Origin of the sequence: Sediminihabitans luteus (assembly GCF_002797595.1) — a bacterium.
In the GTDB taxonomy this organism is placed as follows: Bacteria; Actinomycetota; Actinomycetes; order Actinomycetales; family Cellulomonadaceae; genus Paraoerskovia; species Paraoerskovia lutea.
In genome coordinates, this window is sequence record NZ_PGFE01000006.1 from 1 (window position 1) to 57,671 (window position 57,671).

Annotated in this window: 53 protein-coding genes (1 of these 53 running past the window's edge); 49 read left to right on the forward strand and 4 right to left on the reverse strand. The window is 73.8% G+C overall.

Features of this window, described 5'->3' with window-relative positions:
* Nucleotides 1–107 (reverse strand): FAD-binding protein (locus tag CLV28_RS16140; RefSeq protein WP_157802659.1); only part of this gene is annotated, 107 nt, incomplete at its 3' end.
* A 157-nt stretch (nucleotides 108–264) separates the two neighbouring features.
* Between CLV28_RS16140 and CLV28_RS13805 the strand changes: the two genes are divergently transcribed.
* The 33 genes from CLV28_RS13805 to CLV28_RS13965 all read left to right on the forward strand — a co-directional run bounded on the left by CLV28_RS13805 (nucleotide 265) and on the right by CLV28_RS13965 (nucleotide 38,703).
* Nucleotides 265–1,902 (forward strand): molybdopterin-dependent oxidoreductase, encoded by a 1,638-nt coding sequence (locus CLV28_RS13805; protein WP_239073238.1) that lies wholly within the window; start codon nucleotides 265–267, stop codon nucleotides 1,900–1,902.
* 311 nt (nucleotides 1,903–2,213) lie between these two features.
* On the forward strand, nucleotides 2,214–2,414 hold the full coding sequence (locus tag CLV28_RS13810; RefSeq protein WP_100423924.1) for a hypothetical protein: 201 nt from the start codon (nucleotides 2,214–2,216) through the stop codon (nucleotides 2,412–2,414).
* A 134-nt stretch (nucleotides 2,415–2,548) separates the two neighbouring features.
* On the forward strand, nucleotides 2,549–4,663 hold the full coding sequence (locus CLV28_RS13815; protein WP_100423925.1) for an acyltransferase family protein: 2,115 nt from the start codon (nucleotides 2,549–2,551) through the stop codon (nucleotides 4,661–4,663).
* A 286-nt stretch (nucleotides 4,664–4,949) separates the two neighbouring features.
* Nucleotides 4,950–8,264, forward strand: a complete 3,315-nt coding sequence (ileS, locus tag CLV28_RS13820; RefSeq protein WP_100423926.1) for an isoleucine--tRNA ligase — start codon at nucleotides 4,950–4,952, stop codon at nucleotides 8,262–8,264.
* On the forward strand, nucleotides 8,261–9,664 hold the full coding sequence (locus CLV28_RS13825; RefSeq protein ID WP_100423927.1) for a bifunctional folylpolyglutamate synthase/dihydrofolate synthase: 1,404 nt from the start codon (nucleotides 8,261–8,263) through the stop codon (nucleotides 9,662–9,664). The genes ileS and CLV28_RS13825 overlap by 4 nt, the downstream gene beginning before the upstream one ends.
* 144 nt (nucleotides 9,665–9,808) lie before the next feature.
* Nucleotides 9,809–10,804, forward strand: coding sequence for a dihydroxyacetone kinase subunit DhaK (dhaK, locus tag CLV28_RS13830; protein ID WP_100423928.1), 996 nt, complete (start codon nucleotides 9,809–9,811; stop codon nucleotides 10,802–10,804).
* A 59-nt stretch (nucleotides 10,805–10,863) separates the two neighbouring features.
* Nucleotides 10,864–11,502 carry a dihydroxyacetone kinase subunit DhaL gene (gene dhaL, locus CLV28_RS13835; RefSeq protein WP_100423929.1) on the forward strand — a complete coding sequence of 213 codons (639 nt, stop codon included), beginning with the start codon at nucleotides 10,864–10,866 and terminating at the stop codon, nucleotides 11,500–11,502.
* A 1-nt stretch (nucleotide 11,503) separates the two neighbouring features.
* Nucleotides 11,504–12,268: a dihydroxyacetone kinase phosphoryl donor subunit DhaM gene (gene dhaM / locus CLV28_RS13840; RefSeq protein ID WP_100423930.1), complete on the forward strand. Its 765-nt coding sequence runs from the start codon at nucleotides 11,504–11,506 to the stop codon at nucleotides 12,266–12,268.
* Nucleotides 12,269–12,334: 66 nt separating this feature from the next.
* On the forward strand, nucleotides 12,335–12,952 hold the full coding sequence (locus tag CLV28_RS13845; RefSeq protein WP_100423931.1) for a TetR family transcriptional regulator: 618 nt from the start codon (nucleotides 12,335–12,337) through the stop codon (nucleotides 12,950–12,952).
* Between the two features lie 121 nt (nucleotides 12,953–13,073).
* Entirely contained in the window at nucleotides 13,074–14,843 is a 1,770-nt protein-coding gene (locus CLV28_RS13850) for an MDR family MFS transporter (protein WP_100423932.1), read from the forward strand.
* Nucleotides 14,844–14,847: 4 nt separating this feature from the next.
* Nucleotides 14,848–15,315 (forward strand): DUF4233 domain-containing protein, encoded by a 468-nt coding sequence (locus CLV28_RS13855; protein WP_100423933.1) that lies wholly within the window; start codon nucleotides 14,848–14,850, stop codon nucleotides 15,313–15,315.
* Nucleotides 15,316–15,372: 57 nt separating this feature from the next.
* On the forward strand, nucleotides 15,373–15,825 hold the full coding sequence (gene ndk / locus CLV28_RS13860; RefSeq protein ID WP_100423934.1) for a nucleoside-diphosphate kinase: 453 nt from the start codon (nucleotides 15,373–15,375) through the stop codon (nucleotides 15,823–15,825).
* A gap of 192 nt (nucleotides 15,826–16,017) precedes the next feature.
* A complete protein-coding gene (smc, locus tag CLV28_RS13865; RefSeq protein ID WP_100423935.1) occupies nucleotides 16,018–19,578 on the forward strand; it encodes a chromosome segregation protein SMC in 3,561 nt (1,186 codons plus the stop codon).
* A gap of 231 nt (nucleotides 19,579–19,809) precedes the next feature.
* Nucleotides 19,810–20,742, forward strand: a complete 933-nt coding sequence (locus tag CLV28_RS13870; RefSeq protein WP_100423936.1) for a hypothetical protein — start codon at nucleotides 19,810–19,812, stop codon at nucleotides 20,740–20,742.
* A gap of 197 nt (nucleotides 20,743–20,939) precedes the next feature.
* On the forward strand, nucleotides 20,940–22,112 hold the full coding sequence (ftsY, locus tag CLV28_RS13875) for a signal recognition particle-docking protein FtsY (protein WP_100423937.1): 1,173 nt from the start codon (nucleotides 20,940–20,942) through the stop codon (nucleotides 22,110–22,112).
* Nucleotides 22,113–22,311: 199 nt separating this feature from the next.
* On the forward strand, nucleotides 22,312–23,631 hold the full coding sequence (locus CLV28_RS13880; RefSeq protein WP_203968181.1) for an ammonium transporter: 1,320 nt from the start codon (nucleotides 22,312–22,314) through the stop codon (nucleotides 23,629–23,631).
* Entirely contained in the window at nucleotides 23,628–23,966 is a 339-nt protein-coding gene (locus tag CLV28_RS13885; RefSeq protein WP_100423939.1) for a P-II family nitrogen regulator, read from the forward strand. The genes CLV28_RS13880 and CLV28_RS13885 overlap by 4 nt, the downstream gene beginning before the upstream one ends.
* 31 nt (nucleotides 23,967–23,997) lie before the next feature.
* Nucleotides 23,998–25,866: a [protein-PII] uridylyltransferase gene (locus CLV28_RS13890; RefSeq protein WP_100423940.1), complete on the forward strand. Its 1,869-nt coding sequence runs from the start codon at nucleotides 23,998–24,000 to the stop codon at nucleotides 25,864–25,866.
* Between the two features lie 45 nt (nucleotides 25,867–25,911).
* On the forward strand, nucleotides 25,912–27,510 hold the full coding sequence (gene ffh, locus CLV28_RS13895; protein ID WP_100423941.1) for a signal recognition particle protein: 1,599 nt from the start codon (nucleotides 25,912–25,914) through the stop codon (nucleotides 27,508–27,510).
* A gap of 141 nt (nucleotides 27,511–27,651) precedes the next feature.
* A complete protein-coding gene (locus CLV28_RS13900; protein WP_100423942.1) occupies nucleotides 27,652–28,785 on the forward strand; it encodes an amidohydrolase family protein in 1,134 nt (377 codons plus the stop codon).
* A gap of 170 nt (nucleotides 28,786–28,955) precedes the next feature.
* Nucleotides 28,956–29,375, forward strand: a complete 420-nt coding sequence (rpsP, locus tag CLV28_RS13905; protein ID WP_100423943.1) for a 30S ribosomal protein S16 — start codon at nucleotides 28,956–28,958, stop codon at nucleotides 29,373–29,375.
* Nucleotides 29,375–29,614 carry an RNA-binding protein gene (locus CLV28_RS13910; RefSeq protein WP_100423944.1) on the forward strand — a complete coding sequence of 80 codons (240 nt, stop codon included), beginning with the start codon at nucleotides 29,375–29,377 and terminating at the stop codon, nucleotides 29,612–29,614. The genes rpsP and CLV28_RS13910 overlap by 1 nt, the downstream gene beginning before the upstream one ends.
* A 166-nt stretch (nucleotides 29,615–29,780) precedes the next feature.
* Nucleotides 29,781–30,344, forward strand: a complete 564-nt coding sequence (gene rimM / locus CLV28_RS13915; RefSeq protein WP_100423945.1) for a ribosome maturation factor RimM — start codon at nucleotides 29,781–29,783, stop codon at nucleotides 30,342–30,344.
* 3 nt (nucleotides 30,345–30,347) lie between these two features.
* Entirely contained in the window at nucleotides 30,348–31,130 is a 783-nt protein-coding gene (gene trmD, locus CLV28_RS13920) for a tRNA (guanosine(37)-N1)-methyltransferase TrmD (RefSeq protein WP_100423946.1), read from the forward strand.
* Between the two features lie 153 nt (nucleotides 31,131–31,283).
* Entirely contained in the window at nucleotides 31,284–31,634 is a 351-nt protein-coding gene (gene rplS, locus CLV28_RS13925; RefSeq protein ID WP_100424069.1) for a 50S ribosomal protein L19, read from the forward strand.
* Nucleotides 31,635–31,765: 131 nt separating this feature from the next.
* Complete coding sequence (gene lepB / locus CLV28_RS13930) at nucleotides 31,766–32,668, forward strand: signal peptidase I (protein ID WP_157802660.1); 903 nt, start codon at nucleotides 31,766–31,768, stop codon at nucleotides 32,666–32,668.
* Nucleotides 32,669–32,751: 83 nt separating this feature from the next.
* On the forward strand, nucleotides 32,752–33,486 hold the full coding sequence (gene lepB, locus CLV28_RS13935; protein WP_308440386.1) for a signal peptidase I: 735 nt from the start codon (nucleotides 32,752–32,754) through the stop codon (nucleotides 33,484–33,486).
* The gene (locus tag CLV28_RS13940) at nucleotides 33,483–34,217 is read left to right on the forward strand and encodes a ribonuclease HII (protein ID WP_239073239.1); all 735 of its coding nucleotides are present in this window, start codon (nucleotides 33,483–33,485) and stop codon (nucleotides 34,215–34,217) included. The genes lepB (CLV28_RS13935) and CLV28_RS13940 overlap by 4 nt, the downstream gene beginning before the upstream one ends.
* Before the next feature lie 7 nt (nucleotides 34,218–34,224).
* On the forward strand, nucleotides 34,225–34,524 hold the full coding sequence (locus tag CLV28_RS13945) for a DUF2469 domain-containing protein (RefSeq protein ID WP_100423949.1): 300 nt from the start codon (nucleotides 34,225–34,227) through the stop codon (nucleotides 34,522–34,524).
* A gap of 125 nt (nucleotides 34,525–34,649) precedes the next feature.
* The gene (locus CLV28_RS13950) at nucleotides 34,650–35,006 is read left to right on the forward strand and encodes a YraN family protein (RefSeq protein ID WP_100423950.1); all 357 of its coding nucleotides are present in this window, start codon (nucleotides 34,650–34,652) and stop codon (nucleotides 35,004–35,006) included.
* Nucleotides 35,000–36,544 (forward strand): YifB family Mg chelatase-like AAA ATPase, encoded by a 1,545-nt coding sequence (locus tag CLV28_RS13955; protein ID WP_100423951.1) that lies wholly within the window; start codon nucleotides 35,000–35,002, stop codon nucleotides 36,542–36,544. Before CLV28_RS13950 ends, CLV28_RS13955 begins: the two co-directional genes overlap by 7 nt.
* Complete coding sequence (dprA, locus tag CLV28_RS13960; protein ID WP_100423952.1) at nucleotides 36,537–37,787, forward strand: DNA-processing protein DprA; 1,251 nt, start codon at nucleotides 36,537–36,539, stop codon at nucleotides 37,785–37,787. Before CLV28_RS13955 ends, dprA begins: the two co-directional genes overlap by 8 nt.
* 4 nt (nucleotides 37,788–37,791) lie before the next feature.
* Nucleotides 37,792–38,703, forward strand: coding sequence for a tyrosine recombinase XerC (locus CLV28_RS13965; protein WP_100423953.1), 912 nt, complete (start codon nucleotides 37,792–37,794; stop codon nucleotides 38,701–38,703).
* A gap of 163 nt (nucleotides 38,704–38,866) precedes the next feature.
* Here the strand turns inward: CLV28_RS13965 and CLV28_RS13970 are convergent, their stop codons facing one another.
* Entirely contained in the window at nucleotides 38,867–39,577 is a 711-nt protein-coding gene (locus CLV28_RS13970) for a murein hydrolase activator EnvC family protein (protein ID WP_239073240.1), read from the reverse strand.
* Nucleotides 39,578–40,093: 516 nt separating this feature from the next.
* Here CLV28_RS13970 and rpsB point away from each other — a divergent pair.
* The 11 genes from rpsB (at nucleotide 40,094) to CLV28_RS14025 (ending at nucleotide 50,998) form a co-directional block, all read left to right on the forward strand.
* Nucleotides 40,094–41,035, forward strand: coding sequence for a 30S ribosomal protein S2 (rpsB, locus tag CLV28_RS13975; protein WP_100423954.1), 942 nt, complete (start codon nucleotides 40,094–40,096; stop codon nucleotides 41,033–41,035).
* 153 nt (nucleotides 41,036–41,188) lie between these two features.
* Nucleotides 41,189–42,028 (forward strand): translation elongation factor Ts, encoded by an 840-nt coding sequence (tsf, locus tag CLV28_RS13980; protein WP_100423955.1) that lies wholly within the window; start codon nucleotides 41,189–41,191, stop codon nucleotides 42,026–42,028.
* 188 nt (nucleotides 42,029–42,216) lie between these two features.
* Nucleotides 42,217–42,954 (forward strand): UMP kinase, encoded by a 738-nt coding sequence (gene pyrH / locus CLV28_RS13985; protein ID WP_100423956.1) that lies wholly within the window; start codon nucleotides 42,217–42,219, stop codon nucleotides 42,952–42,954.
* Between the two features lie 104 nt (nucleotides 42,955–43,058).
* Entirely contained in the window at nucleotides 43,059–43,616 is a 558-nt protein-coding gene (gene frr / locus CLV28_RS13990) for a ribosome recycling factor (RefSeq protein WP_100423957.1), read from the forward strand.
* The gene (locus tag CLV28_RS13995) at nucleotides 43,616–44,464 is read left to right on the forward strand and encodes a phosphatidate cytidylyltransferase (protein WP_100423958.1); all 849 of its coding nucleotides are present in this window, start codon (nucleotides 43,616–43,618) and stop codon (nucleotides 44,462–44,464) included. The genes frr and CLV28_RS13995 overlap by 1 nt, the downstream gene beginning before the upstream one ends.
* A 65-nt stretch (nucleotides 44,465–44,529) precedes the next feature.
* Nucleotides 44,530–45,723, forward strand: a complete 1,194-nt coding sequence (rlmN, locus tag CLV28_RS14000) for a dual-specificity RNA methyltransferase RlmN (protein ID WP_100423959.1) — start codon at nucleotides 44,530–44,532, stop codon at nucleotides 45,721–45,723.
* A 17-nt stretch (nucleotides 45,724–45,740) separates the two neighbouring features.
* Entirely contained in the window at nucleotides 45,741–46,271 is a 531-nt protein-coding gene (locus tag CLV28_RS14005; protein WP_239073241.1) for a DivIVA domain-containing protein, read from the forward strand.
* A gap of 65 nt (nucleotides 46,272–46,336) precedes the next feature.
* Complete coding sequence (gene dxr / locus CLV28_RS14010; protein WP_373314295.1) at nucleotides 46,337–47,494, forward strand: 1-deoxy-D-xylulose-5-phosphate reductoisomerase; 1,158 nt, start codon at nucleotides 46,337–46,339, stop codon at nucleotides 47,492–47,494.
* Between the two features lie 24 nt (nucleotides 47,495–47,518).
* Nucleotides 47,519–48,832, forward strand: coding sequence for a M50 family metallopeptidase (locus tag CLV28_RS14015; RefSeq protein WP_239073242.1), 1,314 nt, complete (start codon nucleotides 47,519–47,521; stop codon nucleotides 48,830–48,832).
* An 81-nt stretch (nucleotides 48,833–48,913) separates the two neighbouring features.
* On the forward strand, nucleotides 48,914–50,053 hold the full coding sequence (gene ispG / locus CLV28_RS14020; protein ID WP_203968185.1) for a flavodoxin-dependent (E)-4-hydroxy-3-methylbut-2-enyl-diphosphate synthase: 1,140 nt from the start codon (nucleotides 48,914–48,916) through the stop codon (nucleotides 50,051–50,053).
* Between the two features lie 63 nt (nucleotides 50,054–50,116).
* A complete protein-coding gene (locus tag CLV28_RS14025; RefSeq protein WP_100423962.1) occupies nucleotides 50,117–50,998 on the forward strand; it encodes a GNAT family N-acetyltransferase in 882 nt (293 codons plus the stop codon).
* 59 nt (nucleotides 50,999–51,057) lie between these two features.
* Here the strand turns inward: CLV28_RS14025 and CLV28_RS14030 are convergent, their stop codons facing one another.
* Nucleotides 51,058–51,984, reverse strand: a complete 927-nt coding sequence (locus tag CLV28_RS14030) for an Fpg/Nei family DNA glycosylase (RefSeq protein WP_100423963.1) — start codon at nucleotides 51,982–51,984, stop codon at nucleotides 51,058–51,060.
* Between the two features lie 33 nt (nucleotides 51,985–52,017).
* On the opposite strand from CLV28_RS14030, the gene CLV28_RS14035 reads away from it, so the two are divergent.
* Nucleotides 52,018–53,856 carry a proline--tRNA ligase gene (locus CLV28_RS14035; RefSeq protein WP_239073243.1) on the forward strand — a complete coding sequence of 613 codons (1,839 nt, stop codon included), beginning with the start codon at nucleotides 52,018–52,020 and terminating at the stop codon, nucleotides 53,854–53,856.
* A 36-nt stretch (nucleotides 53,857–53,892) separates the two neighbouring features.
* Here the strand turns inward: CLV28_RS14035 and CLV28_RS14040 are convergent, their stop codons facing one another.
* Nucleotides 53,893–54,957 carry a DUF4439 domain-containing protein gene (locus tag CLV28_RS14040; protein WP_157802661.1) on the reverse strand — a complete coding sequence of 355 codons (1,065 nt, stop codon included), beginning with the start codon at nucleotides 54,955–54,957 and terminating at the stop codon, nucleotides 53,893–53,895.
* 113 nt (nucleotides 54,958–55,070) lie between these two features.
* Between CLV28_RS14040 and CLV28_RS14045 the strand changes: the two genes are divergently transcribed.
* The 4 genes from CLV28_RS14045 to infB form a co-directional block, all read left to right on the forward strand.
* Nucleotides 55,071–55,580, forward strand: coding sequence for a ribosome maturation factor RimP (locus tag CLV28_RS14045; protein ID WP_100423965.1), 510 nt, complete (start codon nucleotides 55,071–55,073; stop codon nucleotides 55,578–55,580).
* A gap of 3 nt (nucleotides 55,581–55,583) precedes the next feature.
* On the forward strand, nucleotides 55,584–56,663 hold the full coding sequence (nusA, locus tag CLV28_RS14050) for a transcription termination factor NusA (protein ID WP_100423966.1): 1,080 nt from the start codon (nucleotides 55,584–55,586) through the stop codon (nucleotides 56,661–56,663).
* A gap of 24 nt (nucleotides 56,664–56,687) precedes the next feature.
* The gene (locus tag CLV28_RS14055; RefSeq protein WP_100423967.1) at nucleotides 56,688–57,128 is read left to right on the forward strand and encodes a YlxR family protein; all 441 of its coding nucleotides are present in this window, start codon (nucleotides 56,688–56,690) and stop codon (nucleotides 57,126–57,128) included.
* A 70-nt stretch (nucleotides 57,129–57,198) separates the two neighbouring features.
* Nucleotides 57,199–57,671 carry the start of a translation initiation factor IF-2 gene (infB, locus tag CLV28_RS14060; RefSeq protein ID WP_100423968.1) on the forward strand. 2,374 nt of this gene lie beyond the right edge of the window, so only the first 473 of its 2,847 coding nucleotides appear in the window; it begins with the start codon at nucleotides 57,199–57,201; its stop codon lies beyond the right edge, outside the window.

The window sequence follows — 57,671 nt, forward strand, 5'->3', positions numbered from 1 at the left end:
GACCCGGCCAGGACCACGGGCTCGAGGCCTGCGCGCGCGGCGTAGACCGCGGCGGTGTACCCGGACGGGCCGGACCCGATGATGACCAGATCGTGAATCTCTTGCATCGACATGCTTCTATGTTGACAGACATCGATGCACCCGGCAAGTGCTGGATAGAAGAAGTTCGATGCAGCCTCGTGCGGGGCTGACGATCGACGAACGGTCCAGTGTCGTCGGCGCGAGACGCCCACGGGCGGGCCGCCGATGCGCGAGAGTGGGACGGTGACGCACCCCGCACCGCCTCCGAGCACCCTCGAGAACCCGCGCGCCGCCCGCCCCGGTGGGACCTGGTGGGCCGCCCTCGCGGGCGTGGTCGCCGCGGCCACCGGGTTCGCCGTCGCCGAGGTCGTCGCGCTCGTGGTCTCGCCCGCCGCGAGCCCGATCCTCGCGGCCGGGGCAGCGGTCGTCGACCAGGTGCCGCCGTGGCTCAAGGACTTCGCGGTCGCGACGTTCGGTACGTACGACAAGGCGGTGCTCCTGGCCACCATGGCCGTCGTCCTCGCGCTCGGCGCGGCGCTCGCCGGCTGGCTCGAGCTGCGCCGTCGCCCCGGGGGCACCCTGCTGCTCGTCGCGGTCGGCACGGTCGGTGCCGCCGTCGCGGTCTCACGACCCGAGGCGACACTCTGGTGGGCGCTGCCCACCGCCGTGGGTGTCGCGGTCGCGGCGCTCGTGCTCCGCGCGGCGACGTCCCGCCTCGTGGACTGGCAGGACGACGTCGCCGCGGTCGCGCGGTCGCGCGACGAACCGCCGACCGAGTCCCCGCGCACGGCGGCCGAGCGGCGCGTCGAGATCGACCGCCGGCGGTTCCTGACGTACACCGGCGTCGCGGCCGTCGGCGCGGTGCTCGTGGGCGTCGGCGCGCGGGCGCTCGCGGCCGGGGCCCGGGGCGTGAGCGCCGTCCGCGCCGCGATCCGGCTGCCTGCCGCCGCGACGCCCGCGGCCGCCGTGCCTGCGGGCGCCGAGCTCGGGATCGCGGGCCTCGCGCCCTACGTGACGCCCAACGACGACTTCTACCGGATCGACACCGCCCTGCGCGCGCCCCAGGTCGACCCGGACACCTGGGTCCTCAAGGTCACCGGCATGGTCGACGAGCCGTTCGAGATCACCTTCGCCGAGCTGCTCGCGCTGCCGCTCACCGAGCACCACGTGACCCTCACGTGCGTCTCGAACTACGTCGGGGACGACCTCGTCGGCAACGCGCTGTGGCTCGGGTACCCGGTGCGCGAGCTCCTCGCCCGCGCCGCACCGCAGGCGGGTGCTGACATGGTGCTCTCGACGAGCGTGGACGGCTGGACCGCCTCCACACCGCTCGACGTGCTCCAGGACACCGGGCGCGAGTGCCTGCTCGCGGTCGGCATGAACGGCGAGCCGCTGCCCGTCGACCACGGGTTCCCCGCCCGGCTCGTCGTCCCCGGCCTCTACGGGTACGTCTCGGCGACCAAGTGGGTCACCGAGCTCAAGGTCACGACGTTCGCGCAGGACCTCGCCTACTGGTCGACGCGGGGCTGGACGCCGCGTGGCCCGATCAAGCTCGCGAGCCGCATCGACACCCCGTCCGTGGGCGTCACGCTCGACGCGGGGACGGTCACGGTCGCCGGCGTCGCGTGGCACCAGCACACCGGGATCGCGAAGGTCGAGGTGCAGGTCGACGACGAGGAATGGGTCGAGGCCGAGCTCGCCGAGGTCGTCTCGGCCGACACCTGGCGGCAGTGGGTGCACCGCTGGGACGCGACGTCGGGGAGCCACACGCTGCGGGTGCGCGCGACCGACGCCGACGGCCAGGTGCAGACCTCCGACACGGCGCCGCCCGCCCCGGACGGTGCGACCGGCTGGCACGAGGTCGACGTGCGGGTGCGCTGAGGAGTGCTCCGGCACGGGCGACCGCTCCGCGGACGCCCCTTGCGCGGTACGCCCGCGACCCCGCAGACTGTGCGACGTGAACCGGACCGACGCCCCGCAGCGCGACATCGCGCTGCCCGCGAGCGCGTCGGCCACCCTCGGGGTCCGCACCGTCACCTGTTGTTGACGGCTCGCCGACCCGAGGCAGCACGGATCCGGGGTTGGTGAGCGGTACGCGCGCACGGTCGCGTATCAGGGATCGCCCGGCACCCCTCCCTCCGAGGAACGCCAGGTCTGCGTACCCACGCCGACACCCCCGAGAAGGACCCGTCATGGTCTCCGTCCACGCCAGCACCTCCCGCACCAGCACCTCCCACGCACTGACCAGCCACGCCCTGACCGGTCACGCCCCGACGTCGCGCGAGCACGCGACCGACGCGCCGCACCGCGCCGTCGACCTCACCGCCCCGGGCCTGACGATCGAGCACCTCGTCGCGCTCGACATCGAGGCGTTCAGCGCACGCGCCCGGTGACCTCGGGAGCCCGGTGACGGTCGTCCGGCGGTCACCGGGCGGCCACCAGCGCGACACCTCGCCGTGGAACGATCCACGCCGGTCGGGTCGCTCGTGACCCCGACGCACCTTCGGGGCGAGCGCAGGGAGTCGGCGTGGGGCAGGCAACAGCGGTACGCGTCACGCCACCCGACGCGCCCACCGGTACGCGCGAGGCGACCACGGCGCGGCGGTTCCTGCCCGAGGTGCAGGCGCTGCGCGCCCTCGCGGTCGGGATCGTCGTCGCCTACCACCTGCGCCCCGACCTCCTGACCGGGGGATTCGTCGGCGTCGACGTGTTCTTCGTGATCTCCGGGTTCCTCATCACCGGCCACATGGTCCGCGAGGTGCGCAGCACCGGACGGGTCGACCTCGCACGGTTCTGGGCGGCCCGGGCGCGTCGGATCCTGCCGGCAGGTCTGCTCGTCCTCGCCGTCGTGACCGCGGTGGCGACGTTCGTCTACCCCGTCACGGCGTGGGCGGGGCTCGCCCGGCAGGCGCTCGCATCCGTGCTCTACGTCCAGAACTGGGTCCTCGCAGCGGACTCGGTCGACTACCTCGCGCTCGACGACGCCCCGACGGTCTACCAGCACTTCTGGTCGCTCGCGGTCGAGGAGCAGTTCTACCTGCTGTGGCCGCTGCTCGTCGCCGGGGTCGCCGCCGCTGTCGCCGCCCGACGGGCGCACGGACCCGCCCTGACCCGCGGGCTGCTGGCCGTGTTCGGCGCGGTCGTCGCGGCCTCCTTCGTGTGGAACGTCGTCGAGGTCGCCCAGGGCGACGCCTCGGCGTACTTCTCGACGTTCACCCGGCTCTGGGAGCTCGGCGCGGGCGGGATGCTGGCGCTCGGCGTGCGGTACACCGACGCCCACGCGCTGCCCAGGGCCCTGCTCGCCCTCGCCGGCGTGTCCGCGATCGTCGTCGCCGCGGTGACCTTCGACGGTGCCACGCCGTTCCCGGGACCGGCCGCGCTCGTGCCCGTGCTGGGGACGGCCGCCGTGATCGCCGCCGGACGTACGCGCGGGCCGGCGTCGTTGACCCCGCTCGTCGACCTCGGTCCCGTGCGACGCCTCGGGGACCTCTCGTACTCCCTGTACCTGTGGCACTTCCCGGTCATCGTGCTCTACACGGTGCACGCCGGGAGGACGCCGACGCTCATGGAGGCCGCCGGCCTCCTGGGCCTCTCGCTCCTGCTCGCGGCAGCGACCTTCGAGCTGGTCGAGCAACCGGCACGCCGTGCGTCGGGGCTGCGCGAGCGTCCTTGGCGCACGCTCGGGCTCGCGGCCGGGGCGATGGTGCTCGTCGCGCTCCTGACGCTCGTCTACCCCGTGCGGACCCACCAGGTCGAGGCGGCGTGGTCGGGTGGATCGGTCGAGGTCGGCCCTGGGTCGGGCTTCGGTGCGGAGGCGTCGGACGGCGGTGCCCCGCGCGCCTTCGTGCACGGCACGCGGGCGATCGTCCCGAGCCCGGTCGACGCGCCCGCCGACCTCTCGGCGCTGGTCGACGAGGAGGCCTGCGCCGCGCACCAGCGCGAGACGTCGGCCCGGACGTGCGAGGTCGGTGACCCCGCCGCGACGACCGTCGTCGCGCTCGTGGGCGACTCGCACGCGCAGATGCTCGCGACACCCCTCGCGCAGCTCGCCGAGCAGCAGGGCTGGCGACTGGTCACGTACCTGCACGACTCGTGCCCCTACTCGCACGAGCGGCGGATCATCGAGGCCGAGGGGAAGCTCGTGTGCCAGGAGCCCAACGCGCGCACGCTCGACGCGCTGCTCGCGTTGCGCCCCGCGCTCGTCGTGACCTCGTCCTACGCGGCGGGGGAGTACGTGGACACCGGCACGGGGCACACCCCCGGCGCGGTCGGTCTCGCGGGCGCGTGGGACGAGCTCGCGGACGCCGGGATCGAGGTGCTCGCGGTCAAGGACGCCCCGCGCCCGCGCCGCGACGTCGTGCGCTGCACGGCCGAGCACGTCGACGACCCCGACGCCTGCGCGGTCGACCGCTCGGACGCGGTCACCGACCACGCGGCGTTCGACGAGGCGGTCCGGCTCTCGCCGCGGACCACCGCCCTCGACCTCACGGACCGGTACTGCGGACCGAGCTCCTGCCCGCCGGTGATCGGGAACGTGCTCGTCTACCGCGACACCAACCACATCACGGACACGTTCGCCCGCTCGCTCGCCCCGGACCTCGCCGCGGCCGTCGGAGCACTCGTCGAGACGGACGAGGGCTGACCCCCCGGGTGCCGCGCTACCATGGAGGCACAGGCGTCGACCCGGCCATCACCGGCGAGCCTCCGGAAGAACAGGCACCGCTCGCCGGGCGGCCGCCCCAGTAGAACCGGACGGGTGGGCCCGTGACAGCCTGGATCAGAGCGGTCGACGCCGTGCAGCCCGGACCCGGGCGAGCGACGTCGGCAAGCGGGGTGGTACCGCGGCTGCGTCGTCCGACACCGGGCACGACGGTCGTCCTCGCACCACGGAACGACCGGACCACCCGAGCCCCAGGAGCCACCGAGCCATGGCCTACCCGCTGCACCGCACCCCGAACGACGCGCCCGGCGAGGGCGCGGCGATCCCCGCCTCCCCGGACCTGCCCGCGCTCGAGCGCGACGTGCTCGCGTTCTGGAAGGCCGACGACACGTTCCGCGCGTCGGTCGAGGCGCGCGACGCCGGCACGGACGGCGCCAACGAGTTCGTGTTCTACGACGGCCCGCCCTTCGCCAACGGCCTGCCGCACTACGGCCACCTGCTGACCGGGTACGCCAAGGACGTCGTCCCGCGCTACATGACGATGCGCGGGCGGCGCGTCGAGCGCCGCTTCGGGTGGGACACGCACGGCCTGCCGGCCGAGCTCGAGGCCGAGCGCGTGCTCGGGATCACCGACAAGTCGCAGATCGAGGCCATGGGCATCGAGGCCTTCAACGAGGCCTGCCGCACGTCGGTGCTCACGTACACCAAGGAGTGGCAGGAGTACGTCACGCGCCAGGCGCGCTGGGTCGACTTCGAGCACGACTACAAGACGCTCGACGTGACCTTCATGGAGTCGGTCATCTGGGCGTTCAAGGAGCTGCACACCAAGGGCCTCGCCTACGAGGGCCACCGGGTGCTGCCCTACTGCTGGCGCGACGAGACGCCGCTGTCGAACCACGAGCTGCGCATGGACGACGACGTCTACCAGTCGCGCCAGGACCCCGCGCTCACGGTCGGGTTCCGCCTCGGTGGCACGCCCCACCAGAGCGAGGCCGCGGGCGCGCTGCTGCTCGTGTGGACGACGACGCCGTGGACCCTGCCGTCCAACCTGGCTGTCGCCGTCGGGCCCGAGGTCGAGTACGTCGTCGTCTCCCCGGGCGAGGGCACAGCGCTCGAGGGCGAGCGCGTCGTGATCGGCGCGGCCCGCCTGGGCGCGTACGCCAAGGAGCTCGGCGAGGACCCGACGGTCATCGCGACCCTGACGGGCGCCGAGCTCGTCGGCCTGCCCTACACCCCGCCGTTCGACTACTTCGCGGGCCACGAGAACGCGCACCGGGTGCTCGCGGGCGAGTTCGTCACGACCGAGGACGGCACCGGGATCGTGCACCTCGCGCCCGCGTTCGGCGAGGACGACATGGCGGTGTGCGCCGCGGCGGGCATCGCGCCCGTCGTGCCCGTCGACGCGCGCGGCCGGTTCACGAACGACGTCGCGGACTACGCGGGCGAGCAGGTGTTCGACGCGAACCCGGTCATCATCAAGGACCTCAAGGACGCCTCGGGCCCGCTCGCGCGCACCGCGCCCGAGCTGCGCACGCGCGTGCTGCGCCACGAGACGTACCAGCACTCGTACCCGCACTGCTGGCGCTGCCGCAACCCCCTGATCTACAAGGCCGTGTCGAGCTGGTTCGTGCGCGTCACGGAGTTCCGCGACCGCATGGTCGAGCTCAACCAGCAGATCGACTGGACGCCCGAGCACATCAAGGACGGCCAGTTCGGCAAGTGGCTCGCGGGGGCGCGCGACTGGTCGATCAGCCGCAACCGCTACTGGGGCACCCCCATCCCGGTCTGGGTGTCGGACGACGCGAACCACCCCCGCACGGACGTGTACGGGTCCCTGGCCGAGATCGAGGCGGACTTCGGTCGCCTGCCGCGCAACGCGGCCGGCGAGCCCGACCTGCACCGCCCGTACATCGACGACCTCACGCGCCCCAACCCGGATGACCCGACCGGTCGGTCGACCATGCGCCGCATCCCGGACGTGCTCGACGTGTGGTTCGACTCGGGCTCGATGCCGTTCGCGCAGGTGCACTACCCGTTCGAGAACGCCGACTGGTTCGAGCACCACTACCCGGGCGACTTCATCGTCGAGTACATCGGGCAGACGCGCGGCTGGTTCTACCTGCTGCACGTGCTCGCGACCGGGCTGTTCGACCGGCCGGCGTTCCGCTCGGCGGTCTCGCACGGGATCGTGCTCGGCTCGGACGGGCGCAAGATGAGCAAGTCGCTGCGCAACTACCCGGACGTGACCGAGGTGCTCGACCGCGACGGCTCGGACGCGATGCGCTGGTTCCTCATGAGCTCGCCGATCCTGCGCGGCGGCAACCTGATCGTGACCGAGGAGGGCATCCGCGACTCGGTGCGCCAGGTGCTGCTCCCGCTGTGGAGCACGTACTACTTCTTCACGCTCTACTCGAACTCGGCCGCGGACGGCGCCGGGTACGTCGCGCAGCGCGTGACGCCCGAGCGCGTGGCCGGCCTGCCCGCGCTCGACCGCTACCTGCTCGCGCGCACCCGGTCGCTCGTCGAGGACGTCACGGCGCAGCTCGACACGTACGACATCGCGGGCGCGTGCGAGACCGTGCGCGTGCACCTGGACGTGCTGACCAACTGGTACGTGCGCACCCAGCGCGAGCGCTTCTGGTCCGAGGACGCGGACGCGTTCGACACGCTGTGGACCGCGCTCGAGACGCTCACGCGCGTCATGGCGCCGCTCGCCCCGCTGCTGAGCGAGGAGGTCTGGCGCGGGCTGACGGGCGGTCGCTCGGTGCACCTGACGGACTTCCCCGAGCTCGCGGGCGCCGACGGGCAGGTGCTCGTCGCCGACGACGCCCTCGTCGCCGCGATGGACCAGGTCCGTGCGATCACCTCGCAGTCGCTGGGTCTGCGCAAGGCGAACGCGCTGCGCGTGCGCCAGCCCCTGCGCACGCTCACGGTCGCGGTCACTGACCCGGACGCGCTCGCGCCCTACCGTGAGCTGCTCGCGGCCGAGCTCAACGTCAAGGCCGTCGAGCTCGTCGCGCTCGACGACGAGGTCACGGCCCGTTTCGGGATCTCCGAGAGGCTCGCGGTCAACGCGCGTGCCGCCGGGCCGCGCCTCGGGCGCGGCGTGCAGGCGGTCATCAAGGGCGCCAAGGCCGGGGCCTGGTCCACGGACGAGGCCGGTGCCGTCGTCGTGCAGACCGACGCCGGGCCGGTGCCGCTCCTCGAGTCCGAGTACGAGCTCACGACGGTCGTCGCGTCGTCGGCGTCCGCCGACGGTCCGGCCGTCGCGGCCGCGGTCCTCACGAGCGGCGGGTTCGTCGTGCTCGACCTGACCCTCGACGACGCGCTGCGGGCCGAGGGCTACGCCCGCGACGTCGTGCGCGAGGTGCAGGACGCGCGCAAGGCCGCCGGGCTCGACGTCGCGGACCGCATCGACCTGCGCCTGACGGTGCCGGCCGAGCACCGTGCCGCGGTCGAGGCGCACCGCGGGCTCGTGACGTCCGAGACGCTCGCGACCACGCTCACGCTGGTCGAGGGCCCCGGGCTCGAGGTCGCCGTCGCGAAGAGCGACGACGCAGCGACGGACGAGGTGCAGGCATGAGCGACCGCAAGGCCGCCGACGCGCGGCGCGCCGCCCGCCGCGAGGCCGCCGACCACGCGGCCGGGGCCGACCTCGCCGCCGTCTACGCGCACATCATGGACCGTGCGCCCGAGCACGACATCGACCCGACCCTCGACCGCGTCGCGCGCGTGCTCGAGCTGCTCGGCGACCCGCACAGGGCGTTCCGCACGATCCACCTGACCGGGACGAACGGCAAGACCTCGACCGCGCGCATGGCCGAGCGCCTCGTGCGCGAGCACGGCCTGCGCACGGGCCGGTTCACGAGCCCGCACCTGACGAGCGTGACCGAGCGCATCGCGATCGACGGCGCGCCGATCAGCCCCGCGCGGTTCGTCGAGGTCTGGGAGGACGTCGCGCCGTACGTCGGCGTGGTCGACCGCGAGTCCCAGGAGGCGGGCGGGCCGCGCCTGAGCTTCTTCGAGGTGCTCACGGTCATGGCCTTCGCGGCGTTCGCCGACGCGCCGGTCGACGTCGCGATCGTCGAGGTCGGGCTCGGCGGCACCTGGGACTCGACGAACGTCGTCGACGGAGACGTCGCGGTGATCACGCCGATCGGGATCGACCACGAGCGATACCTCGGCTCGACGATCCCCGAGATCGCCGAGAACAAGGCGGGCATCGTCAAGGACGGCGCGACCGTCGTGCTCGCCGAGCAGGACCCGGCGGCCGAGGTCGTCGTGCTCGAGGCCGCCGCGGCGCGCAGCGCGCGCGTGCTGCGTGACGGGCTCGAGCTCGAGGTGGTCGAGCGCACGGTCGCGGTCGGCGGCCAGGTGATCGACCTGCGCACGCCCGCCGGCCTGTACACCGAGATCTTCCTGCCGCTGCACGGCGCGCACCAGGCGCACAACGCGCTGCTCGCGCTCGCGGCGGTCGAGGCCCTGCTCGGCGGGCGCGCGCTCGGCGGGGAGGTCGTCGAGGCGGCGTTCGGCGACGCGAGCTCACCCGGGCGCCTCGAGGTGGTCCGGTCGAGCCCCACGGTGCTCGTCGACGCGGCGCACAACCCGGCCGGCGCCGAGGCGCTCGTCGCGGCGCTCGCGGAGGCGTTCGCGTTCACGCACCTCGTGGGCGTGGTCTCGATCATGGCCGACAAGGACGTCGAGGGGCTCCTCGCGGTGCTCGAGCCGCACCTCGCGGAGATCGTGCTCACGCGCAACAGCTCGGACCGCGCGGCCGACCCGCAGGACCTCGTCGACGTCGCGAACGACGTGTTCGGCGAGGACCGCGTGCACTCGACCGAGCGGCTCGACGAGGCGCTCTCGCTCGCGGCCGACCTCGCCGAGCGCGACGACGTGGTCGGCGTCGGCACGGGCACGGGCGTGCTCGTGACGGGCTCGGTCATCACCGCCGCGGACGCGCGCGCGCTGCTGCGCCGAGCCTGAGCGCACGCCCGGGCCACGGGCTCCGGGCCGCGACCCGGGCGTGACGACGCTCGGGTCGCGGCGCACCCCGGGGCGGTGGTTCCATGGGGTGTCAGCCCGTGCGGTGGGGGCGCTGCGGGACGCCGGCCGATGGAGGTAGGTGCCGTGAAGAAGCTGCTCAACGACCCGCAGGACGCGGTCAAGGAGACCCTCGAAGGGTTCGGGGCCGCGCACGCGGACCTCGTGACCGTCCACCTCGATCCCGCGTACGTGGTGCGCGCGGGCGAGCCGCGAGCGGGCAAGGTCGGGCTCGTGAGCGGTGGTGGGTCGGGGCACGAGCCGCTGCACGCCGGGTTCGTCGGGCTCGGCATGCTCGACGCCGCGGTGCCGGGCGCGGTGTTCACGTCCCCGACGCCCGACCAGATCGCGCCCGCCTTCGAGGCGGCGGACTCCGGCGCCGGGGTGCTCGCGATCGTCAAGAACTACACGGGCGACGTCCTGAACTTCGAGACCGCGGTCGAGCTCGCCGAGATCGACGACCGCCAGGTCGCGACGGTCGTGGTCAACGACGACGTCGCGGTCGAGGACTCGCTCTACACGGCGGGCCGCCGCGGCGTGGCCGGGACCGTCGCGGTCGAGAAGATCGCGGGAGCCGCCGCGGAGCGCGGGGACGACCTCGCCGCGGTCACGGCTGTCGCGCAGCGCGTGATCGACAACGTCCGCACGATGGGCGTCGCGCTCACGGCGTGCACCGTGCCGCACGTCGGCAAGCCGAGCTTCGACCTGACCGACGACGAGATCGAGATCGGGATCGGCATCCACGGCGAGCCGGGTCGGCACAAGGTGCCCATGGCGTCCGCCGACGAGATCACCGACCAGCTCGTGGCGCCCGTGGTCGAGGACCTCGGCCTCGCCTCGGGCGAGGAGGTCCTGCTGCTCGTCAACGGCATGGGCGGCACCCCGTCGTCCGAGCTCTACGTGGTCTATCGTCGGGCGCGTGCGCTGCTCTCCGAGCGCGGGGTCGTCGTCGCACGGTCGCTCGTCGGCAACTACGTGACCTCGCTCGAGATGCAGGGCGCGTCGGTCACGGTGCTGCGGCTCGACCCCGAGCTCACCGAGCTGTGGGACGCACCCGTGCACACCGCGGCGCTGCGCTGGTAGCGCACCGCCCCGCGCGCGCCGCGCGCAGGACGACCGGACGACGACGGACGAGGGCAGGCATGACGCTGGACGTGGCATGGGCGATGCGATGGATGCGGTGCACCGCGGAGGCGGTGGCCGAGGCGAAGACGGGGTTGACCGAGCTCGACCGCGTGATCGGTGACGGCGACCACGGCGAGAACCTCGACCGCGGGTTCCGCGCCGTGACGGCCAAGCTCGACGGCCTCGAGTCGCCTCCCGCCCAGGTCGGCGACGTCCTCAAGCTGGTCGCGACGACACTCATGTCCTCGGTCGGCGGCGCCTCCGGCCCGCTCTACGGCACCGCGTTCCTGCGGGCCGCGAAGGTCACCGGGCTCCCCGAGCTCGACGCGCACGGCACGGTCGCGCTGCTCGAGGCCGCGCTCGAGGGCATCACCGCGCGCGGCAAGGCCGTGGTCGGCGAGAAGACCATGGTCGACGCGTGGCAGCCAGCGGTCGACGCGGCCGAGTCGGTCGCCTCGGGCGGCGGCACGGCGCACGACGCGCTCGTCGCCGCGGCCGACGCGGCGGCCGCTGGCGCCGCCGCGACCGTGCCGCTCCTGGCGACCAAGGGACGCGCGTCCTACCTGGGCGAACGCAGCCAGGGTCACCAGGACCCGGGCGCGACCTCGACGGCGCTGATCCTCGCGGCCGCGGTGCGGGCGAGCGAGGAGGAGTGAGATGACCGTCGCGCTGGTCCTCGTCTCCCACTCCGAGCGCCTCGCCGAAGGTCTCGCGGAGCTCGCGGGCCAGATGGCGCCCGACGTCCGGGTCGTGGCTGCCGGGGGGCTCGAGGACGGCGGCGTCGGCACGAGTTACGACCGTGTCGAGTCCGCGCTGCGGGGCGTGCTCGACGCCGGCCCGGACGTGCGCGTCGTGGTGCTCGGCGACCTCGGCTCGGCGGTGCTGACCGTCGAGTCCGTGCTCGAGATCGAGGAGGAGCTCGCGGCGCGGACGGCGCTCGTGGCGGGGCCCTTCGTCGAGGGCGCGGTGGCCGCGGCGGTCGCCGCGCAGGGCGGGCGGTCGGCCGAGGACGTCGCGGCCGCGGTGCGCGCCGCGGGGGCCGGGTTCGCCGAGGGGGCGGGGTCTGCCGCGGGGGCCGGGCCCGCCGAGGGGTGTGCGTCGGCAGGGTCCGGGGCCGAGCCGGCCGCGGGCGCGGGGGAGTCCGCGACCGACGTCGTCGAGCGCACCGCGGTGGTGCGCAACCGGCTGGGGCTGCACGCGCGCCCTGCGGCCGAGCTCGCCCGTCTCGCGGCGGGGCTGGGCACGGCGGTCACGATCGGGCCGCCCGGAGGGCCCGCCGCGGACGCGACGAGCGTGCTCGCGATCCTGCAGCTCGGTGCGACGGGCGGCACGTCGCTGGTCGTGCGCGGTGCCGGGCCGGCGGCCGCCGCGGACGTGCAGCAGGTGGTCGACGCGGTCGAGAGCGGGTTCGGCGAAGACTGATGCCCGTGGCGAAGGTCACTCGAGGCAACGGCTTCTGACGTTGCACGTCGTGCAAGAATTCATGACGTGCAAAGAACTGACCGTGCGCCCGGGCTCCGCGAGCGCAAGAAGGCGCAGCGTCGCGAGGCGCTCGTCGCCGCGACGCACGACCTCGTGCGGGAGCGCGGCCTCGACAACGTCACGGTCGACGAGATCTGCGCCGCGGTCGGCGTCTCGACGCGCACCTTCTTCAACTACTTCCCGAGCAAGGACGACGCGGTGCTCGGGAACAGCCGCCAGGAGATCCCCGACGCCGCGAGCCTCGAGTTCGTGCAGGGAGGGCCGACGGGCGACCTCGTGACCGACATCGGTCACCTGCTCGTCGTGGCGCTCGACGTCCCCGTGCTCTCGACCGAGCGCCTCGCCGACGTGTACGACGTCGTCTCGCGCGAACCTCGGCTCCTCGCCCACCAGATGGCCTGGATGGAGCAGCAGCGCGTGACCTACCAGGAGCTCCTGGAGGCCCGCCGCGACGTCGTCCCGTCGCCGCACGACCCCGAGCTCGTCGCCCTGGTGCTCACGGGCCTGATCCGCGCCGCGTTCACCCGGTGGCACCACGCCGGGGGGAACGGCCCGCCGTCGGCGTTCGTCGCCGAGGTCGTCGCCGAGTGTCGGGCGCTGCTCGCACCCGACCAGGCCCCCTGACCCTCGCGAACCCACGGCCACTCGCGAACCCGCTCGCCTCCACCTCCCGCACCGAACCCGCGCCCCGCACGGGCCGCACCTGCACCCCACGCACCCCCGCACGAACCCGAAAGGCACCACCATGTCCTCAGCGAGCGCCGCGGCGCCCCCGCAGGCGGCCGACAAGCCGCTCATCGTCCTGACGCCCAAGACCGTCTGGCTCATCTTCGGCGCCCTCATGGCCGGCATGTTCATGTCGTCGCTCGACCAGTCGATCGTCGGCACCGCGATGCCGACGATCGTCGGCGACCTCGGCGGCGTCGACCACCAGGGCTGGGTCGTCACGGCCTACATCCTGGCGATCGCGATCGTCATGCCGCTGTACGGCAAGTTCGGCGACATCTGGGGGCGGCGCTGGATCTTCCTGATCGCGATCGGTCTGTTCACGATCGCCTCGGCCGGCGCCGGCTTCTCGCAGTCCATGGGCGAGATCGTGGCGTGGCGGTTCCTGCAGGGCCTCGGCGGCGGTGGCCTCATGATCCTGTCGCAGGCGATCATCGCGGACATCGTGCCCGCCAAGGAGCGCGGCAAGTACATGGGCCCGATGGGCGCGCTGTTCGGCATCTCGGCCGTCGTCGGTCCGCTGCTCGGCGGGCTGTTCACGGAGCACGCGAGCTGGCGCTGGTGCTTCTGGATCAACATCCCGATCGGCATCGCGGCGTTCGTCATCGCGTTCTTCGCGCTCAAGCTCCCGTCGCACCGTGCCACGAGCAAGGTCGACGTCTGGGGCATCTTCTTCCTCGTGATCGCCACGGCCGGCATCGTGCTGCTCACGAGCTGGGAGAGCCTCGGCGAGGACGGCTACGACTGGACCTCGCCCGAGCTGCTCGGGCTCGTGGGCCTGACCGTGGTGGCCGTCGCGCTGTTCGTCCTGGTCGAGCTCAAGGTCGAGGACCCGCTGCTCCCGCTGCGGCTGTTCAAGAACAAGACCTTCACCCTCGCCACGCTGATCGGCCTGACCATCGGCATGGGCATGTTCGCCGCGCTCGCGTTCCTGCCCACGTTCCTGCAGATGGCGACCGGCGCGGGCATCACCGAGTCCGGGTTCCTCATGCTGCCGATGATGGCGGGTCTCATGATCACCGCGATCGGCTCGGGCATCGCGATCACCAAGACCGGCCGCTACAAGGTCTTCCCGATCGCCGGCATGGCGATCGCGACGCTCGGCCTCGTCTGGATGACCTTCATGGACGGTGAGATCTCCATGTGGCTGTTCGGCACCATGATCTTCGTGCTGGGCGCCGGCATGGGCCTCGTGATGCAGACGATCGTGCTCGCGGTCCAGAACTCGGTCGACCCGAAGGAGATCGGGACGGCGACGAGCGCCAACAACTTCTTCCGCGAGATCGGCGCGGCGGTCGGCACGGCGCTGTTCAGCACGATCTTCACGAGCCGCCTGGCCGACAACCTCGCGGACGTGTTCGCGGACGCTCCGGCCGGCGCGTCCGGCGCCGGCGGCGCCGAGTCCCTGACGCCCGCGGTCGTCGCGCAGATCCCGGAGCCGCTGCACACCGGCGTGGTCGACGCGTTCGCCGACGCGCTCGCGCCGTCGTTCTGGTACCTCGTGCCGCTGCTCGCGATCGGGTTCGTGCTCGCGATCTTCCTGCCCGTGGTCAAGCTCTCCGACACCGCCGGCATGGTCGCGCGCGGCGAGGCCATCGCGGCCCCCGCCAAGGGCGAGCACCTGCTCGACGGCGTGACCGAGGACGTCCTCGCGAGCGTCGTCGGGGGCGTGACGGAGGGCGGCAGCCTGGTCGACCACGTCGACGCGGCCGGGGCTCCCGACGCGTCGTCCGACCGTGACGGCACGGGTCCCGCCGACCCGACGCGCGAGTCGACCCCGGTATCCTGACCGGGTGAGCCCGACGACCCCGACGCCGTCCGCCTCCTCCCCGGAGGCGGACGGCGCGCCGCGCATCCGCGCCAAGAAGCCCGCCCTGCCGCAGTTCACCTCGACGACCCTCGTGCTCGAGGCGTTCGTCGTGCTGTTCGCGACCTTCGCGGCCTACGCGCTCACGAGCGTGCCGAGCGCCTGGCCCGACTACGTGCCGGTGCCGACCGGCGCCACGGTCTGGGCGGTCGGCGGGGCGCTCGTCGTCGTCCTCATGGTGCTCTCGCGCATGGTCGGCTCGCCGGGCGGATACGTCGCCGGGAGCGTCGCGCAGGTGCCCGTGCTCGCCACGGGCGTCGTGCTGCCGCTCATGTACCTCGTGGGCGCGATCTTCGTCGCGCTGTGGATCGCGTCGCTCGTGCTCGGGCGTCGCATCGACCGCGAGCGTGCCGAGTACGACGCGGCGCACCCGGAGACCGCGCCCAACGTGTGAGCCGCGCCTCGACGGCACGCGCGAGGCGGCGGGGGACTCCCCGGTAGGCTCGGGGCCATGACCGAAGCCGTTGCACCTGCCGTGACCGAGACCATCGAGCGCACCCTGATCCTCGTCAAGCCGGACGGCGTGCGCCGTGGCCTGTCGGGCGAGATCCTGCGCCGCGTCGAGGCCAAGGGGTACACCCTGACCGCCGTGAACCTGCTGGACGCGAGCCCCGAGCTGCTCGCCGCGCACTACGCCGAGCACGAGGGCAAGCCGTTCTACCAGCCGCTCGTCGACTTCATGCTCTCCGGCCCGATCCTCGCGGTCGTCGCCGAGGGGCAGGGCGTGATCCCCGGCTTCCGCTCGCTCGCGGGCGCGACCGACCCGACCGCCGCCGCGCCGGGCACGATCCGCGGCGACCTCGGGCGCGACTGGGGCCTGAAGGTCCAGCAGAACCTCGTGCACGGCTCGGACTCCGCCGAGTCCGCCGCGCGCGAGATCGCGCTCTGGTTCCCCGGCCTCTGACGGTCCCACCAGCACGAGCGTCCTGGGCGCGGGACCCGACGAGGTCGGGCCCCGCGCCCTCGTCGTGCCGTCCGAGCCGTCGTCCTCGCCGGGTGCGGCGGCGGACGACGCGCCGCACCGTCCGCCGTCGGCCGGCGATCGGCCCGGGGTGCCTCCCCGACGTCGGGGACGCCTACCACTAGGCTCTCGTGCGTGCACCTCAAGACCCTGACCCTGCGGGGCTTCAAGTCCTTCGCGTCGGCGACGACGCTCAGGTTCGAGCCCGGGGTCACCTGCGTCGTGGGCCCCAACGGCTCGGGCAAGTCGAACGTGGTCGACGCCCTGAGCTGGGTCATGGGGGAGCAGGGCGCCAAGTCGCTGCGCGGCGGCAAGATGGAGGACGTCATCTTCGCCGGCACCGCGGGGCGTGCGCCCCTCGGGCGTGCCGAGGTGTCGCTCACGATCGACAACACCGACGGCGCGCTGCCGATCGACTACACCGAGGTCACGATCTCGCGCACGCTGTTCCGCAACGGCGGGTCGGAGTACGCGATCAACGGCTCGTCGTGCCGGCTGCTCGACATCCAGGACCTGCTCTCGGACTCGGGCATCGGCCGCGAGATGCACGTGATCGTCGGCCAGGGGCAGCTCGACGCGGTGCTCCGAGCGACGCCCGAGGAGCGGCGCGGCTTCATCGAGGAGGCGGCCGGCGTCCTCAAGCACCGCAAGCGCAAGGAGAAGGCCCTGCGCAAGCTCGACGCGATGCAGGGGAACCTCACGCGTCTCGGTGACCTGACCACCGAGATCCGCCGACAGCTCGGGCCGCTGGGGCGGCAGGCCGAGGTCGCGCGCAAGGCGCAGGTGATCCAGATCGACCTGCGCGACTCACGGGCGCGGCTGCTCGCCGACGACCTCGCGCAGCTCACCGCGGCCCTCGAGCAGGAGCTCGCCGACGAGTCCGCGCTGCGCGCCCAGCAGGCCGAGGCCGAGCAGCGGCTCGGGGGGGCCCGTGAGCGCCTCGCGCGGCTCGAGCAGGAGGCGGCGCTCGCCGCGCCCGAGCTCAGCAGGGCGAGCGACGCCTGGTACCGGCTGTCCCAGGTGCGCGAGCGCATCCGGTCCACGCAGACCCTCGCGGGCGAGCGCCTGCGCCACCTGGGGACGGTCGAGCCCGCCCGGGCGGGGCAGGACCCCGACGAGCTCGCGCGCCAGGCCGAGCGGGCTCGCGCGCACGAGGCGGAGCTCACGGCCGACGTCGACCAGGCGCGCCTCGCGCTCGAGGGCCGGGTCGCGGCGCGCACCGAGGCCGAGGCCGTGCACGGGCGCGCCGAGCGCGAGCTCGCGACCCTCCACCGGGGTGCGGCGGACCGCCGTGAGGGGCTCGCACGGCTCGCCGGCCAGGTCGCGGCCAAGCGCAGCAGGGTCGAGGCCACCGACGCCGAGATCGGCCGGCTGCAGGAGGTCGTCGCCGACGCGGAGCGGCGCGCCGCGGCGGCCCGGCAGGACTTCGCGGCGCTCGAGACCCAGGTCGTGGGCGCCGAGGAGGGCGAGGTCGGGCTCGACGCCGAGCACGAGGCCGCGCTCGAGGCGCTCGAGTCCGCGACCGCCGAGGTCGACGCGCTGCGGGCCGAGGCGGACACCGCCGGGCGCGACCGCGCGACGTGGAGCGCGCGCGTCGAGGCGCTCGAGATGAGCCTCACCCGCAAGGACGGCGGGGGTGCGCTCCTCGCGTCGGACGTCGTCGGCACGGTCGGCTCGGTCGCCGCGCTGGTGGGCATCGAGCCGGGGTTCGAGGACGCGGTCGCCGCGGCCCTCGGGACGTCGGCCGACGCGGTCGCGGTCGAGAGCCTCGAGGCCGCCGTCGACGCGCTGCGCCACCTGCGCGCGCAGGACGCCGGGCGGGCCGGGATCGTCGTGCTGGACGCGGCCGGCCCCGCGCCGTCCGACGCGGGGGCGGCGCCCGCCGGCACCCGCTGGATCGCGGACGTCGTCACGGCCGCCCCTGCGGCACGCGCAGCGGTCGAGCGGTTGCTGCACGGCGTCGTCGTGGTCGACGACCTGGCCCAGGCCCGCGGCGTCGTCCAGGCCCGTCCCGACGTCGTCGCCGTGACCCGCGGGGGCGACGTGCTCGGCGCGCTCGAGGTGCGCGGCGGCTCGGCGTCCGCGCCGGGCGTGCTGCACCTGCAGGCCGCGCTCGACGAGGCGAAGGACGCGCTCGCGGACGCGGTCGCCCGCGGGGAGCGCACCACGTTCGCGCTCGTCGGGGCCGACGAGCGCGCGGCCGAGGCCCGCGCACGGCACGACGAGACGCTCGAACGGCTCGACGAGAACGACGCCGCGCTCGCGGCGGTCGCGGAGCGGTTGGGTGGGCTCGGGGCCGCCGCCCGCAGCGCGGGCGCCGAGGCCGAACGTGCACGGGCGAACCTCGAGCGTGCCACGGCGGGCCTCGCGACCGAGCAGGCGGACCTCGCGGCGCTGGTCGAGCGGCTCGACGTCGCGCAGGCCGAGCCCGAGCAGTCCGACGACGCGGTCGAGCGGGCCACGGCCGCGCGCGACGAGGGCGCGCAGGCCGCGCAGGCGGCCCGTGCCGCCGAGATGGAGGCGCGGCTCGCGCTGCGCACCGCCGAGGAGCGCGCCCGTGCGCTGGCCGGGCGCGCGCAGTCCCTCGACCGGGCGGCCGCGAACGAGCGGGCGGCGCGCGAGCAGGCGGCGCGGCGCGAGGCCGCGCGCGCGGTGCGGGCGGCCCGCGCGTCGGCGGTCCACGACGCCGCGGAGCGCGTCCTGGTGCAGCTCGAGGCGTCGATCGCCGACGCCGCCGACGCGAAGGCAGCGGCCGAGACCGCACGGGCCGAGCGGGACCAGCAGGTGGGTGCGGCACGCACGGCCGTCGACGAGCTCGCGACCGTGCTGCGCGAGCTCACGGACGTCGCGCACCGCGACGAGGTCGCCCGCGCGCAGCAGCAGATGCGCGTCGACCAGCTGCGGGCGCGCAGCGTCGACGAGCTCGGCATCGACCCGACCGTGCTCGTCGACGAGTTCGGTCCGCACCGGGGCGTGCCGCTCACGGGGGACGACGCGACCGACGAGGAGGGCACGCCGCGCGAGGTCCCGTACGTGCGGGCCGAGCAGGAGAAGCGGCTGCGCACGGCGGAGCGGGGCCTGCGCACGCTCGGCAAGGTCAACCCCCTCGCGCTCGAGGAGTTCGCGGCGCTCGAGGAACGGCACACGTTCCTCACGACCCAGCTCGCCGACCTCAAGAAGTCCCGCCAGGACCTCCTCGAGATCGTGCGCGAGATCGACGAGCGCGTCGAGCAGGTGTTCACCTCCGCGTTCGAGGACACGGCCGCGCAGTTCGTGCGCGTGTTCGCCCGGATGTTCCCCGGCGGCGAGGGCCGGCTCGTGCTGACGGACCCGTCGAACATGCTCACGACCGGGATCGAGGTCGAGGCGCGTCCCGCGGGCAAGAAGGTCAAGCGGCTGTCGTTGCTCTCGGGCGGTGAGCGGTCCCTCACGGCCGTCGCGATCCTGGTGTCGATCTTCAAGGCGCGGCCCAGCCCGTTCTACGTCATGGACGAGGTCGAGGCCGCGCTCGACGACGTGAACCTGGGCCGGCTGCTCGAGATCTTCCGTGAGCTCCAGGAGGACTCGCAGCTCATCGTCATCACGCACCAGAAGCGCACCATGGAGGTCGCGGACGCGCTCTACGGCGTGACGATGCGCGGCGACGGCGTGACGACGGTCATCAGCCAGCGCATGGACGAGCGCCAGCCGGCCTGACCCCCGGTCGGGCGGTCCGCGCACCACGGTCTTGGGCGGCACGGTCCTGCGGGCCCCTGTGCCCACGGGACCACCGCGGCGCGCATCGCCGACCCCCGCAGCACGACGTGCGCCGAGCACGCTGTGGCGTCGGTCACCGCGAGATCTCGCGGATGTGGAGATGCTGTGGGTATCACGCAGGATCCCGCGCGCCCGCAGGACTCGGGCCGCTCCGGCCCGCACACTCGAACCATGGGTGAACTGGTCTGGTGGTGGGCGTTCGCGGTGCTCGCCGCGGTCGTCGTGTTCCTCCTCGCCGCCGCCTTCGTGCGCACCGACACGGGGGAGGACGGGCGGGGCGTGCGCGGATTCGTCGACGACGTCCGCGCCGGGCTACGCACGATGTTCCGCCGCGGCGACGCGGACGACGTCGTGCTCCCGCGCCCGACCCGTGCCGAGGCGCGCGCGCAGGAGACCTCGCTCGACGCGTTCCTCGACGCCACCCAGGTCGACGCGCCCGCGTACGTCGACGCGGGCCAGATTACGGAGACGCTCGTCAACGCGCGCGACCGTGCCGCGCGCACGCTGCACGTGCACATCGGTCGTGTGAACGCCCCCGACGTGGCCCCGGAGTACGCATCCCCGGCCGACGTGGCACCGGACCACATGACGGCGGACGGCGCTCCGGCCGCCCCTGGTCCGGCGGCCTCCGGGAAGACTGCTTCCGGGAAGACTGCCTCCGGAAAGACTGCTTTCGGAATGACCGCTCCCGGGACGTCGGCGACCGGGCCGGCGACCGTGCCGTCCTCCGGGGCGAAGGACGCCGGTGGGTCGGCGGACCGCGGCTCCCGGACCGCCCGGGTCGTCCCTGTGCGGACGACCCCGCGGAGCGCGAACGCCACCGACGCGACGCACGCGGGCCCCGCGTCGTCAGGTACGGCGCCGTCAGGCACGCCGTCGTCAGGTACGCCCACGTCGAGTACACCCACGTCAGGCACACCGACCTCAGGCACACCGTCGTCAGGCACGGACCTCGCGCCCGAGCCCGGCGACTCGTCCATCGTGGTCGACCGTTCGCCCGAGCCCCCGTGGTTCTCGCGCGAGCCGCGACCCTCGTCGAGCATCCCTGTGGTCTTCGCGCCCGTGCATCCTCCGCAGGACGCGACGCGCGACGACGTCGCCTGAGTCCTTCCGCGCCGACGTGCTGTGAGCCCGGGTGCTGTGAGCCCGGGTGCTGGGCGTACCGGGTGCTGGGCGTACCGGGTGCCGTGCCATCGGTGTGCCGTGCGGCCGGAGTCGTGCGGACCGGGTGTCGTACCGCCAGGCCGGCCGGAGGGTCGGGCGTCGAGCATCCGCGAGCGGAGTTCTGAGAGAATCGCCGGGTGACTGACTCCCTCTGGCTCTGGATCCTGCTCGCCGTCGTCCTGGTCGTCGTGATCGGGGGTACCGGTCTCGTCGTCTCTGGCCGTCGCCGGCGCGGCGACGTCCCGGGATCGCCGACGGTCGACGCGCCGACCGACGCGTCCACCGACGTCCGACCGGCGCCGACCGCGCCCACGACCGGACCCACGCCGCCGGCGCAGGAGCCCGCCGAGCCCGCGCTCGACGTCCCGGAGCCCGTGGGCGGTCGGCTCGCGCGGCTGCGCGGGAGGCTCGCGCGGTCCGGGTCGCCGTTCGGGGCGCGGCTGCTGCAGGTGCTCTCGCGCGACCACCTGAGCGAGGACGACTGGGACGAGCTCGAGGAGACGCTGCTGCTCGCCGACGTCGGCGCTGGCCCTGCGGGCGAGCTCATCGATGCGCTGCGCACGCGCGTGCGCGTCGAGGGGGTCAAGGACCCGACGGCGGTGCGGGCCATGCTGCGCGAGGAGCTCGTGCGCCTCGTCGACCCGACGCTCGACCGGACCCTTGCCACGACGCGGACGGTGCGCGACGACGTCGAGGTGCCCGCCGTCGTCCTCGTCGTGGGCGTCAACGGCACGGGCAAGACCACGACGGTCGGCAAGCTCGCGCGCGTGCTCGTCGCCGAGGAGCGCAGCGTCGTGCTGGGGGCGGCGGACACGTTCCGCGCCGCCGCCGCGGACCAGCTCCAGACGTGGGGCTCGCGCGTGGGCGTGCCCACGGTGCGCTCCGACAAGGACGGCGCGGACCCGGCCGCGGTCGCGTTCGACGCGGTGCGGCGCGGGCGCGAGGACGCCGTGGACGTCGTCCTCGTCGACACCGCGGGCCGTCTGCAGAACAAGGCGGGGCTCATGGACGAGCTCGGCAAGATCCGCCGCGTGATCACCAAGGAGGCCCCGCTGTCGGAGGTCCTGCTCGTCCTCGACGCGACCACGGGGCAGAACGGCCTCAACCAGGCGCGGGTGTTCGGCGAGGTCGCGGGCGTCACCGGCATCGTGCTGACCAAGCTCGACGGCACGGCGCGCGGCGGCATCGTGGTGGCCGTGCAGCGCGAGCTCGGCGTGCCCGTCAAGCTCGTCGGCCTGGGGGAGGGCCCTGACGACCTGGCGCCGTTCGACGTCGAGTCGTTCGTCGACGGGCTGCTCGGCGACGACTGACGGTCGTTCGCGTCGTCCGACAGGTCACGGCGCGGTCACGGAACCGGGCGTCGTCCCGCACTGCGGGACGACGAAACCCAACGTTTACACGAGCGCAGCACCCGTCACCGTCGCGTAACACGAACACCGTCCTGCCGAAACCCTGCTCCACGACGGTTGACCTCGACCGGCCGCCCGGCTGGCGAGGGGAGATTCTCTGATGGTTTTGGCGACGGATGCGTTCGCGCTCGACAGCGGGAACACGGCATGGATGCTCATGTCCGCATCGCTCGTGCTGCTCATGACGCCTGGTCTGGCGTTCTTCTACGGCGGCATGGTGCGCGGCAAGAGCGTGCTCAACATGATGATGATGAGCTTCGGGGCGATCGGCCTCGTGGGACTCATCTGGGTGATCTACGGGTACTCCGCGACGTTCAGCGGTGACATCGGCGGGATCATCGGCAACCCGTTCGAGCTCTTCGGCCTGGCAGGCCTGACCGACGACGACAGCCTCATGGTGTCGACCGGTGTGCCCGCCCTCGTGGCCGTCGGCTACCAGGCGACGTTCGCGATCATCACGGTCGCGCTCATCTCGGGTGCGATCGCGGACCGCGTGAAGTTCGGCACCTGGATGGTGTTCGCCGGCGTGTGGGTCACGCTCGTGTACATCCCCGTCGCGCACATGGTCTGGGGCGGCGGCCTGCTCGGCGCCGACGGCATCACCAGCGCGCTGTCGACCCCGATCGACTTCGCCGGCGGCACGGTCGTGCACATCAACGCCGGTGTCGCGGGCCTCGCGCTCGCCCTGGTGATCGGCAAGCGCAAGGGCTTCGGCTCCGAGCCGATGCGTCCGCACAACCTCCCCTTCGTGATGCTCGGCGCCGCGCTGCTGTGGTTCGGCTGGTTCGGCTTCAACGCGGGCTCGGAGTTCGGCGCCGACGGCGTCTCGGGCCGCGCCTGGCTCAACACCCTCGTCGCGACCGGCGTCGCGATGCTCGCCTGGCTCGTGACCGAGAAGTTCCGTGACGGTCACGCGACCTCGCTCGGTGCCGCCTCGGGCGTCGTCGCGGGCCTCGTCGCCATCACCCCGGCCGCCGCCGCGGTCGACACGTTCGGTGCCATCGCGATCGGCCTCGTCGCCGGCGTCCTGTGCGCCCTCGCGGTCGGCCTCAAGTACCGCTTCGGGTACGACGACTCGCTCGACGTGGTCGGCGTCCACCTGGTCGGCGGCATCGTCGGTACGGTGCTCATCGGGTTCTTCGCGACCGACCAGAACTCGGCCTGGTACCCCGAGGGTGCCGTCAACGGCCTGTTCTACGGCGGCGGGCTGACCCAGCTCGGCACGCAGGTCATCGTCGCGCTCGCGGCGGTCGTGTTCAGCCTGGTCGTGACGCTCGTCATCGCCTACGTCCTCAAGGTCACCATGGGCTGGCGGGTGAGCGAGGAGGTCGAGGTCTCCGGCATCGACCTCGCCGTGCACGGTGAGACGGCGTACGAGAACATCGCCCAGGGCAGTGTCATCAAGGAGGTTCGCGCATGAAGCTCGTCACCGGAATCATCCAGCCCCACCGTCTCGACGACGTGAAGTCGGCGCTCGAGGCCGCAGGGGTCCGCGGGATGACCGTCTCCGAGGCCAGCGGCTACGGCCGGCAGAAGGGCCACACCGAGGTCTACCGCGGTGCGGAGTACACGGTCGACCTGGTCCCCAAGGTCCGGATCGAGGTGCTCGTCGACGACGAGGACTCGGCCACCGTGACCGACGTCATCGTCAAGGCGGCCCAGACGGGCAAGATCGGCGACGGCAAGGTCTGGACGGTCACGGTCGACGACGTCGCCCGGGTCCGCACGGGCGAGCACGGAGCGGGCGCTCTGTGACCGACCGGTACGCACCGGCTCGTGGCGCCGCATGGTCGGCCTGACCTCGCCCCACGGCGCGGACGAGCCGCAGGAGGTCCCGCACCCCGAGGAGGGGGTGCGGGACCTCCGCGCTGCGATGGCCGCGCTGGGTCGCGAGACCACCGGGCCGGGCCGCAGCGGGGTCGCGCGCCGCGCGGCCCTCGTCGAGCTCGTCACCACACGCCTCGGCTCCCTGTGGCGGACGGCGACCGCCGACCTCGCGACCGAGGGCATCGCCCTCGCCGCGGTCGGCAGCCTCGGCCGGGGCGACCTCGGCCCCGCGAGCGACCTCGACCTGGTGCTCGTGCACGACGGACGGTCGCACACGCCCGACGAGGTCGCGCGGCTCGCCGAGTCGCTCTGGTACCCGCTGTGGGACTCGGGCGTCGACCTCGACCACGCGGTCCGCTCGCTCGCGCAGTGCCGGCAGGTCGCCTCCAAGGACCTCGCGGCGGCCGTCGGCTGGCTCGACGTGCGCGCGGTCGCGGGCGACGCGGTCGTCGTGCACCGCGCCGCGAGCGCGGTGCTGGGCGACTGGCGGTCCGCGTCGCGGCGGCGCCTGCCCGAGCTGCTGTCGTCGACCAAGGAGCGCGCCGAGCGCTCGGGCGAGCTCGCCTACCTGATCGAGCCCGACCTCAAGGAGGCGCGCGGCGGGCTGCGCGACGCGGTGGTGCTCTCGGCGCTCGCGGCGACCTGGCTCACGGACCGCCCCCACGGTGCGGTCGACAAGGCGTACGCGAACCTGCTCGACGTGCGCGACGCGGTGCACGTCGCGACCGGGCGGCACACCAACCGAATCGTGCTGGCCGACCTCGACGAGGTCGCCGAGCTCACGGGTCACGACGACGGCGACGAGCTGCTCGCGAGCCTCGCTGCCGCCGGGCGGGAGGTCTCGTACGCGCTCGACTCGACGGTCCGGCGTGCGCGCCAGGCCCTGCAGCGCCCGACGCTGCGCCGACCGGTGCTCGTGCGCGGTCGACGCGCCGCACCACGGCTGCGCTCGGTCGCCGAGGGGCTGGTCGAGCACGACGGCGAGCTCGTGCTCGCGATCGGCGCCGAGCCCGAGCACGACCCGCTGCTCGCGCTGCGGGCCGCAGCGACGGCCGCGCGCACCGGGCTCACGCTCTCGCCCGTGTCGGTCCAGAGCCTGGCCCGGTGCCCCGCGCTCGACGCGCCCTGGCCCGAGCGTGCGCGCACGCTGTTCCTGCAGCTCCTGGGCACGGGCACCGCGCAGATCCCCGTGTGGGAGGCGCTCGACCTCGCCGGGGTCGTCACGACCTGGATCCCCGAGTGGGCGGGCGTGCGCAACCGGCCGCAGCGCGCGGCGGTGCACCGGCACACGGTCGACCGGCACCTCGTGGAGACCGTCGCGCGCGCCTCGCGCCACCGCAAGGACGTGGCGCGTCCTGACCTTCTGCTGCTGAGCGCGATCCTGCACGACATCGGCAAGCGGCAGGGCGCCGCCGACCACTCGCTCGTGGGTGCCCCGATCGCGCGGGCGGTGGTCGAGCGCATGGGGTTCGGCGACGACGTCGCTGCCGACGTCGAGCGGCTCGTGCGGCACCACCTGACGCTCTCGCGGCTCGCGGTGCACCACGACCCCGACGACCCCGCGACCGTGGCCGAGCTCGCCGACGCCGTCGACCACCGGCGCGAGGTCCTCGAGGTGCTGCGGCACCTGACCGAGGCCGACGCCTCGTCGCTCGGGCCCACCGCGTGGACGGCATGGCGTGCGCGACTCGTCGACGACCTGGTGCGCCGCACCGCGGCGACGCTCCCCGTCGCGACGGACGACGCCGTGCCGGGCGATGCTGTGCCGGACGACGCGGTGCCGGACGGCGCCGTGCCGGGCGACGAGGAGAGCCCGCTCGACCGGTAGGCTGGGACGGCCCTCTGCAGTTCCACGACGTGTAAGGATCACGCGGTGTTCACCTCGCTCTCGGACCGTCTGACGTCCACCTTCAAGAACCTGCGCAGCAAGGGCAGGCTCTCCGAGGCGGACATCGACGCGACCATCCGCGAGATCCGGCGCGCGCTGCTCGACGCCGACGTCGCCGTGCCGGTCGTGCGCGACTTCACGGCCTCGGTGCGCGAGCGCTGCCTCTCGGCCGAGGTCTCGGGCGCCCTGAACCCGGCGCAGCAGGTCGTCAAGGTCGTCAACGACGAGCTCGTGTCGATCCTCGGTGGCGAGACCCGCACGCTGCGCTTCGCCAAGCAAGGGCCGACGGTCATCATGCTCGCGGGCCTCCAGGGTGCGGGCAAGACGACGCTCGCGGGCAAGCTCGCGCTCGACCTGCGCACCAAGGGGCACACGCCGCTGCTCGTCGCGGCCGACCTCCAGCGCCCCAACGCCGTGACGCAGCTCGGCGTCGTCGCCGAGCGTGCCGGCGTGCCCGTGTTCGCCCCCCACCCGGGCAACCAGGGCGCCGAGACCGACGACGTGGTCGGCGACCCCGTCGCGGTCGCCCGCGAGGGCGTGGCCGCGGCCGCGACGCGCGAGCACGACGTCGTCATCATCGACACCGCGGGTCGCCTCGGCATCGACGCGCTGCTCATGCAGCAGGCCGCCGACATCCGCGCCGCCGTCGACCCCGACGAGGTGCTGTTCGTCATCGACGCGATGATCGGCCAGGACGCGGTCAACACCGCGCAGGCGTTCCTCGACGGCGTCGACTTCACCGGCGTGGTCCTGTCCAAGCTCGACGGCGACGCGCGCGGTGGCGCGGCGCTCTCGGTGGCCCGCGTGACCGGCCGGCCGATCATGTTCGCCTCGACCGGTGAGAAGCTCACCGACTTCGAGGTCTTCCACCCCGACCGCATGGCCTCGCGCATCCTCGACATGGGTGACGTGCTCTCGCTCATCGAGCAGGCCGAGCGCGCGTTCGACGCGGCCGAGGCCGAGAAGATGGCGGCCAAGGTCGCCTCGGGTCAGGACTTCACGCTCGCCGACTTCCTGGTGCAGATGCAGCAGATGAAGAAGATGGGCTCGATGAAGAAGATGCTCGGGATGCTCCCGGGCATGGGGCAGATGCGCGAGGCGCTCGACAACTTCGACGAGCGCGAGGTCGACCGCATCGAGGCGATCATCCGGTCGATGACGCCCGCCGAGCGCGAGAACCCGCGCATCATCAACGGCTCGCGTCGCGCGCGCATCGCCAAGGGCTCGGGCGTGCGCACGACCGACGTCAACCAGCTCCTCGAGCGGTTCGCGGGTGCCCAGAAGATGATGCGCCAGATGAACAAGGGCGGCGGCATGCCCGGCGGCATGCCCGGCATGGGCAACCTGCCGGGCATGGGCGGCAAGAAGTCGCGCGGTCGCACCCAGGCTCCGCCGCAGCGCAAGAAGGGCAAGTCGGGGAACCCCGCCAAGCGCGCCGCCGAGGAGCGGGCCGCCGCGGCGCGTGCCGCGGGCGAGAGCGCACCGGCCCCACGGGGTTCGTCCTTCGGGGCGACCCAGGCTCCGCCGTCCGCCCCCGCCGATCTCGAGATCCCGCCCGGCCTCGAGAAGTTCCTCGGCCGCTGACGACGCCGCCGGGCAGCGGCGCCCGGGTGACCGGCACGGAAGCATCCCTCGCCAGCAATCCCTCGTCACGACCGTCCCTCGCACCGATCACCCCTCGCACCGACCAACCCTCGTATCGACGACGACACGCCAGGAGTCCCGATGTCCGCTCTCGAAGGTCCCACCCTGCACGTCAAGGGTCACGTCGTCCTGAGCGACGACCGTGAGGTCGGCGACCTGTGGGTCAAGGACGGGCGGGTGTCCCTGACGCGCCCCTCGGCGCAGGGGACCAACATGGTCGACCTCGAGGGCTGGGTGCTGCCCGGCCTCGTCGACGTGCACTGCCACGTGGGCCTCGACGCCGACGGGCCGGTCGACGCCGCGACGGCCGAGGCGCAGGCCGTGCGCGACCGCGACGCGGGCGTGCTGCTCGTGCGCGACGCGGGCTCCCCGGCCGACACGCGGTGGATCCAGGACCGCGCCGACCTCCCACGCCTGGTGCGCTCGGGCCGGCACCTCGCGCGTCCCCGGCGCTACCTGCGCAACTACGGCCTCGAGCTCGAGGACGTCGCGACGCTGCCCGAGGTCGTGCGCCGCGAGGCCGCCGCGGGCGACGGCTGGGTCAAGCTCGTGGGCGACTGGATCGACCGGTCGGACGGCGCGGACAGCGACCTCGCGCCGCTGTGGCCGCAGGACGTGCTGACCGAGGCGGTCGCCGCGGCGCACGCCGAGGCCGCGCGCGTGACGGTGCACGCGTTCTCGGACGAGGTGATCCCGTCGCTGATCGCCGCGGGCGTGGACTGCATCGAGCACGGGACCGGGATCGCGACCGACCTCATGTACGAGATCTCCGAGCGGGGGATCGCCGTGACCCCGACGCTCCTGCAGGTCGGGCAGTTCGAGGCGATCGCACGCCAGGCCGACGGCAAGTACCCGCGCTTCGCGGCGCGCATGCGCGCGCTGCACGAGCGCCGCCACGAGCAGGTCCGCGAGCTCTACGACGCGGGGATCCAGCTGCTCGTGGGCACCGACGCGGGCGGCACGATCGAGCACGGGCGGATCGCGGACGAGTGTGCCGAGCTGGTCGCCGCGGGCCTGCCGGCGCGCGACGTCGTCGCTGCCGCGAGCTGGCAGGGCCGCGAGTTCCTCGGGTACGGGTCGCTCGTCGAGGGTGCGAGCGCGGACTTCGTCGTCTACGCGGAGGACCCGCGGGAGAACGTCGAGGTGCTGCGTCACCCCACGGCGGTCGTGCTGCGCGGCGAGCTCGTCGCGGGTGCGTCGCTCGTCACCGGCTGATCCGGCAGCTGTCGGCTTGGACCAGCGCGCGGCGTCTGGCAGAATGGGCAGGTACTCGTCGTGTCCGGCCCCTCTCACCGCGCCGCGACGTGTCCCGATGCCAGCGCACGCCTCGCCCCACGAGACGACGCGCGGCGTCACCACTACCTGAACCAGGAGAGACCACCACTGTGGCCACCAAGATTCGTCTGAAGCGTCTCGGCAAGATCCGCGCCCCCTACTACCGTGTCGTCGTCGCCGACTCGCGCACCAAGCGCGACGGTCGCGTGATCGAGGAGATCGGCAAGTACCACCCGACCGAGGAGCCCTCGCTCATCGACATCTCGTCGGAGCGTGCGCAGTACTGGCTCGGCGTCGGCGCGCAGCCGACCGAGCAGGTCCTCGCCCTCCTCAAGGTCACCGGTGACTGGCAGAAGTTCAAGGGCCTCCCGGGCGCCGAGGGCACGCTGCGCGTCAAGGGCGACAAGGTCGACCCCGCCGCCGCGATCGCCGCCGCCGCCGAGGACGCCGAGAAGGCCAAGGCCAAGGCCGCCGAGAAGAAGTCCGAGGAGCCTGCAGCGGACGCTGAGGCAGCCGACGAGCAGGCCTGATGCTCGCCGACGCGCTCGACCACCTCGTGCGTGGCATCGTCGACAACCCGGACGACGTCCGGGTCTCGTCGAAGGCGCTGCGTCGCGGTGAGCTGCTCGAGGTCCGGGTGCACCCCGACGACCTCGGTCGGGTGATCGGTCGTGGTGGCCGCACCGCCCGTGCCCTGCGCACGGTCGTGAGCGCCATCGCGCCGGACGGCGGCGTCCGCGTCGACGTCGTGGACGTCGACCGACGCTGAGAACGCGTCGACCGGCACCACCAGCAGGACCATGTAGTACCGCAGGACCTGCATCACCGCAGCACCAGCAGCACGACGTACCGGCGAGGCCCGGCCCCTGCGGGCCGGGCCTCGCGGCGCGTCCGGGCACGGACGTGCACACGCACACCACCGAGGAGGACACGGCATGCGGCTCACCGTCGCGAGGATCGGCAAGGCGCACGGCCTCAAGGGCGAGGTCGCGCTCGACCTCTTCACCGACGACCCGGGCACGCGGCTCGCGGTGGGTGCTCGCCTCGACACGCAGCCCGCGTCGGCAGGGCCGCTCACGGTCGAGCGCACGCGGGTGCAGAACGGGCGCTGGCACGTCGCGTTCGCCGGGGTCGACGACCGCACGCGCGCCGAGTCCCTACGGGGGATCGAGCTCGTGGTCGACGTCGAGGCCTCCGACGAGGACGACGCCTGGTACTCGCACGAGCTCGAGGGCCTGCGCGTCGAGCTCGAGGACGGGACCGTCGTCGGCGAGGTGCTCGCCCTGCAGGACGGTGCCGCGCACGACCTGCTCGTGATCCGCGAGGACGGCGGCGAGCGCACCCTTGTGCCGTTCGTGACCGCGATCGTCCCCGTGGTCGACGTGCCGGGCGGGCGCGTCGTGCTGACGCCGCCCGGCGGGCTCCTGGCCCGCGACGCCGCCAACCTGGTCGTCTCGGACGAAACGTCGGGGCCGGCGTCCGCGACCGACGAGGACTGAGCCGTGCGCATCGACGTCGTCACGATCTTCCCCGACTACCTGGCCGCGCTCGACCTGTCGCTCGTCGGCAAGGCGCGGACCGCGGGCCTGCTCGACCTGCGCGTGCACGACCTGCGCTCGTGGGCCACCGACCGTCACCGCACGGTCGACGACACCCCGTTCGGCGGCGGCGCGGGCATGGTCATGCGCCCCGACGTGTGGGGCGCCGCGCTCGACGAGGTCATGGCACCCGGTCCCGCGCACCTCGTGGTGCCGACCCCGTCCGGCGAGACGTTCACGCAGCGCACCGCCGAGGCGCTCGCGACCGAGGAGCACCTCGCGTTCGCGTGCGGACGCTACGAGGGCATCGATGCGCGCGTCGCCGAGCGCTACCGCGCGCAGGGCGTGCGCGTGAGCGAGGTGTCGATCGGCGACTACGTGCTCAACGGGGGAGAGGTCGCGACGCTCGTCATGGTCGAGGCCGTCGCCCGGCTGCTGCCCGGGGTCATCGGGAACCCCGCGTCCCTCGTCGAGGAGTCGCACGGCGCGGCCGGGCTGCTCGAGTACCCCGTCTACACCAAGCCGCCCGTGTGGGACGGCCTCGACGTGCCCGAGGTCCTGCTCTCGGGGCACCACGCGCGCATCGCCCGCTGGCGTCGTGACGAGGCCCTGCGCCGGACGGCGGCCCGGCGCCCCGACCTGGTCGCGGCGCTGCCCGTCGACGGGCTCGACAAGCACGACCTCGCGCTGCTCGCGGACCTCGGCTGGGCCGTGGTGGAGGGCGCGCTCGCGCGTGTGGCAGAATAGAGGGTCGGCGCGTGCCGTCGTGCGTCCTCTGCCACGGGGGAGCCAGCACCTGAAGATCCCACGCCGCGCCGAGCACCGCACCATCGAACCGGACCTGCGCCCCGCGCAGGCCACGAGAACGTGCCCGACCCGTGGCGGGGCGAGGAGAAGAGCATGCACACGCTTGACAGCGTCGACGCAGCATCGCTGCGCAACGACATCCCGGACTTCCGTGCCGGCGACACCCTGAAGGTCAACGTCAAGGTCGTCGAGGGCAACCGCTCGCGCGTCCAGGCGTTCCAGGGCGTCGTCATCGCGCGCCAGGGCGGCGGCGTCCGCGAGACGTTCACCGTCCGCAAGATCAGCTTCGGCGTGGGCGTCGAGCGCACCTTCCCGGTGCACTCGCCCTCGCTCGAGTCGGTCGAGGTCGTCACCCGCGGTGACGTGCGTCGCGCGAAGCTCTACTACCTGCGCAAGCTGCGCGGCAAGAAGGCGAAGATCAAGGAGAAGCGCGACGCGCGCTGACCCTGCTCGACGAACGGGCGACCACCTACGGGTGGTCGCCCGTTCGTGCGTCCGGGGCCGGTGCGCCGTCCCGCGGACCGAGGAGTGGGAACGTCTCGGGCATGAGAGACGGACGGTGCCATAGTGGGCACGTGAGCGACACCACGCGCCCGAGCGCGAACGAGCCGACCGGTCCGCAGCCGACCGTGTCCCACGATGCCGTGACTCCGAAGACCACGTCCCAGAACGCCGCGTCCCAGGAAGCCGTGTCCCGGTCGACCGTCACCGGGCCGGGCCCGTTGGACCCCACGGACGACGTCCGCGGCGGTCCCGCGGGAGCCGGCGATCCGGACGGGGCGGGGGACGGCGTGTCGGACGCCGCGGCGCGAGGCTCCGGGGCGCAGGCCGCCTCGTTCCTGCGCGAGGTCGCGATCGTCGTCCTCGCCGCGCTCGTGCTGTCGTGGCTGATCAAGACGTTCCTCGTGCAGGCGTTCTACATCCCGTCCCAGTCCATGGAGGACACGCTCCAGAAGGACGACCGGGTGATGGTCTCTCGCCTCGTGCCCGGCGTGTTCGACGTGCACCGTGGCGACGTGGTCGTCTTCCGGGACTCCGCCGACTGGCTCACGCAGCGCCCGACGGCGGAGCCCGGCCCGCTCAGACGAGCCCTCGTCTGGGTGGGGCTGCTCCCCCAGGACTCGGACGAGCACCTGATCAAGCGCGTCATCGGCACGCCCGGCGACCACGTGACGTGCTGCACGGCCGAGGGCAAGGTGTCGGTCAACGGCGTCGCGATCGACGAGCCGTACCTCAAGCCGGGATCGGTCCCGAGCGAGATCGAGTTCGACCGGGTCGTGCCCGACGGCATGCTGTTCGTGATGGGCGACAACCGGCAGGACTCGATCGACTCGCGCTACCACGAGAACGACGGCAACGGCGGCTTCGTGCCGATCGACGAGGTCACCGGGACGGCCTTCGTGCTCGTGTGGCCGTTCGACCGCTTCACCTGGATGACCAACCCGGGCGAGGTCTTCGCCGACGTCCCCGCGCCCTGAAGCCTCCCGCCCCGCTCCGTCGCGGCGGGCGGTCCCCGGGTGCGGCGTTTCACGCACGGCGTCCGAGGTGGCAGAGTGTGCGCGTGACCTACGACGCCGCGCCCGAACCCGTGCCCGCTCCCGAGGGCGTCGCGGCGACCGGCCGTCCCGCGAAGCGCAGCTCGTTCCTGCGCGAGGTCGCGATCGTCGTCGTCACGGCGCTCGTGCTGTCGTGGCTCATCAAGACGTTCCTCGTGCAGGCGTTCTACATCCCGAGCGAGTCGATGGAGGCCACTCTCCAGAAGGACGACCGCGTGATGGTCTCTCGCCTCGTGCCCGGCGTGTTCGACGTGCACCGCGGCGACGTCATCGTCTTCAAGGACCCGGGCAACTGGCTCGGCGCCACGCCCGAGCCGGAGCCCGGACCGGTCCGGGGCGCCCTGACGGACGTGCTCACGTGGATCGGTCTCGTGCCGCAGGACTCGGGCGAGCACCTGATCAAGCGCGTCATCGGGACGCCCGGCGACCACGTGACGTGCTGCACGGCCGAGGGCAAGGTGTCGGTCAACGGCGTCGCGATCGACGAGCCGTACCTCAAGCCCGGCTCGGTCCCGAGCGAGATCGAGTTCGACCGGGTCGTGCCCGACGACATGCTGTTCGTGATGGGCGACAACCGGCAGAACTCCGCGGACTCGCGCTACCAGACCGGCAACCCGGGCGGCGGGTACGTCCCCATGGACGACGTGACCGGGACGGCCTTCGTGCTCGTGTGGCCGTTCGACCGCTTCACGTGGATGAAGAACCCGGGCGACGTCTTCGCCGACGTCCCGGCACCGTGACGCCCGCCCGCACGGTGCGCGCCGCGCCCGACCTGCGGCACGAGACGGCGCTGCTCGGCTCGGGTGCACGGCTCGTGGCCGGCATGGACGAGGTCGGCCGTGGTGCGCTCGCCGGGCCGGTGAGCGTCGGTGTCGTCGTGGTCGACGCCGCGACCGGCGTCTGCCCCGACGGCCTGACCGACTCCAAGCTGCTGACCGCGGCCCGGCGGGACGCGCTCGTCGAGCCGACGCGCGGCTGGTGCGTCGCCTGGGCCGTGGGTCACGCAGGCCCGGCCGAGATCGACGCGCACGGGATCGTCGCGGCGCTGCGGCTCGCCGGGCGTCGTGCGCTCGCGCAGGTGCGCCGCCGCGTCGGCGACGTCGACGTCGTGCTGCTCGACGGCTCGCACGACTGGCTCACCCGACCTGCGACGTTCGACCTGTTCGAGGCGGTCGCGCGCGACCCCGAGGCCGAGGACGGGCCCGAGCCTGCGGTGCGCACCCTGGTCAAGGCCGACCTGCAGTGCGCGTCGGTGGCCGGCGCGAGCGTCCTCGCCAAGTGCGAGCGCGACGCGCTGCTCACCGGTCTCGCGCACCAGTACCCGCAGTACGGCTGGGAGCAGAACAAGGGCTACGCCTCGGCCGCGCACACCGCGGCGCTGCGCCTGCACGGCGCCACGCCGCAGCACCGGCGCAGCTGGCGGCTGCCCGAGCGCGTGCTGGACGTGCCGACCCCCGTGCATGAGGAATGATGGGCACGTGAGCGCCGAGGACCTGGAGAACTACGAGACCGAGATGGAGCTCGCCCTGTACCGGGAGTACAGGGACGTGGTGAACCTCTTCGCCTACGTCGTCGAGACCGAACGTCGCTTCTACCTGGCGAACCACGTCGACCTGCAGGTGCGGTCGGCCGCGGGCGAGGTGTACTTCGAGCTCCGGCTCGCGGACGCCTGGGTGTGGGACGTGTACCGCTCGGCCCGGTTCGTGAAGTCGGTGCGGGTCGTGACGTTCAAGGACGTCAACGTCGAAGAGCTCGCCAAGGCCGACCTGCAGCTCTGACGGCGTCCGCACGCCGCACGAGGATCGTCCACAGGTCCGTCGTCGGCACGGCTGTCCCCAGCGTCGTGGTGCCACCCTCGACCCTCGTACGGTGAGTGCCGCAGCGTGGGCGTCGGAGGTGACGCATGCGCGCGACGGACGCCGTGGGCAGGTACGGGGAGACGGTGGTGGCCCGCCACCTGGAGCAGGCAGGCTGGCAGGTCCTCGACAGGAACTGGCGGGGGACCAGGGGAGAGCTCGACATCGTCGCGCTCGACGGCGACGAGATCGTCGCGGTCGAGGTCAAGACGCGGCGCGGGAGCACCTACGGTCACCCCGCCGAGGCGGTCACGCTCGCGAAGCTCGCGCGGCTGCGCCGGCTCGCGGGCGAGTGGCTCACCACGCACGAGGCGCGGGCCCGGTCGGTGCGTATCGACGTCGTCGCGGTGACGGTCCCGCGGGCCGGCGCGGCCGAGCTCGAGCACCTGCGAGGTGTTTGGTGAGCGGGCTCGGCACCACGCGTGCGGTCGCGCTCGTGGGCCTCGAGGGGCACGTGGTCGAGGTCCAGGCGCACCTCGCGGCGTCCATCCCGGCCTTCGCGCTCGTGGGCCTGCCCGACGCGGCGCTGAGCGAGTCCCGCGACCGGGTGCGCGCGGCGGTCTCCTCGACCGGGATCCCGTGGCCGCAACGGCGGATCACGGTCAACCTCTCGCCCGCGGCGCTGCCCAAGACCGGCACCGCGTTCGACCTGTCCGTCGCCGTCGCGACCCTCGCCGGTGCGGGCCACCTGGCCGCACGCGTCGACGAGGTCGTGCACCTCGGAGAGCTGGGTCTCGACGGGCGGCTGCACCCGGTGCGCGGCGTGCTCCCCGCGGTCGCCGCCGCCGTCGCCGCGGGCTACGCCGACGTCGTCGTCCCGGCCGCCGACGCCGCCGAGGCCGCGCTCGTGCCCGGCGCACGCGTGCGGGGAGCCGCCGACCTCGCCGAGGTCGTCCGGATGCACGGTGGCACGGTCGAGACCACGCCCTCGCACCCGCCGGTCGCCCGACCCACGGTCCGCGCCGCGGGAGGTCCCGTCCCCGGCGACCTCGCCGACGTCGTCGGGCAGGACGACGCCCGGCACGCGGTCGAGGTCGCCGCCGCCGGCGGGCACCACCTGCTGCTCGTCGGGGCACCCGGCGCGGGCAAGACCATGCTGGCCTCGCGGCTCGTGGGCGTGCTGCCCGACCTCGACGAGCAGGACGCGATCGAGGTCACCGCGATCCACTCGGTCGCGGGCACCCTCGACCCGGCCCGAGGTCTCGTGCGACGGCCGCCGTTCGAGGACCCGCACCACACCGCGACGCCCGCCGCCGTCGTCGGCGGAGGCTCGGGCGTGCCCCGACCCGGTGCGGCCTCCCGCGCGCACCGGGGAGTGCTCTTCATGGACGAGGCACCCGAGTTCGGCGCCCGCGTGCTGCAGACCCTGCGCCAGCCCCTCGAGGAGGGACATCTCGTGATCCACCGGTCGGGCGGAACCGCCCGGTACCCCGCACGGTTCCAGCTCGTGCTCGCCGCGAACCCGTGCCCGTGCGGTCGGGCGGGCGGCAAGGGGCTCGACTGCACCTGCTCGTCGCTCGAGCGCCGCCGGTACTTCGCGCGGCTGTCCGGACCCCTGCTCGACCGCGTCGACCTGCAGCTCGACGTCCGCCCCGTGCGCGGCGTCGAGCTCGCCCGCAGCGGACCCCGGCCCGAGTCGACCGCCGTCGTCGCGGCCCGCGTCGCCGCCGCCCGCGCCGCGGCGGCACGCAGGCTCGCCGGCACCCCGTGGCGCACCAACGCCGAGGTCCCCGGGCCCTGGCTGCGGCGACGACTCGGTGCCGACCGCACCCTGCTCACGGACGTCGACGCAGCGCTCGACCGTGGCCTCATCAGCCTGCGCGGGGCCGACCGGGCCCTGCGGGTCGCGTGGACCCTCGCCGACCTCGCGGGCCGTGACGCGCCGTCACGCGCCGACGTCGGCCAGGGCCTGGCGCTGCGGACGAGGAGCCACCATGGCTGACGGCCGGCCGGACTTCGACGTCCACGACCAGCGGCTCGCGCGGGCCGCCTGGAGCCGCATCGCCGAACCCGGTGACGAGGTCGCCGGCGCCCTCGTGGCGGCGCTCGGACCGTGCGAGGCGCTCGACTGGCTCTACGGGACCCTGTCGTCCCAGGAGCCCGCCCCCGGCGCGGTGCTCGCCGGCCTCGGAGGTGTCGGCACGCCCCGGGCGCGCGAACGGCTGCGCCGGGCGACCGCACGGTGGGCGGTGCGTGCCACCGAGGTCGACCCGCGGCGCGAGCTGCGCGTGCTCGACCGCCTCGGGGGAACCCTCCTCGTCCCTGGGGACCCTGCCTGGCCGACGGCGCTCGCGGACCTCGGCCCCGCGAGCCCCTGGTGCCTGTGGGTCCGGGGGGCCCTCCCGCCCGACCTCGGCGCGCGGTCGGTGGCACTGGTCGGGGCACGGGCCTGCACCGAGTACGGGCGGACGGTCGCGACCGACCTCGCGGAGGGTCTCGCGGCGCGCGACTTCGTCGTCGTCTCAGGCGGTGCGTACGGCATCGACGCGGCCGCGCACCGCGGCGCCCTCGTGGGCGGGGCGGCGACCGTGGCATTCCTCGCGGGCGGGGTCGACCGGCTCTACCCGGCGGGCAACGCCGACCTCCTGCGCGCGATGGTGGAGGCCGGCGGCGCGGTCGTGAGCGAGGTGCCCCCAGGGTCGGTGCCCAGCCGGGTGCGCTTCCTGCTGCGCAACCGCCTCATCGCCGCAGCCTCGACCGCCACGGTCGTGGTCGAGGCGGCCTGGCGGTCGGGCTCGCTGAGCACCGCGGCGCGGGCCGCCGACCTCGGGCGACCCGTCGGGGCGGTCCCCGGGCCCGTGACCTCGATGGCGTCCAGCGGGAGCCACCGCCTGCTGCGCGACGGCGCGGTCTGCGTGACCGACGTCGACGAGGTCGCGGACCTCGCGGGTCGGGTCGGCGCCGACCTCGCGCCCGCGCACGCGTCACCCTGCCTGCCCGAGGACGACCTCGACCCGGTCGCACGTCGTGTGCTCGAGGCGCTCCCCGTGCGGTCGGGCGCGGAGGCGGGATCGGTCGCCCGCGCCGCCGGGCTCGCACCCGACGAGACCAGGGGAGCCCTCGGGCTCCTCGAGCTCCAGGGGCTCGCCGTCCGCGGTCCGGCAGGCTGGCGCCGGGGTGCGCGTGGAGGTCGAGCGCGGGTCGGAGCGCCTGACCCGGACGCGGCCGCCGGCCCGGCACACTGACCAGGTGACGACCGAGAGCACCACCGACGACGACGCCGTCGGCGCGTTCGCCGAGCACCTGACGCTCGGTCGCGGGCTCGCGGCCAACTCGGTGCGGGCCTACGTGCGCGACGTCGAGCACCTGCTCGCATTCGTCGGACCCGACGTGCCGCTCGACGCGATCGACCTCGCCGCCCTGCGCGCCTGGCTCGCGCAGGGCAGCGAGCGCGGCCACGCCCGGGCGACCCTCGCGCGGCGCGGCGCCTCCGCGCGCGCGTTCTTCGCCTGGGCGCGGCGCACAGGACGCGTCGACGTCGACCCCGCCGTCCGGCTCGCGAGCCCGCGCGTCGCCCGGCGGCTGCCGACCGTGCTCGAGGTCGATCCCGCGCGGGTCCTCATGGAGCGCGCACGGGAGCTCGCCCAGGACGGCTCGCCCGAGGCGGTCCGCGCATGGGTCGCGGTCGAGCTGCTCTACGCCACGGGCGCGCGCGTCTCCGAGCTCGTGGGGCTCGACGTGGGCGACGTCGACCGCGCCGAGCGCACCGTGCGGGTGCTCGGCAAGGGCGCGAAGGAGAGGGTCGTGCCCTTCGGGGTCCCGGCCGGACGCGCGCTCGACGCCTGGCTCTCCGGGCCGCGCGCCCACCTCGACCGGGGAACCGCCGGGGCGGCGCTGCTGATCGGCGACCGCGGCGGGCGATGGGGGCAGCGCCAGGTGCGCGAGACCGTGCACCGGCTCGCGGCGCTCGCGGCGGTCGACGACGTGGCGCCCCACGACCTGCGGCACAGCGCCGCGACGCACCTGCTCGCGGGCGGCTCGGACCTGCGCACCGTGCAGGAGGTGCTCGGCCACTCGAGCCTCGCGACCACCGAGCGGTACACGCACGTGAGCGCAGACCGGCTCCGCGCGTCGTTCGAGCAGGCGTTCCCCCGCGCGTAGTCGCTCGCGGGCCGTCACGCCGCGGGCGTACCCGGTCACGCCCGCGGGACGATCAGCGACTGCGACTGCGACTGCGACTGCGACATCGACTCCGATATCGGTGACGATCGTCGACATCGAGTTCGACGTCGACCGACCGCGTCCTGATCCATGGCTCCGGCCGTCAGCGCGGTGGGACCGGGAGCAGGACGACCGGTCCGCCGTCCAGGAACGCCATCGGGTCGAGGTAGACGTCGTCGCGGCGCACCCCCCAGTGCAGGCACGACGCCGGCATGCAGTGCCCCGCGACGTCCGCGACGCTGCCGACCGGGTCGCCGAGCCCGACGGCGTCCCCGCGGCGGACGTCCGGGGCGACCGGTTCGAGCGACGACAGCAGGCCGTCCGCGTGCTGCACGACCACGACGGGTCTGCCCGCGACCGGACCGGCGAACGTCACCATGCCCGCCGCGGGTGCGAGCACGGCAGCGCCCGGGAATGCCCGCAGGTCGACGCCACGGTGACCTGCGAGCCAATCCTGCGCGGGCGGGTCGAACGGGCGGACGACGTCGGGCTCGCCCGCGAGCGGCGGCTCGACCTGCGGTCTCGGGCTGCTCGCCGGTGCGCTGCCCGCGGACGTGGTGACCGCTGACGTGGTGCGCACGGCGACACGACCGGGCCAGGTCGGGGCCAGGGTGATCGCGGGGGCGGCCCCCGCCGGCGCACCCGTGGTCGCCATGTCACCCGTGGTCGCCGTGTCACCCGTGGCCGACGCGACGCGTATGGGCGTCGCGCCACCCACGAGAGATCCAGCGAGTGCTGCAGCGAGGACGCAGGCGAGGGTCGCAGCGAGCGCGGCGCTGCGGCGGGCGAGCGGGACGGAACGCATGGTCGTCATGCGCCGAGGGTGGCCCGCGACGTCCGGGCGTGGGCGCCGCCGTGGTGATCGGTGGACGGCGTGGGGGGAGGAGGGCGGCTGTGGACGAGCGTTCCTCACGCGCCCGCCGCCGGCGCGCCTGTCTGCCGACGCGCTTGTCAGTCCACGCGCCCGCCTGCCGACGCCCGTCGCCGTGGCGGGGCCACGGCCGCGTCGCAGGGCCGGCGGCCCGACCTCCCGGGACTGGGCCGAGTCGCGCGTGCGGTAGACTCGAAGTCGCGATCGGTGCGCCCACCGTGCCGGTCGACATCGCGTGCCTCATCCCGGTCCTTTTGGTGCGTCCCTTCGCGGGCGCCCTCGGCCCGGGTCGCACCGACAAGCGGTCCGTGCTCGCACGGCGTCGGTCGACGAGGCACCAGGGGTTCCGGCCACTCGGTCGGCACCGACAACCACTGCAGCGGTTCCCGTCCGTGACGGGTGCCGCACGATTCTGCGCGGCACCGGGTGGGTCCTGGGCCGCGTGCGAAAGGACGTGTCATGGCCGTCGTGACCATGCGCCAGCTCCTCGAGAGCGGTGTCCACTTCGGGCACCAGACCCGCCGTTGGAACCCGAAGATGAAGCGCTTCATCTTCACGGAGCGCAACGGCATCTACATCGTCGACCTCCAGCAGTCGCTGTCGTACATCGACCGCGCCTACGAGTTCGTCAAGGAGACGGTCGCCCACGGCGGCACGATCCTCTTCGTCGGCACCAAGCGCCAGGCGCAGGAGCCCGTCGCCGAGCAGGCCGCCCGCGTCGGCATGCCCTACGTGAACCACCGCTGGCTCGGTGGCATGCTCACGAACTTCACCACGGTGCACAAGCGTCTGCAGCGCATGAAGGAGCTCGAGGAGATCGACTTCGACGACGTCGCCGCGTCGGGTCTCACCAAGAAGGAGCTCCTCGTCCTGCGTCGCGAGAAGGACAAGCTCGTCCGCACGCTCGGCGGTATCCGCGAGATGTCGAAGGTCCCCTCCGCCATCTGGATCGTGGACACCAACAAGGAGCACCTCGCGGTCGACGAGGCGCGCAAGCTCAACATCCCGATCGTCGCGATCCTCGACACCAACTGCGACCCCGACGTCGTGGACTACAAGATCCCGGGCAACGACGACGCGATCCGCGCCGTCACGCTGCTGACCCGCGTGATCGCGGACGCCGCGGCCGAGGGCCTCATGCAGCGCCACTCGGGCAAGAAGGGCGAGGAGGCCGGCCCCGACGCCGGTGCCGAGCCCCTCGCCGAGTGGGAGCGGGACCTCCTGGCCGGTGCCGAGGAGCAGCTCGCTGCCCCCGCCGCCGAGTCGACCGAGGCGCCCGCCGCCGAGGCCACCGAGGCACCTGCCGCCGAGGCCACCGAGGCTGCGGAGCCCGCCGCCGCGGAGACCGCCGAGGCGCCCGCCGCCGAGGCACCTGCCGCGGAGACCACCGAGGCCGAGTGATCCCGTGAGCCCCGGGCAGGCGTCGTCCTGCCCGGGGCTCCGTCGGGCCCGGGGCCCGCACCTCTCGGGTGCGGGCCCGGCCCCAGCTCTCGCCCGCCGACGTCGGTGACGACGTCGGGCCGGGACATCCACACACGACGTAAGGAAGCAGACATGGCGAACTACACCGCTGCTGACATCAAGGCGCTCCGCGAGCGCACCGGCGCCGGCATGCTCGACGTCAAGAAGGCGCTCGACGAGGCCGACGGCAACGCCGAGAAGGCGCTCGAGATCATCCGCGTCAAGGGCCTCAAGGGCGTCGCCAAGCGTGAGGGCAACACGACGTCCGAGGGCCTCGTGGCCGTCAAGGTGTCGGACGTCGACGGCGGCCAGGTGGCCACGGTCGTCGAGGTCAACTCCGAGACCGACTTCGTCGCGAAGAACGACAAGTTCATCGGCTTCGCCAACGAGGTGCTCGACGCCGTCGCGGCCGCCGGTGCCGCGGACCTCGACGCCGCCCTCGCCGCCCCGCTCGGCGACGGCACCGTCCAGGACGCCGTCAACGGCGCCGCCGCGACGATGGGCGAGAAGATCGTCCTGCGTCGCGTCGCCCGCCTCGAGGGCGAGAAGGTCACGGCCTACCTGCACCGCACGGCCAAGGACCTCCCGCCGTCGATCGCCGCGGTCGTCGTGACCGACGCCGCGGGCGAGGCCGTCGCCAAGGACGTCGCGCAGCACATCGCCGCGATGTCGCCCGAGTTCCTCAGCCGCGAGGACGTCCCGGCCGAGACGGTCGAGAACGAGCGTCGCATCGCCGAGGAGACCTCGCGCAACGAGGGCAAGCCCGAGGCCGCGCTCCCGAAGATCGTCGAGGGTCGCCTCAACGGCTTCTTCAAGTCGGCCGTGCTGCTCGACCAGCCGCTCGCCAAGGACCCGAAGCAGAGCGTCGCGCAGACGCTCGCGGGCGTCGGCGGCACGCTGAACGCGTTCGTGCGCTTCCGCGTCGGTTCCTGACCGACGCACCCGCACCGGCCCGGCCCACCCTGGTGGGCCGGGCCGACGCGCACCGTGACGCCTTCGCCCCTCGCTGCCGCCGCGCGGCAGGGTAGCGTGGTCGGGGCCGGTGCGACGGCCCGGGGTGCCGGGCGCTCGAGAGTGTCGGAACGAGGTCGTCGCGGACGACGAAGGATGGTGGCTGCACGGTGACTGGGACGAACGACCTGAGCAGGTCCGGCGCACGGCGCGTGCTCCTCAAGCTCTCGGGCGAGACCTTCGGCGGCGGGCAGATCGGCCTCGACCCCGACGTGGTGCTGCGGGTCGCGCGGGAGATCTCCGCGGCCGTCGCGCAGGGGGTGCAGGTCGCGATCGTGGTCGGCGGCGGGAACTTCTTCCGTGGCGCCGAGCTCTCGCAGCGCGGCATGGACCGCTCGCGCGCCGACTACATGGGCATGCTCGGCACGGTCATGAACTGCCTCGCGCTCCAGGACTTCCTCGAGCAGACGGGCACCTCGACGCGCGTGCAGACCGCCATCACGATGGGTCAGGTCGCCGAGCCGTACATCCCGCTGCGCGCGATGCGTCACCTCGACAAGGGCCGGGTCGTGATCTTCGGCGCGGGGGCGGGCATGCCGTTCTTCTCGACCGACACCGTCTCGGTCCAGCGTGCGCTCGAGGTGCACTGCGACGAGGTGCTCATGGGCAAGAACGGCGTGGACGGCGTCTACACGGCCGACCCGCGCACCGACCCGACGGCCCGCAAGCTCGACCACCTGACCTACACCGAGGCGCTCGTGCAGGATCTCGGCGTCATGGACGCGACAGCGATGAGCCTGTGCCGTGACAACGACGTGCGCATGCGCGTGTTCGGCATGAACGACGACGGGGCCGTGACCCGGGCCCTGCTCGGCGAGGAGATCGGTACCCTCGTCACGGCGTCCTGACGCCGGCGGCGCGAGCGCCGCACCACCCGCACGACCGCGCACGGCAGGCGACCTGCGGTGCACCCCCCGACAGAGCACCACTGACGCAGCACCAAGGAGCACAGGTGATCGACGAGACACTCCTCGAGGCCGAGGAGAAGATGGACAAGGCGATCGAGGTCGCCAAGGACGACTTCGCGACGATCCGGACGGGTCGCGCGAACCCGTCGATGTTCAGCAAGATCACGGTCGACTACTACGGTGCTCCCACGCCGCTGCAGCAGCTCGCGTCGTTCGCGACGCCCGAGGCGCGCACGCTCGTGGTCTCGCCGTTCGACAAGTCGGCCATGGCCGCGATCGAGAAGTCGATCCGCGACTCCGACCTCGGGGTCAACCCGACGAACGACGGCAACATCATCCGCGTCGTGCTGCCCGCGCTGACCGAGGAGCGTCGCCGCGAGTACGTCAAGCTCGCCAAGAGCAAGGCCGAGGACGCCCGCGTCTCGGTGCGCAACGTGCGTCGTCGCGCCAAGGAGGAGCTGGACCGGATCGTCAAGGACGGCGAGGCCGGCGAGGACGAGGTCGCGCGTGCCGAGAAGGAGCTCGAGGGGCTGACGAAGTCGCACGTCGAGGCGATCGACCACCTCCTCGCGGGCAAGGAAGCCGAGCTTCTCGAGGTCTGATGACTGCTGATCCGCTCTCGCGGCCCCCGCGCCGCAAGCCCCGGGCCGGGCGCAACCTCCCGGCGGCGATCGGCGTCGGGGTGCTGCTGCTGGTCGTCGTGGCCGCGAGCCTCGGCTACCGCCCGGAGCCCTTCGTGCTCCTCGCGGTGGTCGCGGTCGGCGCGGCCCTGTGGGAGCTGCGCCAGGCGTTCGGCCGCCGCGACATCCGCATCCCGTTCGTCCCCCTCGCGGTCGGCTCGACCGGGATCCTGGTCTCGTCGTACCTCTCGGGCGCCGAGGCGCTCATGGTCTCGTTCCTGCTGACCGTCGTCGGCTGCGTCGTGTGGCGGCTCGTCGACGGCGGTGGCCCCGCGGCGGTGCGCGACGCCGCGGCGACGACGTTCGCCGCGGCGTACCTGCCGTTCATGGCGGGCTTCGTGATGCTCATGCTCGCCGAGCCGCAGGGCCGCATGCGCGTGCTGCTCTTCATCCTGCTCGCGGTCGCGAACGACGTCGGCGGGTACGTCGCCGGCGTGCTGTTCGGGCGGCACCCGCTCGCGCCGACGGTGAGCCCGAAGAAGAGCTGGGAGGGGCTGATCGGCTCGTTCGTGCTGGCGACGATCGTCGGCGTGGTCGGGGCGAGCACCTCGTGGGGCCTGGGCCTGAGCCCGTGGGTCGGCGTCGCGCTCGGGATCGTCGCGCCGCTGACGGCCACGGTGGGCGACCTCGCGGAGTCCCTGCTCAAGCGCGACCTAGAATTGAAGGACATGGGCACGCTCCTGCCGGGCCACGGGGGCATCCTCGACCGGCTCGACTCGATGCTCATCACCGCACCGTTCGTCTACCTGATGCTCTCGGTCGCGCTCTGACCCGTCCCGGACCAGCCGGTCCGACACCTGCACGACGACACTCCGACCGAACCGAGGTACAGCACATGGCCGCACGACCGCCCGCAGGGCAGGGACCGACGCCCGTCGAGCTGTCCGCGCGCCCCGCCGTCCGCCCGGGGGACGAGACCGCGCCGATGCCGCTGAGCTTCACCGCCAAGCGGCGCGGCAAGCCGCCGCGCCACTTCGCGGACCTCACGCCGGAGGAGGTCGGCGAGGTCGTCGTCGCGCTGGGGGAGAAGAAGTTCCGCGCCAAGCAGCTCGCGACGCACTACTACGCGCACCTGACGAACGACCCGTCGGCCATGACGGACCTGCCGGCGGCGACGCGTGACGTGCTGACGGAGAACCTGTTCCCGCGGCTGCTCGAGGCGTCGCGCGTGCTCAAGGCCGACGGCGGTACGACCGTCAAGACGCTGTGGCACCTGTTCGACGGCGCCAAGGTCGAGTCGGTGCTCATGCGCTACCCCAAGCGGTCGACGCTGTGCGTGTCGAGCCAGGCGGGCTGCGGCATGGCGTGCCCGTTCTGCGCCACGGGCCAGCTGGGCCTCACCCGCAACCTCTCGACGGCGGAGATCGTCGAGCAGGTGCGCTCGGCGTCGAAGTCGCTCGCGGACGGCGACGTCCCGGGCGGGCCGGCGCGGCTCAACAACCTGGTGTTCATGGGGATGGGCGAGCCGATGGCCAACTACAAGGCCGTCATGGGCACGGTGCGCCGCCTGGTCGCGGAGCCGCCCGTCGGGTTCGGCATGTCGGCACGCAACATCACGGTCTCGACCGTGGGGCTCGTCCCCGCGATGCGCAAGCTCGCGGACGAGGGGATCCCCGTCACGCTCGCGCTGTCGCTGCACGCGCCCGACGACGAGCTGCGCAGCGAGCTCGTGCCGATCAACACCCGCTGGTCGGTCGACGAGGCGCTCGACGCGGCCCGGCACTACTTCGAGGTCACGGGCCGCCGCGTGAGCATCGAGTACGCGCTCATCAAGGACATGAACGACCACGGCTGGCGCGCGGATCTGCTCGGCGAGAAGCTCAACGCGCGCGGCCGCGGGTGGGTCCACGTCAACCCGATCCCGCTCAACCCGACCCCCGGGTCGATCTGGACCGCGAGCGACCGTGACGTCGAGGACGAGTTCGTGGCACGATTGCGCGCGCACGGCATCCCGACGACGATCCGTGACACCCGCGGCAGCGACATCGACGGTGCGTGCGGGCAGCTTGCAGCCGAGGAGGACGAGTGACTTCCCTGTTCAGTGAGGTGCCGAAGAGGACCCGCGGGTACGACCCCGACGAGGTCGACGAGTTCTTCGACGACGCCAAGGCGCTCTACGAGGGCCGGGACGGTCGCACGCTGACGAGCACCGAGATCCAACGCGCGACGTTCGAGCTCGTGCGCGGCGGGTACTCGACGACCGAGGTCGACGCCGCGCTCGACCGTCTCGAGGGTGCGTTCATCGCACGCCAGCGCGCGGCGTACGTCGCGGCGCACGGGCAGCAGGCGTGGATGAACGCCCTCGCCGAGCGTGCGCGCACGCTGTACGAGCGGCTCGGCCGCCCCGACGGCAAGAAGTTCGCCCCGGCCGAGCGCGGCGCGCCCGCGTACGACACGGACGACGTGGACGACCTGTGCGACCGCCTCGTCGACTACTTCGACCGGCAGGTCCCGCTGACCTCGGCCGAGGTGCGCGAGACCGTGTTCCGTCGCCGCAGCGGCGCGTCCGGGTACGGCGAGGCCGCGGTCGACGCGTTCTTCGCGCGTGCCGTCGAGGTCCTCCTCGGGGTCGAGTGAGCCCCCACGACGCCCCCGCCGGGCAGGCCGTCGGCACCGCTGCCGGGGTCGGCCCGCACCGCACGGTGACCCTGCTCGGGTCGACGGGCTCGATCGGCACGCAGGCGATCGACGTGGTCCTGCGCCACCCCGACCGCTTCACGGTCGAGGCGATCTCGGCGGGCGGCGCGGACGTCGCGCAGCTCGCGGCCCAGGCCGTGCGCCTGGGCGTGCGCGCGGTCGCGGTCGCCCACGCGTCGCGGTCCGACGCGCTGCGCGCCGCGCTCGTGGACGCCGGCGCGCGGGACGTCGAGGTCCTCGCAGGTCCCGACGCGGCCACCGAGCTCGCCGGCCGGGGGAGCGACGTCGTCCTCAACGGCATCACGGGGTCGGTCGGGCTCGGCCCGACGCTCGCGGCCCTCGACGCCGGGTCGACGCTCGCGCTCGCGAACAAGGAGTCGCTCGTCGTCGGCGGAGCGCTCGTCAAGGAGCGCGTGCGCCGCCCGGGTCAGATCGTCCCCGTCGACTCGGAGCACTCGGCCATGGCGCAGTCGCTGCGCGGGGGTGCGCGCGGCGAGGTGCGTCGTCTGATCCTGACCGCGTCGGGCGGGCCGTTCCGCGGGTGGACGCCCGAGGCCGTCAAGGCCGCGACGCCCGAGCAGGCGCTCGCGCACCCGACGTGGTCGATGGGCCCGGTCGTCACCGTGAACTCGGCCAGCCTCATGAACAAGGGGCTCGAGCTGATCGAGGCGCACCTGCTGTTCGACGTGTCCACCGCCGACATCACCGTGGTGGTGCACCCCCAGTCGGTCGTGCACTCGATGGTCGAGTTCGTCGACGGCTCGACGATCGCGCAGGCGTCGCCGCCCGACATGCGGCTGCCGATCGCGCTCGGGCTGAGCTGGCCCGAGCGCCTCGACCCGGTCTCGCCGCCGTGCGACTGGACGCAGGCGACCGCGTGGACGTTCGAGCCGCTCGACGAGGAGGCGTTCCCCGCGGTGCGGCTGGCGCGCGAGTCGGTCGACGCGTCGGCGACGCACCCGGCCGTGTACAACGCGGCCAACGAGCAGGCCGTGGCGGCGTTCCTCGCGGGGCGGGTCAGGTTCGGCGACGTCGTCGCGACGGTCGAGCGCGTGCTCGACGCGCACGAGGGCACGCCGTCGGCGGGCCTGACGGTCGAGGCGGTGGTCCGGGCCGAGGCCTGGGCGCGTGCCCGTGCCGACGAGATTCTCGACCGGCGCTGAGCGCAGGACGGACGGAGGACTGACGTGGTTGCCCTGGTCGTCGGCATCGCCGTGGTCGTGGTCGGGATCGTCGTGTCGATCGCGCTGCACGAGATCGGTCACATGGTGCCTGCCAAGAAGTTCGGCGTGCGCGTGAGCCAGTACATGGTCGGGTTCGGCCCGACGCTCTGGTCGCGCCGGCGCGGCGAGACCGAGTACGGGGTCAAGGCGATCCCCGCGGGCGGCTACGTGCGCCTCGTGGGCATGTTCCCGCCCAACCCGGACGGCGCGCGCGAGCCCGCGTCGTTCGCCCGCCGCATCGCGTTCGACGCGCGCGAGGCGAGCAGCGAGGAGATCCACCCGGGCGAGGAGCACCGCGCGTTCTACAACCTCTCGGCGCCCAAGAAGGTCGTCGTGATGCTCGGCGGGCCGTTCATGAACCTCGTCATCGCCGCGGTCCTCATGGTCGTGGTCGTGGCGGGCATCGGCGTCTCGGGCGCCTCGACGACGGTCGGCGCGGTCGTGCCGTGCGTGACCGGGTCGAGCGCGACGACCGCCCCGCGCGAGTGCACCGACGCCGACCCGGAGTCCCCGGCCGTCGCGGCCGGGCTCGAGCCGGGCGACGAGGTCGTGTCGTTCGGGGGCACCGCGGTCGACTCGTGGGACCAGCTCGTGTCGCTCATCAACGACGCCGCGGGCGAGCCGACCCCCGTGGTCGTCGTGCGCGACGGCACCGAGGTCGACCTCACGATCACCCCGGCGCAGGTCGAGCGCCAGCAGGTCGACGCCGACGGCACGCCGGTCGTCGACGCCGCGGGCGACCCGGTGACCGAGCCGGGCGGGTACGTCGGCTTCTCGGCCGCGGTCGAGCGGCAGCGGGGGTCGCTCGCCGACGCGGGCGAGGCGCTGTGGGACACGGTCACGGCGACCGCGGGCGTCGTGGTGACGCTGCCGCAGAACGTCTACGACGTCGTGCGGACGACGGTCGCGGGCGAGGAGCGCGACGCGACCTCGGTCATGGGCCCGGTCGGCGTCGGGGTCGTCGCGGTCGAGGTCGCGGGCGCCGACGCGGGCGTGGTCGACCGGGTCGCGATCATGCTCTCGCTGCTCGCGTCCCTCAACGTCGCGCTGTTCGTCTTCAACCTCATCCCGTTGCTGCCGCTCGACGGCGGTCATGTGCTGAACGCGCTCTACGAGGGCACCAAGCGCACGGTCGCGCGCGTGCGGGGCCTTCCCCGCCCCGGCCCGGCCGACGTGGCGCGCATGATGCCCGTGGCGTACGTGATGTTCGTGGCCCTCGTGGGCGTGGGCGTGCTGCTGCTCGTGGCGGACGTCGTGAACCCCGTGACGCTCCTGTGAGGCCTTCGTCACGGGCCGGGTTGGTCCGAGCACCCCTGCGCGGGGGATACTGAGGTGGTGAGCTCTCCCATCAGTCTCGGAATGCCCGAAGCCCCCGCGCCGGTGCTGGCGCCCCGCCGCAAGACCCGCAAGATCAAGGTCGGCAAGGTCGAGGTCGGGGGCGACGCTCCCGTGAGCGTGCAGTCCATGACCACGACGCCCACGACCGACATCAACGCGACGCTCCAGCAGATCGCGGCGCTCACGGCGTCCGGCTGCGACATCGTGCGCGTCGCGGTGCCGAGCCAGGACGACGCGCTCGCGCTGCCGGCGATCGCGCGCAAGTCGCAGATCCCCGTGATCGCCGACATCCACTTCCAGCCCAAGTACGTCTACGCGGCGATCGAGGCGGGCTGCGCGGCGGTGCGCGTCAACCCCGGCAACATCCGCAAGTTCGACGACCAGGTCAAGCAGATCGCGCGCGAGGCCGCCGACGCGGGCGTGTCGATCCGGATCGGCGTCAACGCGGGCTCGCTCGACCCCCGCCTGCTGGCCAAGTACGGCAAGGCGACGCCCGAGGCGCTCGTCGAGTCGGCCGTGTGGGAGGCGTCGCTGTTCGAGGAGCACGGCTTCCACGACTTCAAGATCTCGGTCAAGCACAACGACCCCGTCGTCATGGTGCGTGCCTACGAGCTGCTCTCGCAGCGTGGTGACTGGCCCCTGCACCTCGGCGTGACCGAGGCCGGCCCCGCGTTCCAGGGCACGATCAAGTCCGCGACCGCGTTCGGCGCGCTGCTGAGCCAGGGCATCGGCGACACGATCCGCGTCTCGCTCTCGGCCCCGCCGGTCGAGGAGGTCAAGGTCGGCATCCAGATCCTGCAGTCGCTCAACCTTCGCCCCCGCAAGCTCGAGATCGTCTCGTGCCCCTCGTGCGGCCGTGCGCAGGTCGACGTCTACACGCTCGCCGAGAAGGTCACCGCGGGCCTCGAGGGCATGGACGTGCCGCTGCGCGTCGCCGTCATGGGCTGCGTCGTGAACGGGCCGGGCGAGGCGCGCGAGGCCGACCTCGGCGTCGCGTCGGGCAACGGCAAGGGGCAGATCTTCGTCAAGGGCGAGGTCATCAAGACCGTGCCCGAGGCCATGATCGTCGAGACGCTGATCGAGGAGGCCATGCGCCTCGCCGAGACCATGACCCCCGAGAACGACGCCCAGGCGGGCCCTCCGGTCGTCTCGGTCGGCTGACGCCGTCGCACCCGCGCACCGCGCCCGCGCGCGTGGGTCGACCCGGGACGGGAGGATCGCTGCATGGCACGCTGGCGCCCGGGCGCGCGCTCGTACGACGCGCGCGTCCTGACCGACCGGGACCTCGACGAGGCCCTGGTGCTGTGCGCGCGCGCCCCGGTGCGCTCGACGCTCGCCGCGGCGCGTCTCGTGGAGGCCCGCACGACGGGCCTGCGCGCGGCCCGGGGCGTGCTGTGGGGCTACCCGGCCGAGGGGCCGCTCGAGGCGATCTGCTGGGCGGGGGCGAACCTCGTGCCCGTCGTGCCGGACGGCGTGGACGTCGACCGCGCGTGCGCGGCGTTCGCGGCGCTCGCGCTGCGGCACGGGCGCCGCAGCTCGTCGGTCGTGGGGGAGCGTGACGCGGTGCTCGCGCTCTGGGACCGGCTCGAGCCCCGCTGGCCCGCGGCGCGCGAGGTGCGCGACGACCAGCCCTCGCTCGCGATCGACGGCGAGCCGCTCGTCGAGCCCGACCCCGCGGTGCGGCGCTCGGTGCCCGACGAGCTCGGCGTGGTGCTGCCCGCGTGCGTGCGCATGTTCGTCGAGGAGGTCGGGTACTCGCCCGTCGCGGCGGGCGGCTCCGCCTACGAGGACCGCGTGCGCCAGCTCATCCGCGACGGACGGTCGTTCGTGCGCCGCGAGGAGGTCGCGGGCAGACCGATCTCGTTCAAGGCCGAGCTCGGTGCCGTGACCCCGCAGGTCGCGCAGGTGCAGGGCGTGTGGGTCGACCCGCTGTTCCGCGGCCACGGCCTGTCGGAGTCGGGGATGGCCGCGGTCGTGCGGATCACGCGCGCCGAGGTCGCGCCCGTCGTCTCGCTCTACGTCAACGCGTACAACGAGCGCGCGCTGCGCACCTACCGGCGCGTCGGGTTCGAGCAGGTCGGCACCTACGCGACCGTCCTGTTCTGAGCGTCCGCCCGGATCATCTACGGGGCGCCCGGACCGACCGGCCGGCTCGCGCACGCCGGTCAGCGCAGCAGGCGTGACATGCGCCGGTCGGCGAGCACCCGCCCGCCGGTCTGGCACGTCGGGCAGTACTGCAACGACCGGTCCGCGAACGCGACCTCGTGCACGACGTCGCCGCAGGGCGTCCCGTCCCACCCCGGGCACGCCTGCCCGGTGCGGCCGTGCACGCGCATCCCGCGCCGCTTGGCGTCCTTGAGCTCGGCCGCCGGCTTGCCGGACGACGCCGCCACGGCCTCGGCCAGGACGCTGCGGACCGCCCCGTGCAGGGCCTCGACCCCGGCGGGGTCGTCCGCGTACGTGCGGGTCATCCGGAACGGGCTCGTGCGTGCGGCGTGCAGGATCTCGTCGGAGTACGCGTTGCCGATGCCCGCGATCGCGGACTGGTCGCGCAGCGCGCCCTTGACCTGTTGGTTGCGGGCCGCGAGCACGCGGGCGAGGACCTCGGGCGTGAACCCCGGCCCGAGCGGGTCGACCCCGAGCGACGCGACCGCGGGGACGTCGTCCGCGGCACGGACGACGTGCACCGCGAGGCGCTTGCGCGTGCCGGCCTCGGTCAGGTCGAACCCCGAGCCGTCGTCGAGCCGGACGCGCAGCGCGAGCGCCGGACCGCGCGAGCGGCCGCCGAGCGAGGGGCGCACCGCACCCGTGGGGGCGGTCGCCGACCAGCGCACCCAGCCGCCGAGCGACAGGTGCACGAGCAGGTGCAGCCCGGCGTCGTCGGTGCCGTCCGGCCCGGGCGCGAGCTCGACGTCGATCCACTTGCCGTGCCGACGCACGCCCGCCACGCGGCGTCCGACGAGGGCGTCGACGGGCGGTGAGAACGTCTTGAGCGCGGCGATCGACGCGACGTCCGCCGCGACGACGGCGCGCCCCGCCGTGCGCTCGTCGAGGAACTCCACGAGCGAGGCGACCTCGGGCAGCTCGGGCACGGACCCATGGTCGCGCGCCGGTACGCTTGGCGCATGTCTTTCGCCCGCCGGTCCGGCCCGCAGCCGCTGCGCATGTCCACCCTGTTCGTCCGCACGCTGCGCGAGGACCCTGCCGACGCCGAGGTCGCGAGCCATCGCCTCCTGGTGCGCGCGGGGTACATCCGCCGTGCCGCCCCCGGCATCTACTCGTGGCTCCCGCTGGGGCTGCGCGTGCTCGCGAAGGTCGAGGCCGTCGTCCGCGAGGAGATGGTCGCGGCGGGCGCGCAGGAGGTGCACTTCCCGGCGCTGCTGCCGCGCGAGCCCTACGAGGCGACGGGACGGTGGACCGAGTACGGGCCCAACCTGTTCCGGCTGCAGGACCGCAAGGAGGGCGACTACCTCCTCGCGCCCACGCACGAGGAGATGTTCACGCTCCTGGTCAAGGACCTCTACTCCTCGTACAAGGACCTCCCGGTCACGCTGTTCCAGGTGCAGACCAAGTACCGCGACGAGGCACGTCCGCGCGCCGGGCTCATCCGCGGCCGCGAGTTCGTCATGAAGGACGCGTACTCGTTCGACGTCGACGACGCGGGCCTCGAGGCCTCGTACCAGGCGCAGCGCGCCGCCTACCAGCGCATCTTCGACCGGCTCGGGCTCGAGTACGTCATCGTCGCCGCGACGTCGGGCGCCATGGGCGGCTCACGCTCCGAGGAGTTCCTGTCGCCGACGGCGATCGGCGAGGACACGTTCGTGCGCTCGCCCGGCGGGTACGCCGCCAACGTCGAGGCCGTGGTGACCCCGGTCCCGGACGCGCTGCCGTTCGACGACGCCCCGGCGGCCCACGTCGAGGACACGCCGGACACCCCGACCATCGCGTCGCTCGTCGAGGTCGCGAACGCGCAGCACCCGCGCCCCGACCGCGCCTGGACCGCGGCCGACACCCTCAAGAACGTGGTGCTCGCGCTCACGCACCCCGACGGCACGCGCGAGGTCGTCGTGGTCGGCGTGCCGGGCGACCGCGAGGTCGACCTCAAGCGCGTCGCCGCGGCGTTCGAGCCCGCCGACGTCGAGGCCGCGGGCGACGCGGACTTCGCACGGCACCCCGAGCTCGTCAAGGGCTACATCGGCCCGCGCGCGCTCGGCCCGAACGCCCGCGGCGAGGGCGTCGAGCCCGGGGCGGACGGCGACACCGCGGTCCGCTACCTGCTCGACCCCCGCGTCGTGGCCGGCACGCGCTGGATCACGGGCGCGGACGCGCCCGGCCGGCACGTGTTCGACCTGGTCGCGGGCCGCGATTTCGCGGCCGACGGCACGGTCGAGGCCGCCGAGGTGCGCGCGGGCGACCCCGCGCCCGACGGCTCGGGCCCGCTCGAGCTCGCGCGCGGCATCGAGATCGGCCACATCTTCGCGCTCGGCACCAAGTACGCCGAGGCGCTCGGCCTCTCGGTGCTCGACGTCAACGGCAAGGCCACGACCGTGACCATGGGCTCGTACGGCATCGGCGTGACGCGTGCGCTCGCGGCGCTCGCCGAGGCCAACCACGACGACGCCGGCCTGGCCTGGCCCGCGCACGTCGCGCCCGCGCACGTGCACCTGGTCGCCACGGGGAAGGACGCCGAGGTCTTCGAGGCCGCGGCGCGCATCGCCGACGAGCTCGCCGAGCAGGGCGTCGAGGTGCTGTACGACGACCGGCCGAAGGTCTCGCCCGGCGTCAAGTTCAAGGACGCCGAGCTGCTGGGCGTGCCGCTCGTGGTCGTCGTCGGCCGCGGCCTCGCGGACGGCGTGGTCGAGGTGCGTCCGCGCGTGGGCGGCGAGAGCGAGCAGGTCCCGGTCGCCGACGTGGTCGGCCACGTCGTCGAGCGCGTGAGCACGTCGCTCGAGCAGCTCGGCTGAGCCGGACGCCCGCCCGGGCGACCGGGGCGTGCCGGCTCAGGAGCCGGCGCGCTCCGGCATCCCCGGGAAGGCCACGAGCGGGGCGCCCCAGGTCGTCGCGGCCCGCTGGCTCGCGGTGAGCAGGTCGAGCACGGGGGTGCGGCCCTCGCCGAGGACCGTCCCGGCCATCGAGGCGTAGCCCGTCGCGAGGTCGAGCTCGACCTCCTGCGCGACGTCGGCGACCGCACCCTCGGGCAGCGCGTACGCGACGCGTCGGGGGTCGGTCGCGGAGCCGTCGATGCCCGCGGCCTCCGCGAGGAGCTGCGCGCGCTCGCGGTGCGCGGCGGCGAGCGCGAGGCTGCGCGAGCGCGTCGTGCCCTCGGAGCGCGCCGCGGCGACCTCGTAGGCGTAGCCGGCCGCGTCCTCGGACTCGACGAGGGTCGCGAGGTCCCCGGCGGCGGCGCCCGGGGGTGCGGTCGTGGTCACCTCGGGCTCGGCGGGCACCTTCGTCTCGGGCAGGTCGACGCCCGAGACCGTGGCGAGCCGCTCCGCGGAGAGCACCTGCGACGTCGAGACCGACGCGAGGAGGCGGGCGAGACCGCCGTCCTCGGCGCCGATCGCCGACGCGCGCGTGCGCGCGGACGCGCCCGTGAGCGCCTCGAGGACGTCGGCCGTGGTGGGCGCGGGCTTCTCGGTCACGGTCCCGTCGCTGACCGCGAGGGTCGCCTCGGGGTCGGGCTGCTCGGGCGCGTCGGGCAGGCCCGAGTCGTAGACGCCGCCCAGCTGGACGACGTGCTGGTCGGAGAAGTCGGCGATCTGCTCGAGCAGGGGGACGACGGCGTCGGCGTCCTCGCCCCCTTCGTCGGCGAGGCTCGCGGCCGCGGCGCGCGCGGTCGCGCCGACCGTGAGCGCGTCGGTCACGGCCGCCGAGCGGACGAGCTCCTGCGCGTCGGGCGACGGCTCGGTCGGGGGAGGGGTGTCGACGCGCACGCCGCACCCGGCGAGCACGAGCCCGAGGACGGCGGCGAGCGTGACGCTCACCACCCGGGGACGGCGCGGACGGCCGTGCGCGGCGGGCTGGCTGGTGCGGGGCCGCTCGGGGGCGGAGGTTCTGCTCGACATCGACCCCGATGATGTCATGCCCGGAGCCCCGGAGTCGTTAGGCTTGTCCACGCACAACAACACACCGGTCGATTCCGAGCCCGGTGGGCCGTGAGCCGACAGGGAGAGCGCAGATGGCGAAGCACACCGAAGGGTCCGTGCGACGGGTCGTCGAGCCGGTCGTGACCGACGCCGGCCTCCACCTCGAGGACGTCGCGGTCACGAGCGCGGGCGCGCGCAGCGTCGTGCGCCTGACCGTCGACCTCGCCGAGGACGAGCTCGGCAGCCTCGACCTCGACCGCGTGGCCGACGTCTCGCGGCTCGTCTCGGACGCGCTCGACGCGGACGGCACGGTCAGCGGCGCCTACGTGCTCGAGGTCGGCACGCCCGGCACGTCGCGCCCCCTGACGGAGCTCCGTCACTTCAAGCGCGCCCGTGGACGTCTGGTGCGCGTCGCGCGCACGGACGGGCCCCAGGTCACCGCGCGCCTCGCGGACGTCGTCGACGGTGCGCTGCACCTGGTCGAGGACGGCACCGGCACCCAGACCCAGATCGCTCTGACCGACGTCGCGCACGCGAACGTCGAGGTCGAGCTCAAGCGCATGTCCGAGGTCGACCTCGGCGACGACGACGAGGAGAACTGATCCATGGACATCGACATGGCCACCCTGCGGATGGTCGAGCGGGAGCGTGAGATCCCGCTCGAGGTCCTCGTCGGCGCGATCGAGCAGGCGCTGCTCTCCGCCTACCACCGCACCCCCGACGCCTACCCGCGCGCACGGGTCGAGCTCGACCGCGCCTCGGGCCACGTGACGGTCTGGGCACGCGAGGATCTCGACGCGCCCGCGCCGGACGAGGACGGCTACCGCGCGCCGGTCGAGCTCGGGCCCGAGTTCGACCACACGCCCGCGGACTTCGGCCGCATCGCGACCGCGACCGCGCGCCAGGTGATCGTCCAGCGCCTGCGTGACGCCGAGGACGACCAGGTCCTGGGGCTGTTCCGCGGCAAGGAGGGCGAGGTGCTCGCCGGCGTCATCCAGCAGGGGCGCGACCCCCGCACGGTGCTCGTCGAGGTCGGCGGCACGGAGGCCGTCCTGCCGCCGCACGAGCAGGTCCCGACCGAGGAGTACGTGCACGGCGAGCGCCTGCGCGCGCTCGTGCTCGACGTCGCCCGCGGGCCCAAGGGCCCGCAGATCACGATGAGCCGCACCCACCCCGGGCTCGTGCGCAAGCTCTTCGAGCTCGAGGTGCCCGAGATCGCGGACGGCTCGGTCGAGATCACCGCGGTCGCGCGCGAGGCGGGCCACCGCACCAAGCTCGCGGTGCGCTCGACCGTGTCGGGGCTCAACGCCAAGGGCGCGTGCATCGGCCCGCTGGGCTCGCGCGTGCGCGCCGTGATGGCCGAGCTGCACGGCGAGAAGATCGACATCGTCGACCACAGCGACGACCCCGCGCGGTTCGTGGCCAACGCGCTCTCGCCGGCCCGTGTGAGTTCGGTCACCGTGGTCGACGCGGCCGCGCGGGCCGCGCGCGTCGTCGTCCCGGACTACCAGCTGTCGCTCGCGATCGGCAAGGAAGGGCAGAATGCCCGCCTCGCGGCGAAGCTCACGGGGTGGCGCATCGACATCCGGTCGGACGAGGCGCCGGCCGTCGAGGACGGTGCCGCGGGAGGCCGTGCGACGTCGTCCGACGCCGCACGCGGCACCACGGACGCCGACGCCCGCTGACGCGGCCCCTGGTGACGCGCTAGAATGAACGCGAACGGACCACGCGGTCCCTCTCCTTCACCGTCCCCTGATGCTCCGCCGGCTTCGGCGTGCGCACCGGTGCGGACGTGCGTGGGGTGCCGAGGGACCGGTGAGCGGTCCGTTCTGCTCCGTGCGGTCCTGGACCGCACCGACGCCGACGACGCACGCCTGGTCGTCGACGTCGCCCGTTCGCTCCCCGGTCGGGGCGCGTGGGTCCACCCGGACCTCCGTTGCGTCGACCTGGCCGAACGGCGTCGAGCCTGGTCCCGCGCGCTGCGCGGGCCGTCGGTCATCGACGCCGGCGCGGTCCGGGCGCACGTCCTGGGGGAGGAAGCTGACGAACGGTCCCAGCGACCGGTCACGACCGGCACCACGCACGGTGCCGGCCGCACTGCACGAACCGTCGACAAGGAAGCGGGTCAGAAGCCGATGGGCACCCGATGAGTACTCAGCGATGAGAACCCAGTACTAAAGACGGTCCACCCTGTCCGGGGCGGGCCGAGACAGGAGAGTTGTGGCAAAGGTCCGCGTCTACGAGCTCGCGAAGGAGCTCGGGGTGGAGAGCAAGACCCTGCTGGCCGAGTTGAAGGCTGCAGGGGAGTACGTGCGTTCGGCATCGTCGACGCTCGAGCCACCCGTCGTCCGGAAGATCCGCGACAAGTACCCCTCGACCGGTGCGCCTGCTGCGCCCGCGTCGTCCACCCCCGCGCCCGCCGCCCCTGCGGCGTCCGCACCCAAGGCCCCGGCCCCCGGGCCGCGCCCGGCGGCTGAGAAGCCCGCCGCACCGGCACCGCGCGCCGAGGCGCCCGCACCGGCCGAGAAGCCTGCTGCGCCGGCACCGAGCGCCCCCGAGGCGGCGAAGCCCGCCGCGGCGTCGGCCGACGCCCCGGCGCGTCCGACCCCGGCCGCGCCCAAGCCCGCCGAGGCACCCCGCAGCGCTCCGCGCTCGGGCGCCCCGCGTCCCGGCGCCCCGCGTCCGGGCAACAA

Bases quoted from the DNA above. Each gene is read 5' to 3' on its own strand.
- CLV28_RS13825 (WP_100423927.1), top strand. From the start codon at position 8,261: ATGAGCGACCGCAAGGCCGCCGACGCGCGGCGCGCCGCCCGCCGCGAG.
- CLV28_RS13880 (WP_203968181.1), top strand. From the start codon at position 22,312: ATGGTTTTGGCGACGGATGCGTTCGCGCTCGACAGCGGGAACACGGCA.
- CLV28_RS14025 (WP_100423962.1), top strand. From the start codon at position 50,117: ATGGCACGCTGGCGCCCGGGCGCGCGCTCGTACGACGCGCGCGTCCTG.
- CLV28_RS14040 (WP_157802661.1), bottom strand. From the start codon at position 54,957: ATGTCGAGCAGAACCTCCGCCCCCGAGCGGCCCCGCACCAGCCAGCCC.
- rlmN (WP_100423959.1), top strand. From the start codon at position 44,530: ATGGCCGCACGACCGCCCGCAGGGCAGGGACCGACGCCCGTCGAGCTG.
- CLV28_RS13870 (WP_100423936.1), top strand. From the start codon at position 19,810: ATGGGTGAACTGGTCTGGTGGTGGGCGTTCGCGGTGCTCGCCGCGGTC.
- CLV28_RS13995 (WP_100423958.1), top strand. From the start codon at position 43,616: ATGACTGCTGATCCGCTCTCGCGGCCCCCGCGCCGCAAGCCCCGGGCC.
- nusA (WP_100423966.1), top strand. From the start codon at position 55,584: ATGGACATCGACATGGCCACCCTGCGGATGGTCGAGCGGGAGCGTGAG.
- CLV28_RS14045 (WP_100423965.1), top strand. From the start codon at position 55,071: ATGGCGAAGCACACCGAAGGGTCCGTGCGACGGGTCGTCGAGCCGGTC.
- dhaL (WP_100423929.1), top strand. From the start codon at position 10,864: ATGACGCTGGACGTGGCATGGGCGATGCGATGGATGCGGTGCACCGCG.
- rplS (WP_100424069.1), top strand. From the start codon at position 31,284: ATGCACACGCTTGACAGCGTCGACGCAGCATCGCTGCGCAACGACATC.
- ispG (WP_203968185.1), top strand. From the start codon at position 48,914: ATGCCCGAAGCCCCCGCGCCGGTGCTGGCGCCCCGCCGCAAGACCCGC.
- CLV28_RS13885 (WP_100423939.1), top strand. From the start codon at position 23,628: ATGAAGCTCGTCACCGGAATCATCCAGCCCCACCGTCTCGACGACGTG.
- dprA (WP_100423952.1), top strand. From the start codon at position 36,537: ATGGCTGACGGCCGGCCGGACTTCGACGTCCACGACCAGCGGCTCGCG.
- ndk (WP_100423934.1), top strand. From the start codon at position 15,373: ATGACCGAAGCCGTTGCACCTGCCGTGACCGAGACCATCGAGCGCACC.
- CLV28_RS13810 (WP_100423924.1), top strand. From the start codon at position 2,214: ATGGTCTCCGTCCACGCCAGCACCTCCCGCACCAGCACCTCCCACGCA.
- CLV28_RS13890 (WP_100423940.1), top strand. From the start codon at position 23,998: ATGGTCGGCCTGACCTCGCCCCACGGCGCGGACGAGCCGCAGGAGGTC.
- CLV28_RS13900 (WP_100423942.1), top strand. From the start codon at position 27,652: ATGTCCGCTCTCGAAGGTCCCACCCTGCACGTCAAGGGTCACGTCGTC.
- ileS (WP_100423926.1), top strand. From the start codon at position 4,950: ATGGCCTACCCGCTGCACCGCACCCCGAACGACGCGCCCGGCGAGGGC.
- dhaM (WP_100423930.1), top strand. From the start codon at position 11,504: ATGACCGTCGCGCTGGTCCTCGTCTCCCACTCCGAGCGCCTCGCCGAA.
- CLV28_RS13950 (WP_100423950.1), top strand. From the start codon at position 34,650: ATGCGCGCGACGGACGCCGTGGGCAGGTACGGGGAGACGGTGGTGGCC.
- CLV28_RS13850 (WP_100423932.1), top strand. From the start codon at position 13,074: ATGTCCTCAGCGAGCGCCGCGGCGCCCCCGCAGGCGGCCGACAAGCCG.
- CLV28_RS13970 (WP_239073240.1), bottom strand. From the start codon at position 39,577: ATGACGACCATGCGTTCCGTCCCGCTCGCCCGCCGCAGCGCCGCGCTC.
- tsf (WP_100423955.1), top strand. From the start codon at position 41,189: ATGGCGAACTACACCGCTGCTGACATCAAGGCGCTCCGCGAGCGCACC.
- CLV28_RS13910 (WP_100423944.1), top strand. From the start codon at position 29,375: ATGCTCGCCGACGCGCTCGACCACCTCGTGCGTGGCATCGTCGACAAC.
- CLV28_RS14055 (WP_100423967.1), top strand. From the start codon at position 56,688: ATGAACGCGAACGGACCACGCGGTCCCTCTCCTTCACCGTCCCCTGAT.
- rimM (WP_100423945.1), top strand. From the start codon at position 29,781: ATGCGGCTCACCGTCGCGAGGATCGGCAAGGCGCACGGCCTCAAGGGC.
- CLV28_RS14035 (WP_239073243.1), top strand. From the start codon at position 52,018: ATGTCTTTCGCCCGCCGGTCCGGCCCGCAGCCGCTGCGCATGTCCACC.
- rpsB (WP_100423954.1), top strand. From the start codon at position 40,094: ATGGCCGTCGTGACCATGCGCCAGCTCCTCGAGAGCGGTGTCCACTTC.